We start from the raw sequence: 55591 nt of genomic DNA, 5'->3' as shown, positions 1-55591 counted from the left end.
GCGGAGCGGACGCGGGCGTCCTCGGTGCCGGCGCCGTCGCGGGACCGCGCGGAGAAGCCGCCGCTCCCCGGGCCCGCGCCGCCACCGGCCATCGGGACCCCTCCGGTCACGAGGGGCCCCTCTGATCGGGAACCCGGTCCCCGGGTCTCCCCTTGCACGACCGGAGACCGGGTTCCCCGCCGCGCGCGGGACGGACGGCCCGTCCCGCGTCACCCGTCCGCCCCTACGGGAGGGACACGAACGGGTCCAGGAACGCCCGGGCGCCGGGCGCGTCCAGGCGGTAGGCCACATTCGTCGCGTAGCACGGGCCGTCACCGGTGATCGTCGTCGCCACCAGCGTCCGCGCCCCGTCCACCCGGGCGAAGTTCGGCCCGCCCGAGTCGCCGTAGCAGGCCCCGCCGTTCCCCTGCGGCGCGGTCATCCCGAGCCGCACCCACGACGCGTTGAGCGCGTTGAACGACACGGGCGCCTTCATCCGCACGCCGCCGCCTGGGTGGGTGTGGCCGCCCGGCCCGCGCCGCGCCTCCTGCGTGCCGTACCCGGCGACGGTGAACGACGCCTCCTCCAGGCCCCGCGGGCCGAGCGCGCCCAGCGCCCCGGCCCGGGGCAGCGCCGCCGGGGTGAACGACCAGCGGGCGGCGACCCGCGCGGCGGGCAGCTCGACCACCGCGATGTCGTACGTGTCGGAGGCGGACCCGGGGTAGCGCGGGTGGTGGTGCGCGGTGCCCTCGACGGCGACGTCGCGGGCGACGGCCGCCGGGTCGCCGGGGTGGCGCCCGGCCGCCTCGTCGAGGGCGCCCTGGACGTCCTGGTCGAGGGAGACGAAGAACCGCGCGTTCTCCGGCCGGTCGGCGGTGCAGTGCGCGGCGGTGAGGAACGTGTCGGCGTCGATCATGGTGCCGGAGCACACCCAGTCGACCCGGTCCGGTGTCGCGGGGTCGCCGTCGTCGTCCCAGGTGGCGACCAGCGCGCCGACCTCGGTGCGCTCGGGCGCCGGCGTCGCGTGGTACGAGTTGATCGCGGAGGACGGCACGGCCGCGCCGACGACGACGGCGCAGGCCATCGCCAGGACGGCGCCCGTACGGGCAGGGGTGACGGTCAAGAGAAACCCTTCCGGACGGCGAGTGAACAGGTGCTTCTCCTGCGGGGTGACCGAAAGTGAAGCGCGTGGCGCCCGCCCGGGGAAAGAGGGAAACCCCTGGCCCACCCCTACACCCCCGCGCCGCCCCGACCCGCCCCGGCCGCCCCGGCCCGCCCCGGCCGCGCCGCTCCCCGCCGGCCGCCCGGCCCCGTGCCGCCCCCGGCCCGCCCCGCCGGCCTCCGGTTCCCGGCGCGGCCGGGGCGGGGGAGAGGGGCGGGCGCCGCGCGGGGCGCGGTGTCAGCCTCCCAGCGGCAGGCCGCCGGTCGGCAGGCCGTCGGTCGGGAGCCCGGTGGTGGGCAGGCCGCCGAGCAGCCCGCCACCGACGGGCAGGCCCGCCGGGTGGCCCTCGTCCTGCGCCTCGCTCCCGGTCAGGGACCCGAGCGGCCCGGTCGTGTTGAGGTCGGTCGCCACCGGCGTGCTGATCGACGAGGGCGGCGCCTCGGCGGCCGTGGCGGGGACGGCCGCGACCATCCCCGCACCGGCGATGCCGGCGCAGACCGTGAGGAGGCGGGTGCCGGTACGGATGCTCATGTGTCACTCCTGACGTGAGGCGGACGGAGGCTGCCTTCCAGCCCCACTGGGCAACGACGCGGCCGGTGCGGCGACACGGCCGGGCCGCGGCGGGACGGCCGGGCCGCGGCGGGACGCGAAGTCGCCCCCCACCCCTTGAACTTGGTCTAGTCCAATGCCAAGCTGCTTGTGAGCCGCCCGACTTGAGTCCCCCACTGAGGAAGGGACCCCCCACATGTCACTGCGAAAGACCACCCGCGTAGCGGCGGCAGCCGCCGCGGCACCCCTGCTCGTCGTCCTGACCCCCGTGCAGGCGACGGCGCACGGCACCATGTACGGCCCGGTCAGCCGCGTCGCCACCTGCTACGCCGAAGGCCCGGAGAACCCGGACACCCAGGTGTGCAAGGACCTCGTCGCCACGAGCGGCACGCAGCCGCTCTACGACTGGAACGAGGTCAACATCGCCAACGCCAACGGGCAGCACCGCCAGCTGATCCCCGACGGCAAGCTCTGCTCGGCCAACCGCGAGAAGTACAAGGCGCTCGACTGGGCCCGCACCGACTGGGCGGCCACGCCCGTCTCCCCGGGCGCGCTGCATTTCAAGTACCGCGTCACCGCCGCGCACCCCGGCACGATGACCGTCTACATCACCAAGGAGGGATACGACCCCACCAAGCCGCTGAAGTGGTCGGACCTCGACCAGACCCCGGTCGCCGTGGCGAACGTCGCGAGGACGGCGCCGACCGGCTGGTACGAGTTCAACGGCACCCTGCCGCAGCGGACCGGCCGCCACCTGCTGTACAAGATCTGGCAGCGCAACGACAGCCCGGAGGCGTTCTACAGCTGCTCCGACGTCACGTTCTCCGCGGCGGCCGTCGCCTCCGCGCCGAAGGCGCCGACCGAGAAGCAGATCCAGGCGGGCCTGTCCAAGTCGACGGTCAGCCACCACGGCCACGGCGGTGACACGACGGCCCAGGAGCGCAACGTGCTGCCCCAGACCCTGGCCAGCGTGGCCGCGGTCGGCATCACGGCCGCCTGCTTCCTCACCACCCGCCGCCGCAGGATCTCCTGACGGCCCGCCGGCGGTCCGGCGCGGAGCCCCCGGGCCCGCGCCGGACCGCCGGCGTTCAGCGCGGCCGGCCCCGGCTCCGCGAAGTCCCGCAGCCGCGCCGTTCCTTCCGCAGTCACCGGCGTCCGCCGCCGGCAGGCGACGCCCTCCGCGAGCAGGTTGCCGATGATCGTCTTGCGGGTGTCGGTGGCGCACGCGGCGGTCCGGCGTCCGCCGCCGAGCGACAGGTTCGCGGCGGTGACGCGGGCGCCGGCCTTCCTCAGCGCGTACGCCTTCTCCAGCCCCTTCACCCGGGACTCGGTGAAGCCGGGCGCGCAGGGGTCGGCGTCGGTCCCGCAGTGGCCGTCGGAACCGAACCGGGAGGACGCCTGGAACAGCGATGGTGTTCGCGTCGGGGGCCACACCTCCGGACGCGCCCTCCGCGCGCCCGGTCGCCGCCGGTGCCGCAACGGCCTATCCCCCCAGCACCCCGGCCGCCCCGACCGGACCCCGGTCGCCGGGCGTGCCGTTCAGCGGCTGTTCCGTCCAGACCGTCTTGCCGTCACGGGTGTACCGGGCGCCCCAGCGCTCGGTCAGCTGCGCCACCAGGAACAGGCCGCGGCCACCCTCGTCGGTGCTGCGGGCCCGCCGCAGGTGCGGGGCCGTCGTACTGCCGTCGGACACCTCGCAGATCAGCGCCGAGTCCCGGATCAGGCGAAGCTGCACCGGCCCGGACGCGTACCGGTAGGCGTTGGTCACCAGTTCGCTGACGATCAGCTCCGTCGTGAGCACCAGGTCGTCCAGCCCCCACTCCTCCAGCCGCGTCGCCGTCAGCCGCCGCGCCCGCTGTGCCGCGGTCGGCTCGGCCGGCAGCGTCCACGTCGCCACCCTGTCGTCGGCGAGGACCCGCGTCCGGGCGAGGAGCACCGCCACGTCGTCGGTGGGGTGCTCGGGCATCACGGTCCGGGTCACCTTCGCGCACAGGGCGTCCAGGTCGCTCTCCCGCTCGCCCAGCACCTCGTACAGCAGCGCGAGCCCCTCTTCGATGTCGTACCGGCCCGACTCGACGAGCCCGTCCGTGTAGAGGGCGAGCAGACTGCCCTCCGGCAGCTCGAACTCGACGCTCTCGAACGGCAGACCGCCCAGTCCCAGCGGTGGACCGGCGGGCAGTTCGGCGAGTTCGGGCCGCCCGTCCGGCGTGACCACCACGGGGGGCGGATGCCCGGCCCGTGCCAGCGAACAGCGCCGCGAGATCGGGTCGTACACCGCGTACAGACACGTGGCGCCCACGATCTGCTCCCCGGTCACCGGACCCGTCGCCTCCTGCTCCCCGGCGATCCGCCCGACCAGGTCGTCCAACTGCGACAGCACCTCGTCGGGCTCCAGGTCGAGCCCGGCCAGGGTGTGCACGGCCGTGCGCAGCCGCCCCATCGTCGCCGCCGCCGGCACCCCGTGCCCGACCACGTCGCCCACCACCAGGGCGACGCGGGCGCCGGACAGCGGGATCACGTCGAACCAGTCCCCGCCGACCTCCGTGGCGTCGCCCGCCGGCAGGTACCGGTGGGCGACCTGCACCGCGGGGTGCTCCGGCACGTCCGCCGGGAGGAGGCTCCGCTGCAGCGACAGCGCCGCCGTCCGCTGCTGCGTGTAGCGGCGGGCGTTGTCGATGGAGACGGCGGCCCGCGCGGCGAACTCCGCGGCCAGCGTCAGGTCGTCCTCCTCGAACGGGTCGGGCCGGTACGCGCGCCACAGGCTCACCACGCCCAGCACGGCCCCGCGGGCGCTCAGCGGCACCACCATCAGCGAGTGCGCGTCCGCCTCCCGCCCCGCCGGCCCGGTGCCCTCAGCCCTCCCCGCCCCGCCCGTCTCCAGCAGGGGCCGCCGCTCCCGCAGGCACCGCGCCTGGGACGGGTCCGGAGCGAACACCACCTCGCCGCCGGGGCGGCGCGCGGCCGGCGGCGGCAGCTCCGTGACGCAGCTCAGCGCCGCCCGGTGCAGGCGCCCCGAGGTGTCCGACTCGGGCTCCCCACCCCGTACGACCGGTTCCAGCAGGTCCACGGCCACGCAGTCCGCGAGGCCGGGCACCGCCACCCGCGCCAGCTCCTGCGCCGTACGGGCGACGTCGAGGGTCGTGCCGATCCGCTCGCTGGCGTCGTTCAGCAGGGCGAGCCGCCGCCGGGCCCGCTCCCGGTCGGTCACGTCCTCCACGAACTGGGTGACGCCCAGCACCTCCCCGGCCGGGTCCTGCATCCGGAAGGCCGACACGGCCACGAACCGCTCCCGGCCCGGCGGATCGGACAGCAGCCGGCACGGCTGCTCGGTGAAGATCAGGGGGCGGCCGGTCTCCACGACCGACCGCAGCCCGTGCTCCGCGGTCCGCGCGTCCGGCGCGACGAGGAAATCACCCAGCCGAGCCCCCCGCAGCGCGTCGGCGGGTGCGTCCGCGAACAGGGCGACGGCCTGGTTGACCCGCAGGATGCCCAGGTCCGGGCCGTGCACGCTGACCCCGATGGGGCAGCGGCGGAAGATCCCGTCGAGCAGCGACCGGTCGGTCTCCCACTGGATCACCTCGTCCGCCGGCGCGCCGGCCAGGAACCACTCCTCGTGGTACCCGGCCCGCAGGACGAGCCGCGCGCGAAAACCCATCCGCAGCGTCCGCCCGTCCTTCCGGCGCACCGGCAGCACCCCGAACCAGCCGCCCGCCCCGACGCACGCCGTGATCGCCTCCGAGGCGGCGGCCCGGTCCGCCACGTCGACCAGCGCGCTCAGCGCGTGGCGGCCGATGACGTCCTCGGTCCGGTAGCCGAGCAGGTCCTCGGCGAGCTTGCTCCAGCCGACGACCGTGCCCCGCGCGTCGAGGACGGCCGTCGCCGCCCGGTGAAGGGAGAAGGGGTCCTCCGGGCTCTCGGTGAACGTTCGCAGCGGCGTGTCCATCGCCATCACCCTCGTACGGGAGGACGGCCCCGGCAAGCGCTGCCGGGGCCCCGGAGCCCGGTGGTCCCGGGCTCCGGGAGCGGGCCGGCCCGTCGCACCGCCCCGCTCCCGGCCTCAGCCCCGGGCCGGAGCGAGGACGACGAACCCGGCGCCGGCCGGGTCGGCGCAGAGCGCCAACCGGCCGGTGCCCTCCGCGTCCTTCGGCCCCGTCCGGACCGTGCCGCCGCCCGCCGCGACCCCGGCGACCCCCTCGCCGTCCAGCCGGAAGACGCCGTAGCCGCCCGCCTCCGGGCCCGCGGGCCGGTACTCCCAGCCGAAGACGGACCGGTAGGACCCGGCGGCCGCCCCGGTGTCGGGCGCACCGAGGTCCAGCCGGCACGGGGAGCCGGGGACGAAGTCAGTGGTGATCACGGTGGTTCCTTCCGTCACGCGGCGGGCCCGGGGCGGACGCGGGACCCGGGCGGGGCGGGGGACCCTCACGGCTCAGCGTGGCACCCCCGCCCCCCGGCCGCGCGCCCGTGGCGGGCGAACCGGTGACGCGCGGCCCCCTCCGGAGGCGTGCGGGTGGCGCAACGGCCGTCCCGGGGCGTGGACCGCCTTCACCGTGGTCGCGGCCGGTCGCTGTCCGCCCCGTGGCGGGCCCGCCACCGGCCCCGCGGCTCCTTGGGTACGCCCGGCCCCCCGCCCGGGCGTCGCGCCGCGTCGTGCGTGCCGTCCCGCCGGGCCCGGTGCCGTCCCGCCGGGCCCCCGCGGCCCGGCCCGGCGGGAGGTGACGCACCGCGCCGGGAGCAGCGCGTTCCGGCGGACGGACGCGGTGCCGCCGGGCCGCACCCGGCCCCCGGTGACCGCGCCGCCACCGCGTCCGCCCCGCCGTCCCCTCCCCGCCGCCCGTCGGCCTGCCCGCGGCGGGCGGGGCGAGCGGGGACGCCCGCCGGGTCCCGTCCGGGCGGCGGCTACTCGGCGGCCAGTGCCTCCGACAGCTCCTCCAGGGACTCCAACAACTGGCGCGCCCCCGCCCGCACGACGGGGTCGGCGGACGCCTCCGCCGCGTCGAGCGCCGCCCGGACCTCGCCCCAGCGCGGCACGCGCCGCTCCCTGATGTCCGCCGCGCCCCGCTCCGCCGCCCCGCGCAGCGCCTCCGCCAGCGCCGCGGCGCCCGGCGACGGGGCGGCCGAGGGGTCCGGCAGGTGCGCCTCCAGCACCACCGCGGCCCGCGCGAACCGGCCGACCGCCCGCCCCGACGCGTCGGTGGCCGTCCGCGACAGCCCCCGGTGCCGCACCGGCTCGTGCGCCGCCCGGTCCACCGCCTCCCGCCAGGCGACCCGGGCGGCGCGGGCGTCCAGCAGCGCCTCCCGGACGGCACCCGTCGCGAGCCGGTCCGGCCGGGCGTACCGCTCCAGCACCTCGGCGCCGTACCGGGCCGCCGCCGCCAGCCAGTCGGCCAGCCGGGCGCGCAGCCGGGGCGTCTCCCACGCCGGGTACAGGGCGTAGGCCAGCATCGCGAGGACCCCGCCCAGCAGGGTCAGCACCACCCGCTCCGGGACGGTCTGGGTCCACTGCGCGCCCGCCATGCCGAGCAGGAACACGACGTACGCGGAGACGAACACCTGCACGGTGGTGTACCCGGTCCGCAGCAGCAGGTACGTCGCGAAGGCGCTGGCGACGGCGAGTGCCGCCGACGCGTACGCGCCCGGGGTGGCCAGCCGCACCACGCCCGTCGCCAGGGCCACCCCCACCAGCGTCCCGGCGAAACGGGCCACCGAACGCGCGTACGTCTGACTGAAGTCGGGCCGCATCGACATGACGGCGGCGAGCGGCGCCCAGTAGCCGTGCCCCAGCGGCAGCGCCGCCCCGAGGAGGTACCCGGCCGTGGCGACCGCCGTCACCCGGATCGCGTGCCGCAGGTACGGCGAGTCGCGGTACCGCACCTCGGCCCGGACGTCCCGCACGATGACCGGGACCAGGCTCAGCAGGCCCGGTTGCGCGCGGAGCTCCTCGGGGCCCGCCCGCCGGCCGGTGGGCCCCGCCGCCTTCACCACCGCCTCCAGGAGCGCGGCGAGCCGGGCGGCGGCCCGCCGGGCGGGCGCCGTCCCCAGGACGGCCGGGGTGTCCGGGGTGCGCAGCGCGGCGAGGGCGCCGGGCGGCACGTCGAGCGGCGCGCCGTGCCGGACCGCCCGGGCGGCGGCGTCCAGTACCGCCCCGGCCGCGTCCAGCAGCTCCCGCGCGCGGTCACGGCCGGGGCCCTCCGCGGGCGCGCCCACCGCCGGGTCGGCCAGGGACGCCAGGACGGGACGGATCCGCTCGGCCAGCCCCCGGACGCCGTGCAGCTCGCCGGGGCGGCGGCGGGCCTGCCGGGGCGTGACGGCGGCGGCGTTGCGGGCCGTCATCAGCGGGACCGGGTCGAACGAGGCGTACGGGTCGTGGCGCAGCCGCCGGGCGTAGTCCGCCACGGTCGCCAGCGCGTCGGCGAGCGCGTCGCGCTGCGGGCCCCAGCGGCGCACCGGGAACAGCACGATCAGCCCGGCCTGGACCACCCCGCCCGCCGCGATCACCGCCGCGTGCACGGCGGCGTCCGCGACCGACGTGGGCAGGGTGACCGTGACCAGCATGATCGCCACGTTGGACGAGGCGATCAGCCCCACGGTCGGCCCCGCCGTCCACGCCAGGCCCGAGAGGAACGTCCACACGGCCAGCAGCACCAGGAACACCGCCAGGTGCCCGCCGCAGACGTAGCCCAGGAACGTGGAGACGGACAGGGTCAGCCCGGAGACCAGCGCCAGCGTCGGCCGCGGCCGCCAACTGCGCTGGAACGTGGCCATGGCCGCCTGGAACGCGCCGAACGCCGAACTGGCCGCCATCGCCGGACCGCCCACGGCGGCGCTCACCAGCACCACCAGCGCCAGCCCGGCGGCGGCGCGCAGCGCCACGAGCGGCTCCAGCCGCCGCCGCTGCACCGCGAGACCCGAGCGGGCGGTCGCCTTCAGGGCGCGGAGCCAGGTCATGGCGTCGAGGGTAGGTCGTCCCCTCCCACCCGCCCGGTCGTCCCGCCGGGGCGTGTCGTGGCCGGGCGGGGGAGATAGATCCACCGGCCGGCGGGTACCCGGGCCTCCCACCACGCCGAACTGGGAGACGACATGAACGACGAGACGTCACGCGACCGCGCCCGCGAGCGGAGCCGCGAGGCGCCCGGCGCGGGCTCGGGCGCGGAGGACACGGCACACCGCCGCGACGTGCCCGGCACGGCGAGCACGGCCGAGGGCTACCGGCCCGGCGAGGGCACGGCGGGCGGCGAGCAGCTCGCCGGGGTCGAGAAGGACCCCGAGGACCGCGCGGTCCCGACGGAAGGGGCGGACGGGACGGACCGCGCGGACGGCGACAGCCGGGGCTGACCGGCGAACGCCCCGGCGGGCAGGGCAACCATTCGCGGTTCACGGCGGTCGAACCCCCTGAACTGACGAAAGGGGACCCATGGACGCCGTACGGCGGAGACCGGCCCTGCTGGCCGTCGGCGTGGCGGCGCTCGCCGTGTTCGCGGCGTGCCTCCACACGGTGCTCCCGGTGCTGACCGAGGACGTCGGGACCCGGGGCTACCGGCTGGACCCGCCCCGGTCGGTGGGCGCGTTCCAGGAGGAGAGGCGCTTCGGGGACACGTACGTCGGCCGCGTGAGGTGCGGGGGGATGCCTTCGGACTCGGACTGCGAACTCGTACAGACCGAGGTGGGAGGCATCGGCATCACCCCGAGCGACGCGCGCCGCATCGTCGTCGGGGCCTCCGGCACGGGTGCCGACTACGAGGCGGGGGAGCCGGGCGGGGAGCACAGCCGGTACCTCGTCTTCCGCGGGCTCCAGGGGAACGTGCCCGACCCGGACGCGGCGCTGCGCGCCATGTTCCGCTCGATCGACCGGGGCGAACAGTCCCCCTTCCAGTCCTCGGGCGAGAAGTGGGACGGCCCTCCCCGGCCCGTCCGCCTCGACGGGTACGAGGGGGCGGTCATGCGGTGCCGCGGGGGCGAGGACACGTACCAGGACGTGCACGGCACCGTCATCACGAGACCGGTCGCCATGTGCGTCTGGGCCGACCACAGCACCGTCGCCGCCACCGCGCTCGACACGTCCGTGCAGGAGCTCAGACGGCTGACCACCGAGCTCTACCGCACGGCGCGCGTCAAGAAGTGACCGCGGGGAGCGGTCGGCCCCGCCACCGCGGCGGGGCCGGAGCGGGTCGGGCGTCCCTCACCCGGCGGTGACCCGAAACGTCTCCAGCGTCCCGTCGGCCGCGTCGGGCACCAGCATCCCCGCGGCGACCCCGCTGCGCAGGTAGTCCACCACGTCCTGCGTGATGACCTCGCCCGGCGCGACCACCGGGACCCCCGGCGGGTAGGGGCTGATCATCTCCGCGGCGATCCGGCCCGCGGCCTTCTCCGCCGGTACGTGCTCGGCCTGAGCGAAGAACGCCGTACGGGGCAGCATCGCCTGTTCCAGCTCCAGCGCGCCCGGCTTCGGAAGGCGCACCGGGCGCGGCCGGTCGAGGGAGTCCGCGTTCTCGACCAGCGCCCGCAGCGCGTCGCACAGCACGTTCTCGGTCCGGTCGTCGTCGGCGTGCGTCAGGATCGCGCTGATCCGGCACGTGTCGGACGCGCCGACGTCGACGTGGCGCTCCGCCCGCAGCCACTCGGCGGCCTGCATGCCGCTGATGCCCAGTTCCCGCACATCGATGGTGATCTTCAGCGGGTCGATCTCCGCCGTGAGGCCCTCCCGCACGACGGCGTCGTCGAGGAGCCGCAGCCCCGGCAGGCCCGCGACCGCCTCCCGCACCCGGCCGGCCCGCCGCAGCGCGGTCTCCAGCAGGTCGTGGCCCTGCTCGACCATCTGCCGCCGCCACCCGTCGAGCGTCGCGTACACCAGCGACGACGAGCTGGTCGTGCCCAGCAGGTCCTCCCGCTGCTGCAGCACCTCGGGGGACACGCGGTCGCCCTGGAGGTGGAAGACGGAACTCTGCTCGACCGCCCCGCCCATCTTGTGCACGCTCGTCACGACCAGGTCGGCCCCGGCGTCCATGCCCCACGACGGCAGCTCCGGGTGGAACGGCAGGTGGGCGCCCCACGCCTCGTCGACGATGAGCGGCACGCCGTACGCGTGGCACACCTCGGCGACACCGCGGATGTCCGCGCACGACCCCCAGTCGGTCGGGGTGATCAGCAGCATGCCCTTGGCGTCCGGGTGGGCCTCCAGGGACCGGCGCACGTCGTCCGGCTCCGGCGGGTGCGCCAGGTGGCGCTCCGCGTCGAACTTCGGGTGGACCCACACCGGCTCCACCCCGTTGACGATCACCGCGGCGATCACCGACTTGTGGGCGTTGCGGGAGATCAGCAGCTTCTCACCGGGCCCGGCCACCGCCAGCATCGCGGTCTTCACCGAGAGCGAGCTGCCGCACGTGGAGAAGAAGGCGTGCTCCGCCCCCACCGCGTCCGCCATCAGCTCCTGGGCCTGCGAGAGCACCCCCTGCGACTCGCGGCGGTCGTCCAGGCCGTTCAGCGACAGCACGTCCGCCCGGAACAGGTCCTCCCCGAGGACCTCCAGCACCCTGGGATCGACCCCGAGGCCCTGCTTGTGCCCCGGCGGGCCGTACACGACGTCCCCGCGCCGCCTGAACTCCTCCAGCGCTTCGAGGACGGGCACCCGAGAGTGATCCATGAGTCGTCTCCCTCGTACGTTCCGGCACCGCGCCCCGGTGCGCGGGGGCGGTCTCCGGCCCGGGTACCCGATCCGTCCCGCGGGTCACAGCAGCGGGCCGAGCGGTCCCAGGTCGATGTTCAGGTCCTCCGGCTCCAGCCCGAACCGGGTCCGCAGGACCTCCATGCGGTCCTCCAGCAGCATCAGCGTCATGCCGATCCGCTCCTCCTGGTCCTCCGTCAGCTCCCCGCCCTCCACCCGGCGCAGCGCCTGGCGCTCCATCAGCTGCCGCAGCAGCTCGATCACGGTGAGGACGAGACGGGCGAGGTCCCGTTCGACGGAGTCGGGGTCCAGTTCCACCCGGCGGCGCGGTTCGTTCATGCCGGCTGCTCCCACGGCACGGGCATCTCGTCGCTGACCGCGCTGATCAGCGCCTTCAGGTCGACCCGTACGAGGTCGACGTCGGCGATGCTGAGCGTCAGGTCGCCGGTGAGGACGACCCCGCCGGCGAGCAGCCGGTCCAGCAGGTCGACGAGGGCGATCCTGCGGTGCTCCACGGTCACGCCGCGTCCTCCTCCGCGATCCCGGCGAACGAGTACGCCGCCCACGGCCCGGTCAGTTCGACCCGTACGCCCTCCTCCTCGGACGCCCGGCCCACGAGGGCGACGAAGCCCTCGGCGCGTTCGCGGGCGACGAGGTAGGCGGCGTTCAGGACGTTGACCCCGCCCGTGTCGCCGGCGAGCCGCGGGTCCTGCGGCGGGTGCAGGGCCGCCGCCTCGGCGTACGCGGAGAGCCGGCCGTGCAGCGCGCGGCTCACGTCCTCGGCGCGCCGCCGGCCCTCCTCCCGGCCGTTGCGCTCCCGCAGCCGCCGGCGCAGGTAGTCCCGGCCGCCGACCGCTCCGGCCGGAGCCTCCCGGGGCGTGGGCCGCGCGGCGGGCGCGGCGGGTTCCGCGTACACCTTCACCCCCCACTCGACCCGCCCGTCGAGCCGCTCCAGGGCCCGTACGAACCGGTCGTGCCCCTCGTCCAGCAGCCGCCGCACCCCGCTGTCGTCGCGGCACACCGTGGCGAGCCGGAGCGGCAGCGGCGAGGTGACCGCGGTGAGCGCCGCCAGGACGGCGTCGTGGCAGCGGGCCGTGGCGGCCAGCCAGTCCAGGTCCTCCAGCCGGGCGCGCAGCGGCCCCTCGTCGAACTCCTCGGCGGGGACCGCGTCCACCACGGCGACCAGGTCGCCGTGGCGCAGCAGCCGGGGCGGTTCCCCGGTGATCCCGGCGGAGCCCTCCGGCAGGACGCCGTCGAAGGGCCGGCACACGGCGTACACGTACCGCAGGGGTGGGGTGGGGGTGGTGGTCATGCCGTACGCTCCTCCAGTTCCGCGAGGCGCCGCCGCAGCTCCTCGTTCTCGCTCGCCAGCGCGTCGCGGCGGGCGTGCGAGGAGAGCGCCGGGTCGTGGCGCCACCAGTCGATGCCCATCTCCTGGGCGCGTTCCACCGAGGCGACGACGAGCCGCAGCTTGATGGTCAGCAGCTCGATGTCGAGCAGGTTGATGCGGATGTCGCCCGCGATCACGATCCCCTTGTCGAGGACGCGTTCCAGGATGTCCGCGAGGTTCGCGCCCCCGCCCTCGGACGCGAACGGGGCGGGCGGGCGGCCGGGTGTCGTCATGGGCCGTCGACCCCTTTCTCCAGTCGGTCGAGGAGCTCGTCCTCCAGTCGGTCGAACGTCTCCTCGTCGATCTCCCCGGCCTCCAGCCGTTCCGTGAGGCGGGCGAGCTCACGGCGGACGGCGGCCGGGTCGTAGTGCTGCCGTTCCGCCTCCTCCACCACCCGCCGCAGCACCCAGGCGGTTCCGCGCAGGGGCGCGGCGGGCAGCAGGAGCAGCTCTCCGAGCAGGCCCACGGCCTACTCCACGAAGCTGTACGGCGGAAGCGGCCCGTTCACCTGCAGCACGAGGTGGCCGTGGTCCCTGCCCAGCGCCTCCACCGCGGCGGTGAAGTCCTCGGCCCGGTCCCGCTCGACGAGGAACGACAGGTTGGCCAGCCGGCCGGTGCCCTCCGGCCCGGGCCGGCACTCCACCGCGGCCCCCTCCAGGGCCTCCTGCACGAGGACCGCGTCCCGTGCCTCCCGGTGCTTCACGGCCACCGCGACGCGCTCGCCGAGGGCGAGCTTCTGCTCGTACGTGCCGCCGCCCACCGCCCGGTGATCCTGGCTCAGCGCCCGCAGCTCCGGGTTGTCGACGAGGACCTGGTGCAGCACGGCCTCCTCGTCGTGGGCCGCCTTCACGTTGTACTCGACCTTGCCGTCGAGGCTCTTGAGCCGCTCCAGGTAGTGCGCCTCCCGCTCCCGCAGGGCGGCCAGCACGGCGTCGTCGTCGGGGGAGACCCCGCCGAACCGCAGCGGCAGCACCGTGCCGCTCGCGCCCGCCTCGCCGAGCACGTTCTGGTGGGCGAGCAGGTCACGCCGCTTCGGTCGCAGGTTCTCGGGCGCGTCGCTCACCAGCGCGGCGAGCTCGCCGTGGACGAGGATCCGCACGGGGCGTGGGGGGTCGCCCACGCCGTTCGCCTTCTCCGGGAGCGCGGGGTGCGAGCTGCGGGTGATGCCGTAGACGTACGTGCTCACTTCTCCTGCTCCTCCTTCTTCTGCTGCCGGGACGACGTCCGGCCGAGGGTTTCGGACACCGCCTGCGCCGCGCCCTGCAGCGCGCCCTTGGTCTTGCCGTGGGCACCGGACTGGGTCATGTCCTCGACGACGTCGGTGAGCTGCGCCGGCGCCTTGCGGCCGGTCTCCAGGTCGAGGCGGTTGCACGCCTCGGCGAAGCGCAGGTACGTGTCGACGCTGGCGACGACGACCCGGACGTCGACCTTGAGGATCTCGATGCCGACGAGCGAGACGCGCACGAACGCGTCGATGACGAGCCCGCGGTCGAGGACGAGTTCCAGGACGTCGTACAGGCCGCTGCTGCCGCCGGAGCCGCCCATGGGTGTTCGGGTGTCAACCGTCATGTCCTTCCGCCTTTCTGACGAACGGTCAGTTGCTTGATGGTCGTTGTCGGTCCGTGGTGCGGAGGGGGTCGGGATCGGGGCTTTCGGCGGGGGTCGGAACGGCCGGTCGGATCAGTGGGCCTGGTCGTCGGCCCGGCCGCGTTCGTAGCGGCGGACGCGGCGGTACCCGGTGAGCCCGCCGTCCTCGTCGAGCTCCACCTCGTACGAGGCGAGCAGGCTCGTCGTGTCGGGGATGCGGGACACCTCGACGATCTCGACGGTCAACCGCCAGCCGTCTTCGGTGCGCTGGAAGGACGACACGGACTCGGGTTCCTGCCCGGTGAGTTGGGCGAGCTGCTCGCAGGCGAGCCGCAGGGTTTCGGTTGTGTTGGCCATGACCGCCTCCGGGTTGCCGCCTCTTGGGGTCGCAAACATGGGGGACTGGAAGGCGGCGGTCCCGGTGGGACCGCCGCCGTCGCGCTACGGGTCAGGCGTGCCGGTGCGACCGGTCGGCGCCGGTGACGAGTCGGTACAGGGCGAGCAGGATCACCGAGCCGACGATGGCGGCGATCCAGGTGGAGAGGTCGAAGAAGCCGTCGATGGAGTCGACCCCGAAGAGGACCTTGCCCAGCCAGCCGCCGAGAAGACCACCGGCGACGCCGATGAGCATGGTGATGATGACACCGCCCGGGTCGCGCCCCGGCATCAGGGCTTTGGCGATCATGCCGGCGAGCAGGCCGATGAGGATCCACGCGATGATGCCCATGGAGTCTCCTACCGTCGTATGCGGACAATTGGCTCGTCTCAGCGCCTTTACCGTCCCGGCGATTCCAAACCCTTGGCCAGAGGAGGTGCCTTTTACCGCACAACTCGCTGGCATGTGCCTTTTCGCGCACTTTCGTCATGCGGAGCGGCCGGGACCGTTTCAATGCCGTGGTGACGGTCAGTCGCATCAGGTACGCGGTCGTGCGCAACCGGAGGACCGCGTACCCACCGACGAGCGAAGGAGACTTCCGTGGAGGACTGGCGACAGTCGGCCGCGTGCCGCGAAGAGGACCCGGACCTGTTCTTCCCCGTGGGCACCAGCAGCCCGGCCCTGATGCAGACGGAGGAGGCCAAGCGGGTCTGCCGACGCTGCCCGGTGCGCGAGCAGTGCCTCCGGTGGGCGCTGGAGTCCGGGCAGGACTTCGGGGTGTGGGGCGGCGCCGACGAGGAGGAGCGGCGTGCGCTGCGGCGTCGCGCGGCCCGCGCCGCCCGCCGCACGGGCGGTTGACCGTGCGGCGGGCGGCGCGGTCGGGCGGACGGGCCGGCGGCGCGCCGTGCCGGTCAGCCGGCGGCGAGCGGCAGGGCGGCCGCCACCGCGTCGCGCTCCTTGCGGCACGTCAGCGGGAAGATGATCTGCATGCCCTGGTCGCTGTCCGGCGAAGACACGACGAACGACGAGTTCAGGATCCGCTCCTTGACCTCGGACCGCACCAGGCCGGCGCGCGGGATCGTCGTCACGAGGCCCTTGGGCCGCGCGAACACCGGGTCGGCCTCGAAGAGGAACAGACGGTGGCCGGTCATCCCCAGGTACAGGGGGACCCTGGCCGGGACCACCACCATGGCCCCGCTGCTCATCAGCGCCGACGCCGCCGCGAACACCGCCGTGCGGCGCACCGATACGGGGTTCAGGTTCACGACGGCCGTCACCTCGACCCGTTCCCCGGCTTCGAGCAGGGGTTCGATGGCGGCCAGCAGCAGCCGGCGGCGCTTTGCGTTCACGGGGCGGTACTCCTGACGGGCGGGGCCGTATCGGCGCGAAGGGTCGGCACACTGTGCCACACCCGCCGGGGGCCCGGCGCACCCGGCTGCCGCGGAGCGGCCGGGCCGCCGGGCCGGGCGGCGTCGTCCACCGCGCCCCGCCCGGCCGGGACCCCGGCCGCGCCGTCCCGGCCCGGGGCGCCGGGTCCCCCCTCGTCCGGTCAGGTCACATCGTCCGGTCGGGCCGCGTCGTCCGGTCGGGCCGCGTCGGGCATCGGCCCGCCGGGCCGCCGGGCGACGAAGACGAACTCCCGGCCCGGCCGGTCCGGGGCGTCGCGGACCTCCTCCACGACGAACCCCTGAGCGACGAGGTCCGCCTCGACCTCCGCCCGCTCGCGGAAGCGCAGCGTCGACTCCGACGTCATCACCTCCCCGTCCGCCGCGAACACGTGGGTCCACCGGAACGTCACCAGCGGCAGCCCCACGTCGACCAGCTCGACCCAGCTCTCGACCGCCCCCACGCCGGGGACCTCCGTCACGCCGTACGAAGCGTCGCGGTTCCACTCCTCCCAGGCGCGCCGGGCCGGGTCCCGCGTCTCGAAGACCAGCCGGCCGCCGGGCCGCAGCGCCTCGCGGGCGCCGCGCAGCGTCCCCCGCCAGTCCCGCGGGTCGGTGATCTCCTGAGCGACGTTCGCCGTCATGGTCGCCATGTCCACCTCCAGCGGGGGGAGCGCGCCCGCGTCCCCGTGGATCCACCGCACCCGCTCGCCGCCCGCCTTCCCCCGCGCCACGTCGAGGGAGGCCACGGCGGGATCGACCCCGACCACGTCGATGCCCCGGTCGGCCAGCAGCAGGGCGAACACCCCGGTCCCGCACCCGATGTCGAGCACCCGCCGCACCCCGAACTCCTCGGTCATGCGGACGTACGCGTCGAGGTCGCTCCGATCGGGATCGAGCGGGTCGTAGAGCGAAGCGAGCCGCGGATTCCCGAACCCTTCGTCAGCCATGGCCCGAACGTACGCGCCCCCACCGCCGACAACCAGGGCGCGTACGACCGGCCGGGTACGCCCGCGGAGCCGACGCGCCCGGCGGCGGCCGTGCCCCACGGCCCGGTCCGGTCCGGCAGGGGCCGGTGGCGCGGGTCCGCGCCGACGCCCTCCGGGGCGGGACGGCCGTACGCCCGGGGATGAGGGCGCCTACGGCTTCCGACCCCCCGCCGTCGAGAGCGGCGACATGGCCGCCCTCCCCGTACGCGCCCGCCCGCCCCCGCGGCGACCACGGGGCGGAAGCGCGGGAGGAGGCCGCCGACGACGCCCGCCGGGCGCCCGCCCGGCCTGCCGGACCGTCCGGGAGAACACCGGTCGCAGCGGTACGGCCCCGGCGCTCCTCCGGAGGGCGACGGCCGACGGGCCCGGCGGCTCGGGCACGCGCCCCCTACTCCAGGGGCGGTGGGGGCAGCGCGGGGACGAGGCGGACGTGTTCCGGGTCGCGGAGCGAGGCGACGAGTTCCTCCCGGCGGCGCCGCGCCCACGCGGGGCGGAGGACGTGCAGCAGGGAGAACTGCCGCCGCCACAGCGTCACCCGGAAGGGCTCGCCCTCGCGGGGGTGCCGGCGCGCCCAGACGCCGGCCGCCTCGAAGGTGGAGTCTCTGAACGCCCAGTACAGCAACTCCTCGGGGTCGCGGGTGACGAGCTCCAGGATCTTCCGGCCGCGCTCGTAGGCGAGGTAGCGCAGCTCCCCGTCCCCGCCGACCTCGATGAACGGGTACGCGCCGTCACGGAACCCGAACCCCGGCACCTGCCGGTCGGAGAGCCCGGCGAGCCGCCCCAGTTCCGCCAGCCGCCCCTCCAGGCACCGCCGCACCCGGACCTGCTCGTCCTCGGACACGCCCGCCACCTCCCGAGCCCGGCACCCACTTCTCGTCAAAGCGACGTTAACAGGTGGGTGCGCCCGCGCGCCCACGGGGAAGGCGGAAGGGGTGACCGAGAGCTACCCGCCACCCCCTTGGCGCCTGAGCGGCACCCTGCACGCCGCCCTGTGGTGGGTGGGCGAGCACCGCCTCCCGCGCTGGCCCCTGCCGGCGGGCGTCCGCGCGCTGAGGCTCGGACGGCGGTGCGGCGTGGTGACGTTCTGGGTCGACTACCGGCCCGGCGGCACGCTCGTCTACCGCGAGCTGCTGGTGGCCCTCGCCGTCCGTCGCGGCCTGTCCGTCGGGGCCTGCGCGGTGGAGGCGTGGGTGGACGACCCCCGGTCACTGGCGGGGGGCCGGGCCCTGTGGGGCATCCCCAAGCGCCCGGCGGCCTTCGCCTTCGACGAGCCGGCCCCGGCCCTGCTGAGCACGGCACTGCTCACGGACCGGACCCCGGCGCACCCCCGGAAGAGCCCGGAGCCCCCGGCGGTGACGGCGCTGCACCACCCGCTCCTGCGCCTCCCCGGCAGGCTGCCCCTCCGCGCCCGCCTGTTCCAGCCCGCCCTGGACCGCCGGCAGCCGTGCGAGGTGCCGCTCCGCCTCTCGGGGGCGGTCTGGCTCACCCGGACGCGCCTGCGCACCACCCCGGACGCCCCGCTCGGCTACCTGGTGGGACTGCGCCCCCTGGCGGCGTGCTCGCTGCGGGACTTCGACTTCACCATCGCCCCGGCCGAGCCCCCGCGGACGGCGTGACGCGGAGGCGGCCGGTCACCGGCCACCGGGGCGGCCGTACGGATCGGCTTCCCCGCCCGGCTGAAGGAGCTCCACGGAACCGGCGTCAGGAGCGACGGCGTCCACGCCCAGGAGACCGTCGGCTGGATCGCGTCCACCGCGTGACCCTCCCGCGCGGGGCCGGACGCGCCCCGGGAACCACCGGCGGAGCGCGCCCGGCCCACCGGCCGCGGGCGGGCGGGACGCGCCGACGCGGACCCGTCCGCCCTGGCGGGGCCGCCGTGTCGACGCGTCCCCAAGTCGGGCGGATGCTACTTTTCCCCGCGAAACGCGACGCGTCGTGGGCGGCAGGGGAGTGCGTACGTGAAGGTCGTCTGTGTCGGCGGCGGGCCCGCCGGGCTGTACCTGTCGATCCTGCTCAAGCGGCGGGACCCGGGCCACGACGTCACCGTCCACGAACGCGACCCCGCCGGCTCGACGTACGGCTGGGGCGTCACGTACTGGGGCGGGCTGCTGGAGAAGCTCTACGCCTGCGACCCCCCGTCCGCGCACGCCATCAGCGCGGACTCGGTCCGCTGGAGCGGCGGCACCGCGCACATCCGCGGTACGACGACGACCCGCCCCGGTGATCAGGGCTTCGGCATCGGCCGCCACCGGCTGCTCGACGTCCTCGCCCGCCGCGCCGAGGAACTGGGCGTGCGCCTCGTGTTCGCCCACGAGGTCGACAGCGCCCGCGGCCTGCCCGACGCGGACCTGGTCGTCGCCGGCGACGGCGTCCACAGCGCCCTGCGCGACCGCCACGCACACCACTTCGGCACCAAGGACACCGCCGGCCGCAACAAGTACGTCTGGCTCGGCACGACCAAGGTCTTCGACACCTTCACCTTCGCCTTCACCAACACCCCGCACGGCTGGATCTGGTGCTACGCCTATCCCTACGGCCCGGACCGCAGCACCTGCGTCGTCGAGTGCTCCCCGCGGACGTGGCAGGCCCTGGGCCTCGACCGGATGCGCCACGCCGAGTGCCTGGCCAGGCTCCAGGACCTCTTCGCGGAACCGCTGGGCGGCCACCGGCTGATCGGGCGGCCGCAGGAGGACGGCCGCGCCCCGTGGCTGTCGTTCCGCACCCTGACCAACCGCACGTGGTTCCGCGACAACCTCGTCCTGATCGGGGACGCCGCCCACACCACCCACTACTCCATCGGCGCCGGCACGACCCTCGCCCTCGAAGACGCCATGGCACTCGCCGACGCGCTGCACACGACCCCCGTCCTGCGCGACGCGCTCACCCGCTACGAACGCGAACGCACCACCGCCCTGCTCCCCCTGCAGAGCGCGGCCCGCTACAGCGCACAGTGGTACGAGAACCTGCCCCGCTACGCCCGCCTGCCACCGCCGCAGATGTTCGCCCTCCTGGGACAGCGGCACTCCCCGCTCCTCCCGCACGTCCCGCCGCGGCTCTACCACCGGATCGACCGGGCCGCCCACCGGCTGGAGCCGCTGCGCAGGCTCAAGCACTGGCTGGGCCCCAGGGTCGCCCGCACCCTGGAGGCGTCCCGCCCCAGGTGAGAGCGGTCCGCGAGGCGGGCGCGGGCGGGAAGCCCGTGGCTGGACAAGGGTTGCCTTCCACGGTCGGAGCGGTCCGCGGAGCGGGTGCGGGGCGGCGGACGCGCCCCGGCCGGACGAGACGGACGAGGCGGCCGGGACGTACGGCCGGATCACCGTGACCGGATTCGTCCCCGTCCGCCCGGCGGTGCGCGGGCCCTTCGGTGCGGTGCCGTCCGCGCTGCGCATAAGGTCACCTCCGTGCCCCCGCGGACAACGTCCGTCCCCGTCGAGCCCGGAAGGCGTCACGTGTACCGAGAACGACTCCCCAAGACCTGGACGATCGCCTGCGTCTGCGTCTACCTCGCCATGGTCGTGAAGCTGGGCGTCGACGCGATCCCCGAGGACACGGGGGTGTGGCTGGCCGTCTCCGCCGCCTTCCTCCTGGTGCTCCTGCCCTGCGTCGCCGTGCCGATCTCGAAGGCCGTCTACCACCGCATCGTCATCGACCCGGACCAGGGCGTCCTGCGCGTCGGCCGCGAGCGGCTCGCCCTCGCCGACATCGACCCCGCCTCCGTCCACGCCGCACTGCGGGAGCAGGAACCCGGCACGGTGGCCCGCTACGCCGCCTCCGCCCAGGCCGTCGACGCGCCCGTACCCGGGCTGCGCGCGGCGGACCGGGGCGCGCCCCGCCTGGTCGGCGGCGGCTGGGGCGTCCCCATGGGGATGGGCACCGCGGTCCTCACCACACGGGGCGGCGAGGAGCTGTCCATCGCCACGCACGACCGGAACGCCTTCCTGACCGCCCTGGCCGCCGCCGTGTCCGCGAAGGCGTAGCGCGGACACGGGTCCCCCGGGGCACCGGTCACCGACACCGCCCGTCGCGACGGTGCCGGTGACCGGCCCGTCCCGGCGGGCTCGTACCGGACGCCGGACGGTGTGCGTTACCTCTCGTTCCGTTACCCGCTGTCACAGCTTCCCTTTAAGCTGCCGACAGACATGCCGGGGGCGGGCCCGCCCGTGGCAGCGGTAGAGGCGCTACAGGAAGCGGAGTCAGCTCGTGTTCCAGGAGACCCCGATCTACAGCCGGCTCGTCGAGGAGAGGGGTGATGTCCCGCAGGCGGTGCGCGGCGAGGCCGAACGCATACAGAGGGACCTCGGGCGACTGATCGCGCTGAGCCCGCACCCCCCGCTCGGCGGCCAGCACTACCGCCCGCAGGCGACCCACTAGGCCGCTGGTGCCACCGCCGACGGGCGCGCACCGGCACGCACGCACCGGCGGTGCCCGCACCGGCGACGCCCGCGGCCGTGGGGCAGGCCGCCCTTCCGGCGGGGCCCCGACCGCCACGGCGTACGGACCGGGCGTTCCGGACGCGTACGCGAAAGGGCGGTGGCGGGGGACCCGGCTGGACGACGCCGGGGCGAGCGGGGCAGGAGGAGGGCGGCGGGACGGCGCTGAGGACCGGCGAGCGGACCTCCGGACCTCCGGCGCCCCCACGGACACGGCCGGGTGAACCCTCCGGGCCGTCCGTCCGCGAGGACGAGACCGCCCGGCCTCCGGCGGCCGCCGCTCCCCGGGCCGGACGGGGCCGTGGGCCGGTCCCAGGGGCCGGGCCGGGCCGACGCGCACCGTACCGACCTCCTCGATCCTGCCCGCCCCCGCCGTCGCCGTCGAAGGAGAGGACGAGCCGGTGGCAGGCACCCGGCGGGGTACGGGCGCCCCCACCGGGAGGCACCTCCCGCCGGGAGCGCCGCAGGACGTCCCCGGAGGCGCCGCGCCCGGTGCCGGGGCCGAAGGCCGGGATGCCGCCGGGGCGGGCCGCGAGCACCCGACCGGGTGCACCCCCGTCCTCCGGGACGGCGGCCCCCCGGACCACGGGGACGCCGGAGAAGCGGACGCGCACGCCGCCGGTCCTGCGACCGACCCCGGGCCGGCCCGGCACCGGCGCACCCGGGGCCGAGTGGGAGCGGACGCGGCCACCGGCACGTCCCGCCGGAGAGACTGCGGCGATCCGGGGAAGGTGGGGAGTGTGAACGACAGTGAGAAGGACCAGGAGCGGTCGGAAGAACTGCTCGACGGACTGACCGTCGACACCAGCAGGCCGGAGCAGCCCATCCTGCTGGACGGGTCCGGCGCGGCCATCGAGACCTGGCGGGAGAACTACCCGTACGGGGCGAAGATCCGGCGCGGCGACTACGAGCGGCGCAAGCGCGTCCTGCAGATCGAGATGCTGAAGCTCCAGCGGTGGGTGAAGGACACCGGGCAACGTCTCGTGGTCCTCTGCGAAGGGCGTGACGCGGCGGGCAAGGGCGGGACCATCCAGCGGTTCATGGAGCGGCTCAACCCCCGCGGCGCCCGCGTGGTCGCGCTGGACAAGCCCACCGAGAAGGAAGCCACCCAGTGGTACTTCCAGCGGTACGTGGCGCACCTGCCGGCGGCCGGCGAGATCGTCTTCTTCGACCGGTCCTGGTACAACCGGGCCGGTGTCGAGCGCGTCATGGGCTTCTGCACCCAGGAGCAGTACGAGCTGTTCCTGAGACAGTGCCCGGTCTTCGAGCGGATGCTCGTCGAGGACGGCGTCCTCCTCGTGAAGTTCTGGTTCTCCGTCTCCCGGGCCGAGCAGCGCACCCGGTTCGCGATCCGGCAGGTGGATCCGGTGCGGCAGTGGAAGCTCTCGCCCGTGGACCTCGAATCGCTGGACCGGTGGGACGACTACACCACCGCCAAGGTCGAGATGTTCCGCGCCACCGACACGCCCCACGCCCCGTGGACGGTCGTCAAGAACAACGACAAGCGGCGCGGCCGCCTGGAGGCGATGCGCAGCCTGCTGTGGCGCTTCGACTACGCGAGGAAGGACGAGCAGGTCCTGGGCGAACCGGACCCGCTGATCGTGGGCGCCGCGGACACCCTGCTGGAGGCGGGGGAGGAGAGCACCAATCTGTCCCCCACCCCGCTCGCCCACCCCGCGGGCCGCCCCGGGACCCACCCGGAGAGCCCCGGGGAGGGGGAGGCGAACCGGCCGCCGCGGGGCGCTTCCGGCGGCTGATCGCGCGACCGGCCCGGCCCCGGGCCGTGTGCCGCGGAACGCGCCGGAACGCGCCGGAACGTGCCGGAGGGCGTCGAGGACGGCGAGCGGCCACCCGCCCCTCCCGGGACCGCCCTTCCCGGGCCTCCTCGAAGGCCCCGCTGCCGCGCCCGGCTGACGGTCCGCCGGCCGGTTCCCCGCCGCAGGTCCGGTCGTCCCGCGTCGCCCCGCGGCCGTAACCGGCCCTCCCCCCGTCTCGTTCCAGCAGCGGGACCACCGGGGAGAGCTGGGAGGGGCGGCCCATGGCCTGTCGACCGCGCGGAATCCGTACGATTATCGCCGTCGTGACGGCGGGCGCCATCACCCTGACCGGCGGCACGGCCGCGGCCTTTGCGCCGCCGCCCGCCCGGTCCGGGCACCCGAGCTGCCAGGGCCCGGTCCTCGCGTGCGTGCGGGAAGCCCGCCGCACCCTGGAGGCCGTCCGCGACGAGCTGCGCTGCGACCACCGCGCCCCCTTCCCGGCGATCTACGTACACCTCCAGCGCTCGCTGGAGACGGCGGTCGCCGAGGGCGGGCACTTCGAGGAGCCGTCGTGGCTCGCGGGCCGCCTCAACACCGGCTTCGTCAACCTCTACCTCGACGCCTACGAGGCCGACCGGGCGGGCCGTCCCGTCCCGCGGGCATGGCGCGCGGCGTTCGACGCGGCGCGCACGGCCGACGTCAACGCGGGCCAAGACGTGCTTCTCGGGGCGAACGCGCACATCCAGCGGGACCTGCCCCACGTGATCGCCGCGCTGGGGCTCACCCGCCCCGACGGCGGTACGCGCAAGGCCGACTACGACCGCTTCCAGAAGGTCCTGGACCGCGCCTACGGGCCCGCGGTGCGGGACGTCGCCCGCCGCTACGACCCGCTCGTCGCCCTGGGGGACGACCGCTGGAACCCCGTCGCGGGCCGCACCGCCGGCGAACTCTTCCGCGAGTGGCGCGAGCAGGCGTGGGAACACGCCCGGCAACTCGCCGGCGCCCCCGACCGGGAGGGCCGCGACCGCGTCGTGCGGAGGATCGAGACGAACGCCGCGCAGTGGGCACGGCTGCTGGGCGCCGTCCGTGCGCCCGGCTACCGTGCCGTCCGCGACACCTACTGCCGCACCCGGGCCCCGGGGCGGAGCGTGCCGCCGCCGCGTGCGGCGACCGGAGGGACCGAACGGGCCGGAGGGGCCGGAGGGAGTGGACGGGCCGGGCGCTGAGCCGCCGGGCCGGGAACCGGCCCCGGGCCGGCGCCGCGGGGGCAGCCCGCGGCGGCGGGCCGCGACGGCGCGGTGCGACGACGGGCCGTGACGGGCCGTCCGTTCAGCGGTCGCCGGCCGGGTAGGGCAGCAGCCCGGCGTCGATCCGCTCCCACCGGGCCCGCAGGTCCGCCAGGAGCGCCGGTTCCGCCGCCGCCCTGTCGGCCTGCTCCCGCTGGTCCGACGCGAGGTGGAAGAGGCGGTCCCGGCCGTCCTTGCCCCGGTGGTACTTTCAGTCGCCCAGCCGCAGCGCCCGCTCCCCGCGCACCCGCCAGAACAGGGGCCGTTCGGGCAGCCGCTCACCGCGCAGCAGGTAGCCGGCGAGGCTGGTGCCGTCGAGGGGGTGGGTCGGGTCCGGCCGGGCGCCCGCGACCTCCAGGAGCGTGGCCGTCCAGTCCGGCGAGAAGACCGGCTCGTGGCTGACCTGGCCGCCGTCGACGCGGGCCGGCCAGCGCAGGATCGTCGGCACCCTGATCCCGCCCTCCTGGAGGGAGCCCTTGTTGCCGGCCAGCGGCCAGTTGTAGGAGAAGCGCTCCCCGCCGTTGTCGCTGGCGAAGACGACGAGGGTGTCGCGCTCCCGCCCCGACCGTCTGAGAGCGGCGAGGACGCGGCCGACGGAGCGGTCGAGGTCCTCCACCATCTGCGTGTACTTCTCGACCGAACCGCCGTCCTGGTGCCACAGCGCACCGGACTCGCCCGCCTTGATGCGGCGGACGATCTCCGCGCTCGCCTCGGTGTCGCCGTCGGCGATCCACGGCCAGTGCGGCGTCGTGAAGTTGAGGTTGAGCAACCAGGGCCGGTCGTGCTCCCGCTCCACGTACTCCACGGCCCTCTCGGTGAGGATCCGGGTGTAGTACCGCAGGTCCTTGTACGGGGCGTCGCCCTCGTACAGGTCGTACTCGCCGCCCAGCCCGAGCTTGGAGTAGTACTCCAGGGCGCCCCCGAAGTTGCCGAAGAACTCCTCCCAGCCCGACCGGACGGGGCTGTAGTCGGGCAGGTGGCCGCAGTGCCACTTGCCGATCAGCGCGGTGCGGTAGCCGGTCCGCCGCAGCAGGGAGGCGAGCGTGGGGTGCGTGGGCTCCAGGCCGACCGACTTGTTCGCGATCGGCTCGGCGAGCCCGCCCTTCGTGCGTCCCGGGTAGCGGCCGGTGTAGAGGCTGAACCGGGTGGGCGAGCAGGTCGACGAACCGGAGTACGCGTGGGTGAACCGGACCCCTTCGCGCGCCAGCCGGTCCAGGTGCGGCGTCCTGATGTGCGGGGAGCCGTACGACGACAGGTCGGCCCAGCCGAGGTCGTCACCGAGGATGAACAGGATGTTGGGGCGCGGCGAGCGCCGGTCCGGGGCGGCCCGGAAGGGACGCTCCCGCTGCGCCGCCCGTACCTGGGCCTGCGCCTGCCCGGCCGGCAGCCCCACGGCGGTCGCCGCCGCGACCGAGACGGCCGTGGCGGCGCCGAAGGAGCGGCGGGACAGGGGCGGGGCGGAGCGGTCGGGACGGTCGGGACGGTCGTACGAGGCAGTCACGGGGTCTCCAGGGAGGTCACGGAGGCGTGCCCGGGCAGCACGGGGCGCCGCCCGGCGCGGGACGGCGTGGCCGCACGCCGGGCGGCACGGTCCGGGAAAGGGGAAGGAAAGGAGGGGGAGGCGGAGCCGGAGCAGCGCGCCGCGGCACGGTGGCCTCTGGCGGCAGGGGCAGCGGCCCCCGTGGCAGGCGGTCGCGCCGGACCGTCAGGCCGGCGCCGTGTGTCGCGCGCTCAGGCGCGGCGACAGATCGCGCTCGCTACACGGACGAGGTCGACGTGGCGGCGCTCCACGAGAGTGACCGTGGGGTCACCGGAAGCCTGCATGGGCCAGAGCATCACGGAGCGTGGCGCAACTGTCAACAGCGGTTCGCATGGCGGACGTTCGGCGGTGCCCGTTCCGGGTGCCGGGCGGCCCCGTCGAGGCGGGGCGGTGGGCGGTGGGCCGTACGGCCGTGGGGCGGCCGGAGGGGAAGGGCTCCCGGTTGCGCGGCGGCACGACGGGGCGACCGGCCGTGACGGTGGAGCCACGGCTGTCGGCCGTGCGGTGGAGCGCGCGGCTCCGGGTCGCGCCGGTCGTCCGGGGCCGCCGGCCGGCGTCCGTCGAGGGGTCCGAACCTCTCGTACAGCGGAATTAGAATTCCATATTCCGGAATGAAAGGGTCCAGGCGTGTTGTCCGATCTTCAGGGCATTCGGAGTGTACGAGCGCGGTCGGGCCGCGCACTGGCCTGAGGAGTGACGGTGACACTGGCTGTCGGAGTGGAGGAGGAGTTCCATGTCCTCGAGGTGGAGACCGGGATGCTGGTGCCCCGGGCCGGAGACGTGCTCCAGGGCCTGCCGAAGCGGCGCTTCACCACGGAGCTGCTGCAGTCGATCGTCGAGTCGAACAGTGACGTCCACACCACGACGGACGCCCTCTGGGCCGACCTGATCCAGTCGCGGGCGCGGCTCGGCGGCAACGCCGCGGGCAACGGGCTGGCGGTGGTGGCGGCGGGCACCGTGCCGTTCGCGGGCAACGGCGCCGGCCGCGTGACGCCGGACCGCCGCTACCGGCACATGGTGTCGGAGTACCGGCAGATCGCCGACGAGCAGCTCATCTGCGGCACCCACGTGCACGTCGACGTCCCCGACCGCGACACCGCGGTCCGGATGATGTGCCTGATCTCGCCCTGGGCGCCCGTGCTGCTGGCGCTCTCCGCCAGCTCGCCCTTCTGGGCGGGCGCGGACACCGGCTACGCGAGCTGGCGCACCATGCTGTGGCAGCGCTGGCCCACCGCCGGCCCGGCGGGCTGCTTCTCCGACGCGGCCGCGTACGACGCCGCGGTCAACGAGCTGATCGCGTCCGGCGTGGTCACCGACCCGGGGATGATCTACTACGACCTCCGGCCCTCCGACCACCAGCCCACACTGGAGCTCCGCGTCTGCGACTCCTCCCCGAGCGTCGAGACGGTCGTCCTGATCGCGGCGGTCTTCCGGGCCCTGGTGATGCGGGCGACCGCGCGCATCGCCGCCGGCGGGTCCCCGCGGTGCGACGGCCGGCACGAGTGGCTGCGCGCGGCCACCTGGCGGGCGGCGCGCTCGGGCCTGGAGGGCGACCTGATCGACCCGGTGTCCCGCCGCCCGGCCCCCGCGGCCCGCGTCGTACGGACCATGCTGGCGCGTCTTCGCCCGGAGCTGGAGGAGTGCGGGGACTGGGAGACCGTGCGGGAGCTGACGGAGAAGGCCCTCGCCGACGGCAGCGCCGCACACCGGCTGCGCCGCGTCGCCGCCCGCGAGGACATGCTGGCCTGCGTCGACGAGTTGATCGCCCTGACGCGCGGCCCGGGCGGCCACGTGGCCCAGGCGGCCCCGAAGGCCGCCCGACAGAGCGTGCCCCGCGGTCCCGTGGAGCCCATCGGGGGCTGACCCGCGCCCGTGCCCGGCGGCGCCACGCGCCCCGGGCCGGGCCGTCCGCCACGGAACACGCATGAGAAACACGAGAAACACCAGAAGGAGGACCCACATGTGCGGCGACACTGCATTCGCCTGCCGCATGGACGCCCGCGCCTCACGGCCGCGCGGCGGCGAGGAGGACGAGGCGCTCCGCGCGGGAGGTGACACGCGATGTGCGGTCTGAGCGGCGAGATACGGTTCGACGGCGGACGCCCGGACCTGGACGCGGTACGGCGCATGAACGACCGGCTGGCACCGCGCGGCCCCGACGGCGAGGGCCTGTGGACACAGGGCCCCGTCGCCCTGGGCCACCGCCGGCTGAAGATCATCGACCTGTCCGACCGGGGCGCCCAGCCGATGTCCGACGGCGCGGACGGCCAGGTGACCGGCGTCTTCAACGGCTGCCTGTACAACTACCGGGAACTGCGGGCGGAACTGCGACGCCTGGGTCACCGCTTCGTGTCCACGTCGGACACGGAGGTGCTGATCAAGGCGTACCTCCAGTGGGGCACGGACTGCGTCGACCACTTCTACGGGATGTTCGCGTTCGCGCTCTTCGACCACCGCACCGGTCGGCTCGTCCTGGGCCGCGACCGGCTCGGCATCAAGCCCCTGTACCTGGCGACCGCCCCCGGACGGCTCCGGTTCGCCTCGTCCCTGCCGGCCCTCCTCGCCGCCGGCGGGGTGGACACCTCGATCGACCCGGTCGCCCTCCACCAGTACCTGACCTGGCACGCGACCGTCGCCGCGCCCCGCACGATCCTCACCGGCGTGAGCAAGCTCCCCCCGGCCACGGTCCGCGTGATCGAGCCGGACGGCACCCACCGCGACCACCGCTACTGGCAGCCGTCGTACACGCGCCGCCCGGAGCACGAGGGGATGAGCCCCGACGAATGGCGGGACGCCGTGCTGGAGGCGCTGCGCGTCGCCGTGCGGCGCCGCATGGTCGCCGACGTCCCCGTGGGCGTGCTGCTCTCCGGCGGCCTGGACTCCAGCCTGGTCGTGGCGCTCCTCGCCGACGAGGGGCAGCGCGACCTGGCGACGTTCAGCGTCGGCTTCGAGTCGGCCGGCGGCGAGGAGGGCGACGAGTTCCGCTACTCCCGGCTGATGGCCGAGCAGTTCGCCACCGACCACCACGAGCTGATGGTGCCCTCCACCGAGGTGTCGGACGCGCTGGACGCGGCCGTCGCGGCGATGTCCGAGCCCATGGTGAGCCATGACGTGATCGCCTTCCACCTGCTGTCGCGGCAGGTCGCCGAGCACGTCAAGGTGGTGCAGAGCGGCCAGGGCGCGGACGAGGTCTTCGCCGGCTACCACTGGTACCCGCGCCTCGCGGTGCCCGAGCGGAACAAGGCGCCGGAGGCGTACGCGGAGGCGTACTTCGACCGCACGCACGCCGATCTGGCCCGCATCGTCCAACCGCACCTGCTGCCCGACGAGGACGTGTCGCAGCGGTTCGTGCGCGACCACATGGCGGCGCCCGGCGCGCAGACCGCCCTCGACGCCGCCCTGCGGCTGGACACCCACGTCATGCTCGTCGACGACCCCGTCAAGCGCGTCGACAACATGACCATGGACTGGGGCCTGGAGGCCCGGGTGCCGTTCCTCGACCACGAGCTGGTCGAGCTGGCCGCGGCCTGTCCGCCCGAGCTGAAGCTCGCCCACGGCGGCAAGGGCGTGCTCAAGGAGGCCGGCCGCAAGTTGCTGCCCGCCGAGGTCGTGGACCGGCCCAAGGGGTACTTCCCCGTACCCGCGATCAAGCACATGGCCGGTCCGGTCCTCGACCGGGTGCGCGACGGGCTGAGCGCCCCCGAGGCCGCGGCCCGCGGCGTCTTCCGCGAGGAGTACGTGGCGGAGCTCCTCGCCGCACCCGACGAGCACCGTACGAGGCGAGGGGCGAACGGCCTGTGGCAGGTAGCGCTGCTGGAGCTATGGCTGCAGAAGCACGGCATCAGCTGACGGGTCCCCGGAGGGACGGCCACGACATCCCGGTCGCGGCCCCCTCGGCCGTGCCCCTGGCACCGGCCGAAGGGGCCCGGGACGAACCGGTCAGGCTCACCGCCCACGGCTGCTGGTACCCGTCGGCCGACCCCTACGGGGCGCGGGTCGCGTTCATCTGCGACCGCGGCGGGGTGCCGCAGCTGTGGACCGGGCCGGTGGACGGCGAGGAGGCGCACCTCCTCGACGCCGGGCCCGACCCCGTGTCCGAGGTGTCGTGGTCGCCGGACGGCCGGTGGATCGCCTACACGACCCGGCCGGGCGGCGGCGAGCACTCCCGGGTGCTGTGCGTACGCCCCGACGGCACCGGGCGCCGCGTCCTCGCGGGCGCGGAGCCCGGCACCTCCGCCTACCTGGGGTGCTGGCTCCACGACGGCTCCGCCGTCGCGGTCACCGTCGCCGCGCCGGCCGTGACCGGCCCGGCGACGGCCGCCCCCGGCGCCGCCCCGCCCGGGGAGCCGGCCGAACCGGGGGAGCCGCAGACCGTGGGGCCGGCCGCGGGCTGGAGCGAACGCGACGGCCACGCCGTCCTGCTGGGCGGCACGCACCGCGGCGACGTCGACCCCGCCTTCCGCGCCCCCGGCGCCACCCCGTTCGGCGGGGCGGCGCTGCCGGGAACCGGGCACGCCGCACCGGGCGCGCCGTCCCCCGGGGCGCCCACGGTGCGGGCGGGCAACGGACTGGCGGCGTACCTGATCGACCCCGACGGGGTGGCGGCGCCCGTGCTGGTGGCCGTCGAGGGGACGGCCGCCACGCTGCGCGTCTGCGACGTCAGCCGCGACGGCCGGCTGGCGGTGCTGCGGCGCGGGCCCCGCAACCGGCGGGAGGCCGTCGTGGTCCGCCTGGCGGACCTCCGGGCGGCGGCGGCCGTACCGGTCGCCGACGGCGATCCGTGGGTCGGCGCGTTCTCACCGGACGGGAGCCGGCTCTGGCTCCGCAGCGACGCCGACCGGGAGTTCGCCGCCCTGCTGGGCGCGGACCTGGCGCCCGACGGGAGCATCGCCCGGCTGTCGGTGGCCGCCGAGCGCGCCGGTGTCGACCTGGAACTCCTCGCGGTGGCCCACGAGGGCCGCGGCGCCTTCCTGGCGTGGAACGACGGAGGGGTGAGCGAACTGGAGTTCCGGCCCCTTCCGGGCGCCGCCCCGAACGCCCCGGACGCCGCCGCTCCCGCGACGGAGGCGGGGCGGGCCGTACCGCTGCCCCACGAGGTCGCCACCCGGGTCGTGCCCGCCGGTACCGGCGGGGCGGCGATCGCCCTGAGCGGTTCGCGGCGGCGCCCCGGGATCTGGTGGCTGCCCGGGGCCGGGGCCCCGCTCATGACGTCGTGGTCCTCCCGCGACGAGGACGCGGTGCCGCCCGGCCGCCGCCCCACGCGGCCGGTCCGGCACCGGTTCACCGCGCGCGACGGGATGCCGCTGAGCGGCTGGTACTACCGCGCGCCGGGCCGGGCCCCCACCTGGCCGGCCCCCTGCGTCATCCACCTGCACGGCGGCCCCGAGGAGCAGGAACGCCCCGTGCTCGACCCGCTGTACCACGAGCTGCTGGGCCGCGGCTTCGACGTCTTCGCGCCGGACGTGCGCGGTTCGTCGGGCCACGGGCGGACCTTCGTGGACGCCGACCTCGGCACGGGCCGGTTCGCCGCGATCGAGGACGTCGCCGACTGCGCCGCGCACGCCGTGCTCGCCGGTCCGGCGGACCCGTCGCGGCTGGCGGTGATGGGCCGCTCGTACGGCGGATACCTCGTCATGGCCTCCCTGGTGTGGCACCCGGAGCTGTTCCGCACGGGCGTGGCCGTGTGCGGCATGTCCGACTTCCAGTCGTTCTTCGCCGGTACGGAGCCCTGGATCGCCGAGTCGGCCGCGCACAAGTACGGCCATCCGGAACGGGACCGCGACCTGCTGCGGTCGCTGTCGCCGCTGCACCGGGTGGACGCCCTGCGCGTGCCGGTGCTGGCGGTCCATGGCGAGTACGACACGAACGTGCCGCCCGGCGAGTCGGAGCAGTTCGTACGGGCGGCCAGGGAGCGGGGGATCGCCGCCGAGCTGCTGACGCTCCGCGACGAGGGCCACGAGTTCCAGCGGGCCGACAACAGGCGCCTGTTCCGTCGTACCGCGGCCGACTGGCTGGAACGCCACCTCATCGGCGGAGGCGCCGGGGCGGCGCCCTTCGGCCAGGGCGAGGACTGACCGGGACGGACCCCGGCCGGTGCCCGCGCGGGGTCACGGGGCGCCTGCCCCGCGCTTCCCGCGGGCCGAGGCGGACCGACGCGGCCCGGCACCGACACGGCCCGGCACCGACGCGGCCCGGCACCGACGCGGCCGAGCCGTGCCGGTGCCGGGCCGGCGGGGCGCCGTGCGCCCCTGCCCCCCTCCTCCGCGCGGGCGGTCACCGCGCGGAGGAGGAGAGGGGCGGTCACACGCCCGCGATGCTCTGGATCCAGGAGCGGTACGCGGTCACGTTCGTGTACGCGGTGGTGGTCTGCCGGTCGCTGGTCGAGGCGACGCCGACCTGGACGCCGTTGGCCATCATCGGGCCGCCGGAGTCGCCGCCCGCCGTGATGCCGTCGCCGCGGCGGGCGCAGATGGCCGAGCCGTTGTAGGCGTCGCGGCAGCCGCCGCTCACGATGACGTTGGCGACCTTCAGGTACTGCGACTGGCAGTTGGCCTCGGAGCCGCACTGGGACGTCGCTCCCCAGCCGTACACCTGGACGGTCTGGTTCACCGACACCGAGCCGGGCTGGCCGAGGCGGGCGTACGTGCCTGCCACCGAGCGGTCCAGCCTGACCAGGGACAGGTCCGAGGACGCGTGGTTGTGGATGCTCACACCGTTGGCCAGCGTGCCGCCGCTGCTCTGGTCGAGGCTGCCGATGCGGAAGGACAGGCCGCCGCCGCTCACGCAGTGCTTGGCGGTCAGGATCCAGGTCGGGGCGATGATCGTGGCGCTACAGGTCTGCCGGCCGTTGGAGAACAGCCGGGCCGCCCAGGGGGCGTTGCTGGCGTAACCGCCGCCGATGATCGGCTGGACGGAGGCGGCCTCGGACACCGAGGCCGGCGCGCTGCCGGCAGTCGTCGTCTGCGCCGTCGCCGTGGGGGCGAGCCCCAGTACCGCCAGCGCGGCGGTCGCGAGCGCGGGTATCAGCCTGCTTGTTCGCACGTTGGTCTCCCTTGTGTGGGGGTTGTCGCGTCCTTCATGAGGACTCCGCTGCATAGGTATGCAGCTAGTGGGTGCACGCGACGGTCGGGTGAACCTGTCGCGTGCATGCCATGTGCGGCTGGGGCGAATCTGGCAGACGAGTCGCCGCTCACGCAAGGGGTCGGCGGCGGGAAGTGCCCCGGAGGTTCGGTGAGAGCAGGTAACGCTTCGTCAATTGCGCAAGTAAAACCGCCCTTTGCTGGGAGGGGGAAGGGGTCGGACGGGATGGCTCCGGCGAGGTTCCGCTCCTCCCGTCGTGCCGCCCGCAGATCACCGCACCGGCGCGATGTGCTCGCTGGAGCCCTTCAGGAGGTCTTCGGTGCAGCCGGCGGCGATGCGCGTAGACATGCGGTTTAGGGCATAGTAAAGAGAAAAGGAATGGTCTGGACCTTTATGCGGAGAAAGGCTGCTCCCGCCGGGAATCCGTAGGCCCGCCGCCATGGGCGGGCGGCCTCCGGCACACCGCGGGGCGCGGACGGAGGATGCCGGAGCGTCAGGGTCGGTCGGCGGGGTGAAGGTGCTGTTCGGGTACCTCCTCGCCCCCCCCGCGCAGTCCGCGGAGCGGGGCGCGCTGCCCCAGCCGTACGCGGCCACGGCCCCGGACGTCTCGGGCGGCGACTTCCACGGGCCGCACGGCACGGCCGAGCTGCGCGGCGGGCCCACCCGGGTGCGGCTGTCGCCCGCGGCGGCCGACGGTGGGACCGGCCGCCGCCTGTGGGAGCTGTCGGAGCGCCTGACCGGCGTGCGGTTCGCGTTGTCCGCCGTGTCCCGAAGCTCCGTAGCGGAGTCCGGCGGCTCGGGGGAGCGGCGTCTCGGAGGGGGCGCCCCGGAGGGCGGCCGGCGCGTCAGCCGGACGCGCGGCCCCGGTGACTCCGGGGGCCCGAAGGCGCGGCGGAAGACGCCGGTGAACGCGTCAGTCGACGGCGTCGCCGGGCGCCACCCGGTGCGCCTCCAGCTCCGGGGAGGCCAGCAGGTCGGTGATCAGCGCCTCCGACCCGCCGACGTACGTGCTCACCAGGTCCACGTCGCCCCCCAGGCACCAGGCGCGGTCCTCCGGCCACCACAGGTCGGGCAGCTCGGCGAACTCGTCCAGGGTCACCGGGGAGACGACTTCGGCCAGTGTTCCGGCGAGCAGCACCTCCTCCCGGCCGGGCGTCTGGAAGGACGGCACCGGGTCGAAGTCCCACCGTCCGTAGCCGTTCCACAGGCCGTACCAGCAACGGTCGGGCGTCCGCGTGTGCCGGGCGAGGACCGGGACGAGGGCCCGGGCCACATCGGGCGGAGTCGGCCCTTCCGCCGGATGCTCGTCCCAGACGCCGGGCAGGCCGGAACCGGAGGTGTCCCGGTGGTCGCGGTCCACCCCGATCAACTGGTGCCAGCGCGTGTCCGGCGCCACTTCGCGCCCGTACGCCGCGGCCACCGTCGACCACCGCACCGGCCGGTCGCCCAGGGAGGCGGGGTGCAGCACGCGGGCGTACGCGGCGAACCCGGCCGCGGCGACACCGGCCACCGTCCCGAACTCGCCCACCCCGGGGCCGCCGGCGGCGAGCCAGCGGGCCGGACCGAGGTCCTCGGTCCGCACGCGCAGGCGTCCGTAGAGCTCGGGGGCGGGGTCGCGGTGCACCGGGGGGAAATCGTCCATCCGCACAGTGTGCACGGCCGGCGGCCCCTGCCCCACCCGGCGGCCGAACGGGGCGGGGGCACCCGCGCGGGACGGAACCGCGGACCGGGTGCGCGGTCCGGGACCGGGCCCTCCTCGCGGGTCCGCGGCCCGCTCCCGGGGTACGGGCATCTTCCGGGGTACGGCGTCTCCCGGCGTACGGGCATCTCCCGGTACGGCGTCCCTCGGCGTACGGCGGCGTCCTGACGGCGCCGCGACGCCGTCGGCCGGGGTCAGACCGCGCGGTGGTACTGGTCCGGCACGTGCACGTCGCCACCGAGCGCGCGCGCCGCGTGCCGCGCCCAGGACGGGTTGCGCAGCAGCTCGCGGCCGAGCAGCACCGCGTCCGCCTCCCCGTTGGCGACGATCTTCTCCGCCTGCTCGGCCTCGGTGATCAGCCCGACCGCGGCGACCGGCAGCCCCGTCTCCGCCTTCACGCGCGCCGCGAACGGCACCTGGTAGCCCGGGCCGACCGGGATGCGCACGTGCGGCGCGTTCCCGCCGGTCGACACGTCGAGCAGGTCCACGCCGTGCTCCTTGAGCAGGGCGGCGAACCGCACCGTGTCGTCGGCCGTCCAGCCCACCCCCTCCTCCAGCCAGTCGGTGGCCGAGATGCGGAAGAACACCGGCAGTTCCCCGGGCCACACCTCCCGCACCGCGTCGACGACCTCCAGGGCGAAGCGCGCGCGGTTCTCGAAGGAGCCGCCGTACGCGTCGGTCCGGCGGTTGCTGTGCGGGGAGAGGAACTCGCCGATCAGGTAGCCGTGCGCACCGTGGATCTCGACGACCTCGAAGCCCGCGTCGAGGGCGCGCCGCGCCGCCGCCGCGAACTGCCCGACGACCGCCCGGATCTGGTCCCGGGACAGTTCCTCGGGCACCGGGTGGCCCTCGTCGAAGGGGACCGCGCTCGGGGCGACCGGCTGCCATCCGTGCTCGTCCGCACCGACCGGGGCGCCGCCCTTCCACGGACGGTCGGTGGACGCCTTGCGCCCGGCGTGGGCGATCTGGAGGCCCGGGACCGTCCCCTGGCCCTTGAGGAAGCCGGTGATCCGGCGCAGTGCCTCGACCTGGGTGTCGTTCCAGATGCCGAGGTCGTACGGGCTGATCCGGCCCTCGGGGGAGACGGCGGTCGCCTCCAGCAGGATCAGGCCGGTACCGCCGGTGGCGCGGGCCGCGTAGTGGGCGAAGTGCCAGTCGTTCGCCACGCCCGCGTGCGGGCCGGTCGCCTCGGCGCTGTATTGGCACATCGGCGCCATCCAGACGCGGTTGGGGACGGTCAGCGACCGCAGGGTGCGGGGTTCGAACAGTGCGCTCACGGCGGACTCCATTCGGGCGGTACGGGTGTACGACTCGTACGGTAACCCTCGTAGTACGTCGCCTGTCAAACTACGAGGGACTTCGTACAATGGGGGCATCCGACGAGTCTGGAGCCCCCGTGACACCCGTGCCCCGCGCGTCCGCCGCGACCAGCCCGCGCGAGCTCGCGCACCCCGCGCGCGACGAGATCCGCCTCGAAGGCGTCCTCCACGCGCTCTCCGACCCGATGCGGCTGCGCGTGGTGCGCGAACTGGCCGCGGCGGACGCGGAGGTCGCCTGCTCGCACGTCGAGCTGCCCGTCACGAAGTCGACCTGCACCCACCACTTCCGCGTCCTGCGCGAGGCCGGCGTCATCCGCCAGACCTACCGCGGCACGGCCAAGATGAACGGCCTGCGCCGCGACGACCTGGACGCCCTCTTCCCGGGCCTCCTGGACGCCGTCCTCGCCGCCGCCGGGGCGCAGGCCGCCCGTCGTCCCACCGGCTCGTAGCGGGGCGGCGGGGGCGGGGAGCCGGGGAGCCCGGGCGGACCGGAGGGCGACGGGCCGTTCCCCGCACACCGCGCCGCCGCGCCGCGTCGTGCCGCCCCGCTACGACCGACCCCGTACGGCCCGGGGCCGGGAAACCGCTCGGGGTACGCCCCAGGACCCGGGCGGCAGCAGGAGCGGCGGGACGAGGACCGGGAAGGGGACGCGGAACCGGACCGGAAGGGCCCCGCCCCCTCGGCTCGCGATCCCGCGTAATCCCGTCAGGGCCTCGCGTACGGACGGGCGGCCTTCGCCGGAGACGCGCCGGGGCCGGTGGTCGCGGCGGGCGAACCGGCCCGTCCGGCGGGGGCCGGCGGTCCCGCCCCGGGACCTACAGTGGGGCCGTGTCACGCGACCAGCACCGCATCGCCGTCGACGGCGGCGTCGAGTTCCCCGTGCCCCGCGACGGCGAGACGTGGGCGGTGGGGGCGGTGATCGTCAACGGGGACGGCCGCGCCTTCGCCCAGAGGCGCGGCCCGGACCGGAGGCTCTTCCCCGACTGCTGGGACATCGTCGGCGGGCACGTGGAGCCGGGCGAGTCCTTGCTGGAGGCCCTGGCCCGGGAGGTGGCGGAGGAGACCGGCTGGCGGCCCCGCCGGATACGGCGCCTGCTCGGCGTCACCACCTGGACCGGCGACGACGGGGTAACGCGGCACGAGGCCGACTACCTCGTCGAGGTCGACGGCGACCTGGACCGCCCCGCCCTGGAGTGGCCCGAGCACACCGCCCACGCCTGGTTCGGCCCCGAAGACCTGCCCCGCCTCAAGGAGAACCGGGGCCCGGGCGAGTACCTGGTCCACGACCTGATCGCCCGGGTGCTGAGCGACCGTCCGCGCGCCTAGACCCGCCCCGGCCCCGCCGCCCGGGGCAGGGACAGGACGAACCGCGCGCCCCCGCCCTCCTCCGCGCCCACGGTGATCGTGCCGCCGTGGCGACCGGCCACGTCACGGGCGATGGCCAGTCCGAGCCCGGCGCCGCCGTCGTCGCGGCTGCGGGCGTCGTCCAGGCGCACGAACCGTTCGAAGATCCGCTCGCGGTCCTCCTCCGGCACGCCCGCCCCGTCGTCGGACACGATGACCTCGACCCGGTCCGCCGTGCCCCGGACCGACGCGGTGACCGAAGCGGCCGCGTGCCGCTGCGCGTTGTCGAGGAGGTTGGCGAGGACCCTGCGCAGCTGACCGGGCGACCCGGTCACCTCGCAGCCCTCCCCGCGCACCGCCACGGTGACGGGGACGCGGTCGCCGCGGCGCTGCGCCACCTCCTCCCGGAGCAGCGCCGCCAGGTCCACGCGCCTCGTCGCGGGCCGTTCGCCGGCGTCCAGCCTCGCCAGCAGGAGCAGGTCGGTGGCGAGCTGCTGGAGGCGTTCGGTGTCCTCGACCGCGCCCTCCAGGTCGAGCAGCTCCGGGTGCGCCGCACCCACTTCCAGCTGGGTGCGCAACGACGCGATGGGGCTGCGCAGTTCGTGCGAGGCGTCCGCGACGAACCGGCGCTGCCGTTCCACGGAGGCTTCGAGCGCCGCGAGCGTCTCGTTCGTCGTACGGGCCAGCCGCGCGACCTCGTCCCGCGAGCCGGGCTCGGGCACCCGGTGGGAGAGGTCCTCGGATGCGGTGATCGCGGCCATCTCCCTGCGGATCGCCTCGACGGGCCGCAGCGCCCGGCGCGTGACCAGCCACGTCACCGTTCCGACCACGCCGAGCAGCACCGGCAGCCCGACGAGCATCGCGGTGCGCACCGTCTCCACCGCGTTCCGCTCGGTCGCCAGCGGCGCCCCCGCGTGGACGGTGTAGGTCCGCTGTTCGCCGCCGGAGGCGACCTCCACCGCGGCGAACCGGTACGCGGCCCGCCGCCCGTCGACGGTGGCGCTGCCGGAGGTGAAGCGGGGCGGGTCGGCGGAGACCTCGCCGCGGGCCGGCGTGCCGTCGTCGTCCTCGTCCCGGTCCCCGCCGTCCTCGCCGTCGGGGGAGGACGCGGGCGACGGGACGGGCGTGACCGCCCCGCTCGACGTCCCGGAGATCGCCTCCAGGCCCTCGCTGACCGCGACCACGCGGCCGCCCTCCTCGACGACCTGGACCGGACGGTCACCGTCGTCGGGGAGGTCCAGCCGGTTCGGCGGCCGGTCGAGGGCGAGCTGGGCGGCGACCTCGCGCGCGGCGATCTCGGCCTGCAACCCTGCTTGGTCGAGCAGGTTCGAGCGGAGTACCTGGAGCAGCACCGCACCGGCCGCCACCAGCGCGACGGCGACGACGAGGGTGGCTCCGAGCGCCGCCCGGGCGCGGACCGACCTCATGGGGTCGCCACCAGCCGGTACCCGGCACCGCGAGCGGTCTGGATGCGGTGCGCGCCGAGCTTGCGGCGCAGGGCGGAGACGTAGACCTCGACGATGTTCGGATCGCCCTCGTACGCGAAGTCCCACACGTGCGCCATGATCTCCGGCTTGCCGACGACCTCGCCCGCGCGACGGGCCAGCTGTTCCAGTACGGCGAACTCCTTCGCCGTCAGCGCCACCTCGTCGTCGCCGAGGAACACCCGGCGGGCGGCCGTGTCGACGCGCAGGTCCCCGACGCTGAGCGCCGGCGCGGCCGCGCTCCGGCCGCGGCGCCGCAGCAGGGCCCTGACCCGGGCGACGAGCACCACGTACGAGAAGGGCTTGGTCAGGTAGTCGTCGGCGCCGGTGTCCAGGCCCTCCGCCTCGTCGTACTCGCCGTCCTTGGCGGTGAGCATCAGGATCGGCACGTCGTTCCCGGCGGCGCGCAGGGCCGCGCAGACTCGGTAGCCGTTCATGCCGGGGAGCATGATGTCGAGCACCAGGAGGTCGTACGCGGTCTCGGTGGCGAGGTGGAGCCCTTCGCGCCCGTCGTGGACGACGTCCACGGCGTAGCCCTCGGCCCTCAGCCCCCCGGCGAGGGACGCCGCGAGCCGCTTCTCGTCCTCCACGATCAACAACCTCATGGGCCCAGGGTGGCAGACCGAAGCTGAAGAGCCCTTCAGGTGGCTTCAGGCTGCCTTCAGCGTCCGGCGGCCAGAGTGGACACCGTCATCGGCGAACGGCACGAACCGTGTCCGGTACGGAGGAGGAACATCCATGAAGCGCAATCTCGTCATCGCCACGCTGGCGGCGGCCGCCCTGGTCGGCGGCGGTGCGTACACGGCCGTGGCGGCGGTCGGCGGCGACGCGACCCCGTCACTGCGGACGGCGGCGGAGGCGGTGAGGGTCCACGACGGAGACGACGCCGAAGACGCCGAAGACGCCGACAACACCGACAACACCGACAACACCGACAACACTGACGACGCCGAGGCCGACGACCGCGCTGACTCCGGCGACGAGACCGACCGTGACCACCGCGACGACTCCGGCGACGAGGCCGACCGTGACGACGACCGGGCGGCCCCGGCGGGTTCGGTCACGGCCGCGCAGGCGATCGCCGCCGCGCTGAAGTCCACGCCGGGCGTGGTGGCGTCGGCCGAGCTGGACGACGACGCCACCCACTGGGAGGTCGAGGTCCTGGGGAAGGGCGACCGGACGCACGAGCTGCGGGTGGACGCCTCGAAGGCGACCGTGACCTCCGGGGACGACCGGGACGACGACGGCACGGACGACGACCGGTCGGAGCGCGCCGCGCTGCGCGCGGCCGGGGTGAACGCCGCGCAGGCGACGGCCGAGGCGCTCAAGTCCCACGCCGGTGCCACGGTGACCTCGGTCGACTTCGACGACGACGGCGGGTGGAAGGTGGAGCTGCGGAACGCGGACGGGACGGAGAGGGAGACGACGGTCGACGCCGAGGTGCCGGGAGCGGCCGGATCGGCCGGGACGGCACGCACCCCCGCCGCCGCGGACGACGAGGCGGATGACGCCGCGGACGACTGACCGCGTGCTCCCGGCGCCGGCCTCCGGCCCCCGGACGGCCGTCTCCGACAGCCGTCCCCGAGAAGGAACACCCTCCGCGGCCGGTACGGCGCCGCCCCGCCCCGGGCCGCGCCGTACCGGACGCGGCCCCCGTGGACGGACCGGTCCCGGCGAGGTCCCCGTACGGGCGAGTGTTCAGCCGGCCGGGGCGGGCCGGCGGGGCGTCGCAGTGGGCCGTGCGGCTCACCGCCCCGCAGGCGGTACGGGCCGGGGGGCGTCCTTCCCCGGCCGGGACGCGTGGGCCACAAGGAACAGGAGCACTCCGCAGGCGGCGACCAGGAACCAGCCCGGGCGGGACGCGTGGGCGAGCGCCTCCGGGCCGCTCCCCGCGACGAGGCCGCCGGCGGCGGCGACGCCGAGCGCGGCGCCGCACTGGCGCGCGGTGGACGTGATCGCTCCGGCCACGCCGGCACGGGCGGGAGGCAGGCCGTTCACCGCGGTGTTGGTGAGCGGGGCGTTGGCGAAGCCGAACCCGATGCCGATCAGCAGGTACGCCAGCAGGAGGAGCGGCACGCTCGTGTGCTGGTCGAGCCGGACCAGGCAGAGTCCGCCCACCGTGAGGAAGGCACCGGCCAGGAGGAGGGGCGGTCGCGGTCCGGTGCGGCCCACCAGGTGGCCGGACCAGGGCGCGCAGACTGTCGCCCCCACGGCCATGGGCAGGGTCGCCACCCCGGTGGCCAGTGCCGTCCAACCCCGGGCGTGCTGCAGGTAGAAGGTGTTGAGCAGCAGCGTCACGTTCAGCGCGACGAAGACCGCCACGGCGCCCAGGACCGCAGCGCTGAACGCCGGCCGACGGAAGAGGCGCGGGTCCATCAGCGGCTCGCGGCGGCGGGACCCGACCCACACGAACCCGGCCGCCGCCGCGAGGGCGAACGCGTACGCGGCGAGTGCCGCGGGCGACGTCCAGCCGATGTGCGGGCCCTCGATGAGCACCCCGACCGAGGCCCCGACGGCCACGGCCAGCAGGGCCTGCCCCGGAAGGTCGAGCCGCGGCGCCCGCCGGGCCCGGGACTCCGGTACGAACACCGCGCTGAGCACGAGGGCGACCGCGACGACCGGCACGTTGATCCAGAACACCGACCGCCAGCCGAACCCCGCGATGAGGGCGCCGCCCGCGACGGGACCGGCCGCCATGCTCAGCCCGAAGACCGACGCCCAGACACCGATCGCCCGCGCCCGCTCCTTCGGGTCGGGCATCGCGTTCACCACGATCGCGAGGGCCACGGGGCTGAGCATCGACGCGCCGATTCCCTGGGCGGCCCGGGCCGCGACGAGCACGCCCACCGAAGGGGCCACCGCGCAGGCCAGCGAGGCCGCGCCGAACACGACCAGCCCCGCCCGGAACACCCGTCGCCGGCCCCACCGGTCCGCGAGCGCCCCGGAGGAGACCAGCAGGCCCGCCAGGACGAGGGTGTAGGCGTCCACGGTCCATTCGAGGGCGCGGGTCCCGGCCCCCAGGCCGCTCCCGATCGCCGGCAGGCCGACGTTGACGATGGTGGTGTCCAACCCCACCAGGAACATGCTCAGGCAGCAGACGGCCAGCACCGTCCAGCGTCTGCGCGCGCTGAGGAGGGGCTGAGCGGGGAGAGTCGTCGTGACCACGGTCCACCTCGTACGTCCGGGAGTAGGTGCCCGGCCATGCTCGGACCGGGCGGCCCCCGTCGCCCACCGGTCTTGCAAAGACCGCAAACTGGTCGCCATGGACGCGGAGATCGAACAGATAATTGACGGCATCGGGCCACGGCTGCGCACCCTGCGCAAGGACCGCGGGATCACGCTGGAGGCGCTCGCGGCGACGATGGGGATCTCGGTGAGCACCCTGTCCCGCCTGGAAACGGGCCGGCGGCGACCGACCCTGGACCTGCTCATCCCGCTCGCTCGCGCCCACCGCGTCGCGCTCGACCAGCTGGTCGCCGCGCCGGCCACCGGCGACCCCCGGGTGCACCTCACGCCCTTCCACCAGGGGCGCAAGGGCGTGGTGGTGCCCCTGACGCAGTACCCGGGCCGGGTGCAGGTCTACAAGCAGGTGCTGGCGCCCCGCGAGCCGAGGCTGGTGACCCACGACGGCCATGTGTGGTTCTACGTCCTCGCGGGCGAACTGCGGCTGCTCCTGGGGGAGGAGGAACTCATCCTCCGCCCGGGGGAGGTGGCCGAGTTCGACGCCAGGGAACCGCACTGGTTCGGCCCGGCGGGCATGGGGGTGGTGGAGATCCTGCACCTGTTCGGACCGCGGGGCGACCAGGCCGTCGTCCGTACGAGACCGTCCGCGCCGCCCGGTGCCGCCCCGGCGGACGAGGCGATCGAGGCAGCCGAGGCAGCGGAGGTGACGGAGGTGACGGACACGACGGACACGACGGGCACGACGGGCACGACGGGCACGACCCCATCGCCGGCCGTCTCCTGACGCCCGCGCCGGTCACGCCCGCGCCGGTCACGCGCGCACGCGGTCACGAGCCGGTACCGGATTCCCGCCCGGACGCCCCCAGCCTTGCCGCGCCTATCGAATATCGATAGATTTCCATCGCTGCTCGATCGAAGGAGAGATGAATGGGAAACCTACCGGTGTTCGCGCTGCGCGCCGTGCTCGTGGCGCTGCTCGCGGGGTCGCTGTTCGTGCAGTCGGTGATGGTGCCGCTGCTGGCCGTCGACTTGGAGGAGGTCGGCGGGGACCTCGGGCACCTGCGCGTCCCGATCGTCGTGATCGTGCTCCTGGGGATCGTGGCGGCCCAGGTCGTCCTGGTCTGCGTGTGGCGGCTGGTGACGATGGTGCGGCGCGGAACCGTGTTCTCCCACGCGGCCTTCCGGTACGTGCACATCGTGATCGGCGCGATGGTGGCGGCCGCCCTCCTGGTGTTCGCGCTGGGGGTCGTCCTGGCGCCGGGCGAGGCCGTCGCCCCCGGCGTGGTGCTGCTCGTCGGCGGGGTGGGCGTGGCCGTGCTGGGGGTGGCGCTCGTCGTGCTGGTGCTGCGGATGCTGCTCGCCCAGGCCGTCGCGCGCGACGCCGAGGCGGCGCGGATGCAGGCCGAGCTGGAAGAGGTCATCTGATGCCGATCGCCGTCGACATCGACGTGATGCTGGCCAAGCGGAAGATGTCCGTGGGCGAGCTCGCGGAACGCGTCGGCATCACCCCCGCCAACCTGGCGGTGCTCAAGAACGGTCGCGCCAAGGCGGTGCGCTTCGCGACGCTCGCCGCGCTCTGCGAAGCGCTCGACTGCCAGCCCGGGGACCTGCTGCGTTGGGAGGCCGGGGACGCGGCCGACGGCTGAGACCGTCGCCGGGGCACCGAGCACCAGGACGACACGCACCGTGTCGGCGCCCCCGACCCCGGGGTCGCACCGCTCAGCCGCTTCCGCCGGGCCGGGGCCGTCCTCGGCCCGGCCCCGTACCCCCGCGTCCCACACCCGCGTCAGGGCGGTCGGGCGGCGCGGGCCCTCGCGGCCGGCCCGGAGGCAGCGGCCCGTCCCGTGCGCCCGGACCACGTCCGGCCCACCGCGGACATCACGTCCAGCGGAGGGCACGCCAACTCCCGTAGGACGGCGGGTCGTTCATCCGGGGGCGTCGCAGGGGGCCGGCCGCGGCGGGCGCCGCGCCGTGTCATGAGGACGACCTTCGGGGCAGGGCTCGTGGGGCCTCACGCCACGGGAGGAGCAAGCCGCTCGGGGCCCGTCCGCCCGTGCGGGACACCGGCCGGCCCCCGCGGGAACCGGCCGGCGTCGTGCGTCAGGGACGGACCGCTCCCCGCCCCGCCCGCCGGTCAGTGGATGTGGTAGCGGCCCTGGGCGTGGACGTGCACCGTGGCCCTCTTCCCGGCGATGAGCTGCACGTACTTCGTCTGCCCCGTCCCGTTGCGCCACACCGTGGCGGTGTGGGCGCCGGGGTTCAGCCAGCCGGAGCACTCGAAGTCGATGCCTCCCCCGAACGGCTCGGCGCAGAAGCGGACCTGCTTGCCGCCGGAGGAGACGAGGTCCACGTCGAGCCGCTGACCCGGGTGCACGGTGAGCTTGCCCGAACAGCCCGTGTAGGCCGGGCCCCCGGTGATGAGACAGTCGAGCGGGTAGGTCGCCGCCCGGGCCGGGGTGGCCGAGGCGAAGGCGCCCGCCACGACGAGGACGGTGAGGGCCGCCAGCAGTCCCTTGTGCCGCCGTCCCGCCGGACGGGCGCGGCGTGCGGGCTTGGGCGACGTCGTGCTCGTGTTCATGCTTCTTCCTCCAGGTTTCTCCGGACCGGCCCGCCGGTGTCCGTACGCGGGCGCCGCGGGCACGGCGGCACGCACGTGCCCCGGGAGGGGGCCGTCGTGTCTGCCGTGTGCGCCGGTGCCCGTGCCGCTCCGGAGGTGATCGGGCTCCGGCGGCCGTGCGGGAGGCTCCCCTCGGACGGGGGCCGGTGGGTGGACGAACCGCTGTGAGCGCGGCGAGCCCGTCGGGGCCGGCCGCCGTAGCGGTGACCACCATGGGAGCAGGCCGCCGGGGCACCGGCAAGCGGGTCCCGCACGCTTCCCACAGGACGGGATCCCGGAGCGTCCGACCTGCGGGGACACGTCCGTCCCGGGACGGGAGCAGGCCGGGGGACGGCCTCTGGCGGCCCCGGTCCACGGCAGCCTCGGTCCACGGCGGCCCCGCTCCACGGCGGACTCGCCGTGGAGCGGGGCGGAACGGGTGTGCGGACGGCCGGTCCTACCGCTTCCACCAGGCGGCGGAGGCGTCGCGCAGGGTGTTGGTGCCGCAGTGCACCTCGCCCATGCCGAGGTGGTACGTCTCCCAGTCGTCGATGTACGAGACCTTCAGCCCGGCGCGGGTGTACGCGGCGGTGACGGCGGCCGTGAAGAGGTCCTCGCCCCCGACGACCGGCCCCCACTGCCTCGGGGCCAGGTAGCGGTCCCGGCCCAACAGCACCCCGTTGACCGCGCCGGGCACGTACGCGCTCGTCATCACGGCCCGCCCCGGCCCCGCCGCACGCCCGCCCCCGCGTGCGAGCCGCTTCTGCTGCCCGTACTCGCCGACCGCCTCCGGCACGTCCCCCGCGCCCAGGCGCGTCAGCCGCGGCACCCGCTCCCCGCGTTCGCCGTGTTCCGTACCGCGGGTGTACAGCGCGGGAACGCGTACGACCTCGGCGTCCGTCACGCCCGTCTCGCGCTTGAGGACCTCCAGGTTGGCCCTGATGCGCTGCGCGGCCATCGTGTTGTCGGCCACCAGCCACTTCGAGGCGAGCGCCTGGTCGATGGTCTCCCGGGGCGCGGGCAGGTCCTTGCTGCCGGGCACGGAGAACATCCGCGCCGTGCCGTGCCCGGCCCTCTGCGCGTCCCGCAGCAGCCGCAGCCCCGCCTCCGGGTCCGCGATGCCGATCCTCCAGCCGCGCGGCGTGCCCGGCGCCGGCAGGAACTGCACGAACTCGTCGACGTGCCCCACGTGCAGCCAGGACGTGTCCAGGAGCAACGGGTCCTGGAAGCCCTGGGCCCCCAGCAGTGCGCGCATGGCCCGCGCGGGCTTGGAGCCGTCGTCCTTGCGCTCGCCCATGACGATGCGCCCGGCGGGGAAGGAACGCCCGGCGTGGGTGTACGGCGGGACGGTCTCCAGGTTGCCCATCGAGTTCAGGGTCCACTCCTCCGACTCGCGGACCCCCGAGACCTGGACCACGCCGACGCCCCTGCCGCGCAGCCTCTCGAACAGCTCCCGGCCGGCCGCCCGGTCCGGCTGGGCCGAGCGCAGCATCACGCGGATCACCTGGCGGCGGCCACCGGGGCCGGCCATGCTCACGTACCCGGGCTCGACGAAGTCCTGCGCCCAGACGTCCTGGTACCTGTCGAAGGTGAACAGCGGGGCGGTGATGCCGGCGGCCGTCGCCTCCGCCGCCAGTCCCCGCACGAACGCCTGCTGCCGCCGCGCGTAGGCGTCCGTACCCGCGACCCTGGTGACCAACAGTTGCTGGGCGGCCTGGAGGTGATGGTGGGTTAGCAGCGGGGCCACGCGGAGCGTGACGTCGTCCGAGGTGGTCGTGCCGCGGGAGGTGACGGTGAGGCGCAGGACGGCGCGACCGCCCCAGCGGGCGTGGTCGCGTACGACGTCGGTGGTCTCCACGCCGAACTCCGCACCGGCCCTGAGCTCCGCCGCCGTCAGGCGGGTGGCGGCGTCGACCCGCACCCACCCGCCGGCCCGCCTGAGGAACACCCGGGTGTTCTTGGCGCCGCCGACGACCCGCAGCGTGCCGCTCGCCGACGGGGACAGGCCCCTCATCGGCACGGAGCGCACCCGGGCCAGGTCGGCGGCGTCGGCGGCACCGTTCACCCTGGTGTCGGAGGCGTCGTTGCAGGCGGCGAGCTGCGCGTCCGACAGCGGCCTGCCGCCCGGGCCCGACGTCGGGCACCGCCTCGTGTCGTCGTCGATGTTGGGCAGGACGACCGCGCCCCGGGTCTGCGTCCAGGTGTCCTCCCCCGCGTTGTCCGTCGCCCCCGCGACGTCCACCCGCCCGTCCCGGTCCACGTCCGCCCGCAGGTCCGCCCGCGGTGGTTCGGCGGCGAGGACCGGCGTGGCCGGCGCCAGGATGGCCGCGATGACCGATACGGCGAGTGCCGCGCCTCGTATGTGGCTCGTCGTGCGCACCGTGTGCCCTTCGTGAGAGTCGATGTTCCGAGCCGGTAGAGGGCATCTGGCGCGCGTGCGTTGCGCGGGACGTGCGGGGGACCGCGATTCGGCCGGATCCCGCCGTGGGGGCGTCACGGCGGGATCCGGGCGCGGCGGCGTGCGCGTGCCGCGCGCGGCGGGCGGGGCCCGGGCTCACACGGCGTGCGGCAGTCGGTGGAGGCGCACCTCGGCGAGTCGGCCGGCCGACAGCCGTGCCGTCATGTACGTGCGGTGCGGCTGGCGCCGCCGGTCGGTCGGCGAACCGGGGTTCAGCAGCCGCAACCGGTCGCCGGCCGGGGAGTCCCAGGGGATGTGGCTGTGGCCGAAGACGAGCACGTCCACGTCGGGGAACCGTTCGGCGCAGCGCCGCTCGCGCCCCCGCGCCGGGCCGGTCTCGTGCACCACGGCGAACCGCAGCCCCTCCAGTTCGGCGTACGCCACCTCCGGGAGCCGGGCCCGCAGGTCCGGGCCGTCGTTGTTGCCGTACACCGCGACCAGCCGCCGGGCACGCGCCCGCAGGAGGTCCAGCGTGGCCGTGTCCACCCAGTCGCCCGCGTGGAACACGACGTCCACGCGGGGCACCAGGTCGAGGAGTTCGCCGGGCAGCGCCTTGGCGCGCGCCGGCACGTGCGTGTCGGACATCAGCAGCAGTTCCACCCGGCCGACGGTAGCGGGCCGCCGGACCGCCGTCCGGAGGACGCGCGGCACCGGGCGCCGGCCACCGCCGCCCGTCACTTCCGCGGGGCTCCGGCCGGCGCGTGGGCCTGTCGGTGGGCACGGATGATGTCCGCGTACCGGCGGCCGCTCGACTTGACGGTGCGGGCCTGGGTCGCGTAGTCGACGTGGACGAGTCCGAAGCGCTTGTCGTAACCGTAGGCCCACTCGAAGTTGTCGAGCAGGGACCAGGCGTAGTAGCCGGCGAGCGGGGCGCCCTTGCGCACGGCGCGGGCGCAGGCGCTCAGGTGCTGTTCCAGGTAGCGGGTCCGCTCGGGGTCGTCGATGGTGCCGTCGGGGCCGACGGCGTCGGGGAAGGCGGAGCCGTTCTCGGTGACGTACAGCCGCCGGACGCCGTAGTCGTCGGTCAGCCGCATCAGGAACGCCTCCAGGCCGTCGGCGTCGATCTGCCAGTCCATGCCGGTGCGGGGCACGCCGGGCAGGCGGACCTCGCGGGCGTGGGGGACGGGGCCGGCCGGGTCGTCGGCGACCGTGACGGGGAAGTAGTAGTTGAGGCCGTGCCAGTCGAGCGGGACGGCCATCGTCGCCGGGTCGCCGGGGCGCTCCGGCAGCGCGACGCCGTAGAGCTCGCGCATGTCGGCGGGGAAGCCCCGGCCGTACACCGGGTCGAGCCACCAGCGGTTGGTGTGGCCGTCCATGCGGGTGGCCGCCGCGATGTCCTCCGGCCGGGTGGAGGCGGGATCCACCGTCGAGTGGTTGGTCACGAGCCCGACCCGGGCGCCCGGCGCCGCCGCGCGGATCGCCTGCGCGGCCAGGCCGTGACCGAGGAGCAGGTGGTACGAGGCGTGCACGGCGGCGGTCAGGTCGGTGAGGCCGGGGGCCATCCTGCCCTCCAGGTGGCCGATCCACCCGGAGCACAGCGGTTCGTTCAAGGTGGCCCAACGGGTGACCCGGTCGCCCAGCCGCCCGGCGACGGCGGAGGCGTAGACGGCGAGGTGTTCGGCCGTGTCGCGGACGGTCCAGCCGCCGCGGTCCTGGAGGGCCTGGGGGAGGTCCCAGTGGTAGAGGGTGATGTTGGGCGTGATGCCGGCGTCGAGGAGGCCGTCGACGAGGCGGTCGTAGAAGTCGAGGCCGGCCGCGTTGACGGGCCCGTCGCCGCCGGGGACGACGCGGGGCCAGGCGACGGACATCCGGTAGGCGTCGGTGCCGAGCTCCTTCATGAGGGCGATGTCCCCGGGCCACCGGTGGTAGTGGTCGCAGGCGTCGTCGCCGTGGTCGCCGTTGTCGGTCCTTCCCGGCGTGTGGGAGAAGGTGTCCCAGATCGACGGTGCCCGGCCGTCCTCGGCGACGGCGCCCTCGATCTGGTAGGCGGATGTGGCCGTGCCCCAGACGAAGTCGGGGGGGAAGGCGGCGAGGTCTATCGGATCGGACACAGAGAACCTCTCTGGAGTGATCGGAGGGGCGGGCGGGGAGGGCGGGCCGCTACTTGACGGCACCTGCGGTCAGGCCGGTGACGAGGTAGCGCTGCAGGAGGAGGAAGCCGGCGACGACGGGCAGGCTCACGACCAGGGAGGCGGCCATGACCTGGTTCCAGTAGACGTCGTTCTGCGTGGCGTAGCCCTGGAGGCCGACGGCGAGGGTGCGGGTCGTGTCGTTGGTCATGACGGAGGCGAAGAGGACCTCGCCCCACGCCGTCATGAAGGCGTACACGGCGACGGCCACGATGCCGGGGACCGCCGCGGGCACGATGACCCGGAAGAGGGCGCCGAGCGGCCCGCAGCCGTCCACCTTGGCCGCCTCGTCGAGGTCCCTGGGCACCGAGTCGAAGTACCCGATCAGCATCCAGATGGAGAAGGGCAGGGAGAAGGTGAGGTAGGTGAGGATCAGGCCGCCGCGGGAGCCGAAGAGGGCGATGCCGGTGGCGTTGCCGATGTTGACGTAGATGAGGAACAGCGGCAGCAGGAACAGGATGCCGGGGAACATCTGCGTCGAGAGCACCGTGACCGTGAAGACCCGCTTGCCGCGGAAGGAGTAGCGGCTGACCGCGTAGGCCGCGAACACGGCGATCGTGACGGAGCAGACGGTCGCCGCCCCGGCCACGACCAGGGAGTTCACGAAGTAGTCGGCCAGCGGAACGGTCTTCCAGATGTCGACGTACGGGCGGACGGTGAGGCCGGAGGGGATCCACTGGAACGCGCCCGACACGTCCTGGAGCGGCTTGAGCGAGCTGGAGGCCATGACGTACACCGGCAGCAGCACGAAGGCGGTGAGGAGCGTCAGGAAGATCCGCCGGCTCCACAGGAAGGAGCGCGGGGCGGCCATCGGGGAGCGGACCCGGCGCCGGGACCGACTAGGCATCGGTGGCCTTCCTTCCACGGGAGGTGATCAGGAGGTAGGCGCCCGTCACCACGAGCAGGAACAGCAGCAGGAGGACCGACATGGCGGAGCCCGCTCCGAAGTTCCAGGTCTGGAACGAGGACTGGTAGATGTGCAGGGAGACGAGGTCCGCGGACTCCGGCGCCGCCTTGCCGAAGAGGACGAAGGGGGTGTTGAAGTCGTTGAAGGTCCACAGGAACAGCACCAGCACGAGGACCTGGTTGACCGGGCGCAGCGCCGGCAGGGTGATGCGGCGGATCTGCTGCCAGGTCCCGGCCCCGTCGAGGGCGGCGGCTTCGTAGACCTCCCGGGGGATGTTCTGCAGCCCGGCCATGATGATCAGGAAGGCGAAGGGCCAGCCCTTCCACACCGACACCACGAGCAGGGTGACGAAGCTGTTGTCGCCGATCAGCCAGAACGGCGGGCTGTCGGTGAGGCCGAGCTGGTCGTGCAGGACGTGGTTGACCAGCCCGTTGTCGCGCTGGAACATGAACGCCCAGGTGATGACGGCGGTGTAGACGGGCAGGGCGTACGGGACGAGGAAGAGCGTGCGCAGGAAGCCCCGGCCGCGGAAGTCCTCCTGCAGGAAGAGGGCGGCGGCCGTCCCGAGCAACCAGCACGACCCGACCGAGAACAGGGTGAACAGGCACGTGGTGGTGAAGGACTTCAGCAGCGCCTCGCCCACGGGGGCGTCGAAGTCGACCGCGAGGGAGTAGTTGTCGAACCCGGCCCAGGGAGCGGCGCCCCAGTCGCGGATGTGGAACTGGGTGAGCTCCTTGAAGCTGACGACGATGCCGATCACCATCGGCACCAGGTGGACCAGGAGTTCGAGCAGCAGGGCGGGGAGCAGCAGGAGGTACGGCAGGCCGATGCGGCGCAGCCGCCCGGAGCGGCGCGTGCGCGGCGCCGCTCCGGGCGGGGCCTTCCGTGCCGTCCGCCCGTCTGCGCCGGGGGCAGCGGTGAGGGTCATCGAGGTGTCCGCGCTCACTTCCGGGGCATCTGCTGCTGGGCCTTTTCGAGCTTGGCCCGTACCGAATCGGTGGTCACCGGCCGGCCCGCGGCGGCGTCGGCGAAGAGTTCCTTGACGGCGGTGCCGACGACGGTCTCGAACTGCGATTCCTCGGGGACCTGGGGGAGTGCGGTGGCACTGGTCGCCAGGGTCTCGCGCAGGACGGCGAACGCCGGGGTGCTGAAGGCGGGGTCCTGCTGGGCGGCCTTGACCGGCGGGATGGAGCCGTACGCCTTGTTGAGGATGACCTGCTCCTCGTCGCTGGTCATGAACTTGACGAACTTCTTGGCGCCGTCGATGTTCTTGGTGTTCTTGAAGACGGCCATGTTGATGCCGGCGACCATGGAGTTGGTGGCGGTGCCCGGGCCGGGCCTGCCGGACCGCACCGGGGCGGGCGCCACCCCCCACTCGTCCTCGTCCATGCCCTGGGAAGCGAAGGTGGCCGACGCGGTCTGCCACAGGACCATGGCCGTCTTGTCCTTGGCGAAGTCGCTCAGGGACTGGTTCTGGGCGTACTCCGCGTTGCCCGGCGCGATGATCTTGTCCTTGGCCATCAGGTCGACGTACTGCTTCACGGCGGCCACGGCGCCGTCGGAGGTGAAGTCGGCCTTGCCGTCGGGGGTGAAGAAGTCCGCGCCGTGCTGCTTGCCGAGGACGAAGACCTGGTGGATGTTGTTGGAGGGGTTCGAGCCCTCGGCGCCCAGCCCCCACGTGCCGTTCCCGGACAGCCTCTTCCCCGTTTCGACCACCTCCGCCCAGGTGGCCGGCGGCTTGGTGATGCCGGCGTCGGCGAACATCTTCTTGTTGTAGTAGAGCGCGTAGGTCATGGAGTACAGCGGTACGGCGGCGGGGTCCTGGCCCGGGGCGCCGGTGGAGCCGAGGGCGGAGTCCGTGAACCGGTCCCTGCCGCCGATCGCCTCGAAGTTCTCCGCGTCCCAGGGCAGTAGGGCGCCGCTCGACTGGAGGGAGGCGCTCCACGTGTTGCCGATGTTGAGGACGTCGGGGCCCTGCCCGGAGGTGGTCGCGGTGAGGATGCGGTTGAGGAGGTCCCCCCACGGCACCACCTCCAGCTTCACCTCGATGCCGGTCTCCTTCTCGAACTTGTCGAGCTCGGGCTGGAGGACCTTCTTGTCGACCTCCAGGTTGGCGCCCTGGTTCGAGGCCCAGTACGTGAGCGTCTTCGGCCGCTCGTTGGAGCCCTCCGAGCCGGACGACCCCCCGCCGCAGGCCGCTGCGGTGAGGACGAGCGAGAGGGTGACGGCGCCGACGGCTGCGGCTCTGATTCTGCGCATGGCTCCAGGGGCCTTCCGGGGAGTTGACGGGCTTCGCCTGCGGGGAGGGGACCGGAGCGGCGTCCCCCGTTCGACCCCACGCCCCGTCACGGCTTAATTTAGAGTGTGAGTTAATACTCAAGTGAAGTGTGCGTCAAGGGCCCCGTCCCAGGTAAGTTGCGGAAGGACAACGGAGACGAGGGGGCAGGGTGAAGGTGCGCAGCGGACGTACTGTGCGTGACCTGCGGCGGGAGAACCGCGCGGCGGTATTGCAACGGTTGTATTTCGACGGGCCCCTGAGTCGCCTCTCGCTCGGCCCGGCCACCGGCCTGAGCTCGGGCTCGGTGAGCAACGTGGTGGCCGAGCTGGTCGCCGAGGGCCTGGTGGAGGAGGCCGGCAGCGTCGACTCGGCCGGCGGTCGCCCCCGAACGCTCCTGCGCGTCAGCGCGCACAGCGGCTACCTGATCGGCGTGGACATCGGTGAGACGCGCGTACGGATCGAGCTCTTCGACCTGGCCCTTTCCGAACTCGCCCGAGTGGAGAGGCCGTTGGAGACCGAGGGGCCGCGCCGCGTCGACCGCTACGACGTCGGCGCCGTCGTCGGCCACCTGCGCGAGGGCATCCCCGACGTCCTGAGCCGGGCCGGCATCCCGGCGGAACGGCTGCTGGGCGTCGGCATCGGGGTGCCGGGCATCGTCGCCGGGAGCGCCGAGGGCGGGGCCGTGGTGCACGGCCAGACCATCGGCTGGGACGCCGTCCCGCTGGAGCGGCTGCTGCGCGAGTCCCGGCTGCTGCCCGAGACCGTGCCGTACTGCATCGACAACGGTGCCAAGACGCTCGGCCAGGCGGAGATGTGGTTCGGCGCCGGACGGGGCGCGCAGAACGCGGTGGTGGTCCTCTTCGGCTCCGGTGTCGGCGCGTGCGTCGTCACCGACGACATGCGCTCCGGCCGGGCCGTGGAGTGGGGGCACCTGACCGTACGGGTCCGGGGCCGCCGCTGCCGCTGCGGCGCCCGGGGCTGCCTGGAGGCGTACGCCGGGGCGGAAGCGCTCTTGGAGCGCTGGTCCGAGGCGGGCGGGCGGCCACCGGCCGGCGCGGACGAGGAGACCGCGCTGACGGCCATGCTCGCCGCCGCCCACCCCGCCCCCGGAGCCGACGGAACGACGCCACCGGCCGATGCGACCGCTCTGGCCGTCCTGGAGGAGACCGCCGAATACCTCGGCGCCGGCTTCTCCGCCCTGATCAACCTGTTCCAGCCCGAACGGATCCTGGTCGGCGGCTGGGCGGGCCTCCAGCTCGGCCGGCGCTTCCTCGACTCCGTGAGGACCCACGCCGCTTCGTACGCGCTGACGTACCCGGCCGACCGCGTGGAGATCGACCTGGGCACCCTCGGCCCGGACGCCGTCACGGTCGGAGCCGCGGTCCTGCCGCTCACCGCCTTCTTCGCCCGCGGCGGCCGGCGCGCCGAGGCGGACCCGCAGGAGCGCGGCCCCGCGTGGCAGGCGAGTCTGCGGGAACGGGCGGCGCGGTGAGGACCCCGGCCGGCGGTCGCCTGCCGTTCGGCCGCCACCGCCCCCCGGAGCTCCCGCCGATCTCCCCGCCGAGCCGGTGCGGCCCCCGCTCCGTGGACCGGGCGCGCTCCTCCTCCGGCCGGTGGCGCGGGGCGCGGGACCCCACCCCCATGGAGGCTCCCGGCCGTGCCGGACGCCGCCTCGCGGAGGGCCCCCGGCCCGCGGGCGGGTGGCGGTGACCCGGCAGGGGGCTGGGCGGCGCCCCCTGCCGGAGTCCCGGTGCGGCTGTCAGCCGTAGACGCCGAACTCGTGGAGCGAGTAACCCCAGCCCGTCCCACGGGCCGTCAGGTGGAGCCGGACGTACCGCGCGGTCGCCGCGACGTCGATGGTGTCGACGTCGCCGTTGCCGGTGGTCGTCGTGTGGACCGTGCGCCAGGCGTTTCCGTCGTCGGACACCTGGACCTCGTAGGACTTGGCGTAGGCCGGGTCCCAGACCAGTTGGAGCGTGCGGAGGGCGGTGGGGGCGCCGAGGTCGACGCGGATCCACTGCGGATCGCTCCAGTCGCTGGCCCAGCGCGTGTCGGCCCTGCCGTCCGTCGCCTTGGCGGGCTCGCAGGGGCAGTCGCCGTACGACGCCTGGAAGGAGGAGGCGGTGGTCGGTTTGTTCAGCGCCACGTTGGTCCCGGAGACCGGCGGGGCGACGACCCGGACCGACCTGGTCTCGATGCCGGCGTTCCCGCGGCCGTCCTCGGCCCGGACGTACACCTTCCACACGCCCGGCTTCTCGGGCGCGGTGACGGCGAAGGTGCCGTTGCCGGTGGAGCGCCACCGGGCCTCGACGAGGCGCTTGTCGCCGCTCGCGTAGGTGCCGCTGAGGAAGACCTTGTACGCGACCGGGTCACCGTCCGGGTCACGCACGTCGGCACGCACGGTGAACTCACCGCCCGCGGGGGCCGAGGAGGCGGGGGTGACGGCCATGTTCGTGATGACCGGGGGCGTGTTGTCGCCGCCGGTCGACCCGGCGTACGCCTTCTTGACGGCGTAGTACGACAGGCGCTTGAGGCCGTCGGGCAGGAGGTTGAACCAGACGCCGCCGAAGTCGTGCTCGATGCCGTAGTGGAAGAGGGTGGCACCGAGCGCCACGCCCCGGTGGCCGGTGACGCAGTCCCACGCCTTGGCGTAGCCGTCGGCCTTCTGCACGTCGGTCGGTTCGTCGGGGACGCCGTTGGCGTCGTCGGGGACCTCCCACTCACCGGCGGGGCCGCCCTCGGTGATGAGGTAGGGCTTGGTGTACCCGCCCTGTCGCCAGTCCTCCTGGACGCCGCAGACGCCGCCGTAGGAGTTCACGGCGTACAGGTCGAGGTCCGGGGCGTTGCGCTCGTAGTACGGCCAGGCGCCGGTCCAGGCGTCGGTCGAGGTGACGGGGTGGTCCGGGTCGATGGAGTGGATCCGCTCGGCGACGTCGTTGACGAAGGAGGCGTAGGCGTTGCGCTGGGCCTCCAGTTCGGTGCCGCTGTAACAGTTCTGCAGGCCGAGCACCGATTCGTTGCCGAC

At 74.9% G+C, this 55591-nt stretch carries 52 protein-coding genes and 2 pseudogenes (1 of these 54 running past the window's edge); 20 read left to right on the top strand and 34 right to left on the bottom strand.

The window, feature by feature from the left end:
- Positions 1 to 223 precede the first annotated feature (223 nt).
- Together RND61_RS12705 and RND61_RS12700 are read right to left on the bottom strand one after the other, a co-directional pair.
- Positions 224 to 1102, bottom strand: coding sequence for a trypsin-like serine protease (locus RND61_RS12705; protein WP_315878001.1), 879 nt, complete (start codon positions 1100 to 1102; stop codon positions 224 to 226).
- Positions 1103 to 1378: 276 nt separating this feature from the next.
- Positions 1379 to 1672 carry a hypothetical protein gene (locus RND61_RS12700; protein ID WP_315878000.1) on the bottom strand — a complete coding sequence of 98 codons (294 nt, stop codon included), beginning with the start codon at positions 1670 to 1672 and terminating at the stop codon, positions 1379 to 1381.
- A gap of 214 nt (positions 1673 to 1886) precedes the next feature.
- Between RND61_RS12700 and RND61_RS12695 the strand changes: the two genes are divergently transcribed.
- On the top strand, positions 1887 to 2723 hold the full coding sequence (locus RND61_RS12695) for a lytic polysaccharide monooxygenase auxiliary activity family 9 protein (protein ID WP_315877999.1): 837 nt from the start codon (positions 1887 to 1889) through the stop codon (positions 2721 to 2723).
- Between the two features lie 450 nt (positions 2724 to 3173).
- Here RND61_RS12695 and RND61_RS12690 read toward each other — a convergent pair whose 3' ends face one another.
- From RND61_RS12690 to RND61_RS12680, 3 genes are all read right to left on the bottom strand, one after another.
- A complete protein-coding gene (locus RND61_RS12690) occupies positions 3174 to 5633 on the bottom strand; it encodes a SpoIIE family protein phosphatase (RefSeq protein WP_315877998.1) in 2460 nt (819 codons plus the stop codon).
- Positions 5634 to 5747: 114 nt separating this feature from the next.
- Positions 5748 to 6044, bottom strand: a complete 297-nt coding sequence (locus RND61_RS12685; protein WP_315877997.1) for a VOC family protein — start codon at positions 6042 to 6044, stop codon at positions 5748 to 5750.
- Between the two features lie 542 nt (positions 6045 to 6586).
- Entirely contained in the window at positions 6587 to 8635 is a 2049-nt protein-coding gene (locus RND61_RS12680; protein WP_315877996.1) for an FUSC family protein, read from the bottom strand.
- Positions 8636 to 8767: 132 nt separating this feature from the next.
- On the opposite strand from RND61_RS12680, the gene RND61_RS12675 reads away from it, so the two are divergent.
- Complete coding sequence (locus tag RND61_RS12675; protein ID WP_315877995.1) at positions 8768 to 9022, top strand: hypothetical protein; 255 nt, start codon at positions 8768 to 8770, stop codon at positions 9020 to 9022.
- A gap of 79 nt (positions 9023 to 9101) precedes the next feature.
- On the top strand, positions 9102 to 9809 hold the full coding sequence (locus tag RND61_RS12670) for a hypothetical protein (protein WP_315877994.1): 708 nt from the start codon (positions 9102 to 9104) through the stop codon (positions 9807 to 9809).
- A 57-nt stretch (positions 9810 to 9866) separates the two neighbouring features.
- Here the strand turns inward: RND61_RS12670 and RND61_RS12665 are convergent, their stop codons facing one another.
- From RND61_RS12665 to RND61_RS12620, 10 genes are all read right to left on the bottom strand, one after another.
- Positions 9867 to 11327, bottom strand: coding sequence for an aminotransferase class I/II-fold pyridoxal phosphate-dependent enzyme (locus tag RND61_RS12665; protein WP_315877993.1), 1461 nt, complete (start codon positions 11325 to 11327; stop codon positions 9867 to 9869).
- A gap of 84 nt (positions 11328 to 11411) precedes the next feature.
- A complete protein-coding gene (locus RND61_RS12660) occupies positions 11412 to 11687 on the bottom strand; it encodes a gas vesicle protein K (RefSeq protein ID WP_315877992.1) in 276 nt (91 codons plus the stop codon).
- Positions 11684 to 11869: a gas vesicle protein gene (locus RND61_RS12655; protein ID WP_315877991.1), complete on the bottom strand. Its 186-nt coding sequence runs from the start codon at positions 11867 to 11869 to the stop codon at positions 11684 to 11686. The genes RND61_RS12660 and RND61_RS12655 overlap by 4 nt, the downstream gene beginning before the upstream one ends.
- Complete coding sequence (locus RND61_RS12650) at positions 11866 to 12660, bottom strand: GvpL/GvpF family gas vesicle protein (RefSeq protein WP_315877990.1); 795 nt, start codon at positions 12658 to 12660, stop codon at positions 11866 to 11868. The genes RND61_RS12655 and RND61_RS12650 overlap by 4 nt, the downstream gene beginning before the upstream one ends.
- Entirely contained in the window at positions 12657 to 12971 is a 315-nt protein-coding gene (locus tag RND61_RS12645) for a gas vesicle protein (RefSeq protein WP_315877989.1), read from the bottom strand. The genes RND61_RS12650 and RND61_RS12645 overlap by 4 nt, the downstream gene beginning before the upstream one ends.
- Positions 12968 to 13204, bottom strand: coding sequence for a gas vesicle protein GvpG (locus RND61_RS12640; protein WP_315877988.1), 237 nt, complete (start codon positions 13202 to 13204; stop codon positions 12968 to 12970). Before RND61_RS12640 ends, RND61_RS12645 begins: the two co-directional genes overlap by 4 nt.
- Before the next feature lie 3 nt (positions 13205 to 13207).
- A complete protein-coding gene (locus RND61_RS12635; RefSeq protein ID WP_315877987.1) occupies positions 13208 to 13924 on the bottom strand; it encodes a GvpL/GvpF family gas vesicle protein in 717 nt (238 codons plus the stop codon).
- The gene (gvpJ, locus tag RND61_RS12630; RefSeq protein WP_315877986.1) at positions 13921 to 14307 is read right to left on the bottom strand and encodes a gas vesicle protein GvpJ; all 387 of its coding nucleotides are present in this window, start codon (positions 14305 to 14307) and stop codon (positions 13921 to 13923) included. Before gvpJ ends, RND61_RS12635 begins: the two co-directional genes overlap by 4 nt.
- 111 nt (positions 14308 to 14418) lie before the next feature.
- The gene (locus tag RND61_RS12625; RefSeq protein WP_391653350.1) at positions 14419 to 14721 is read right to left on the bottom strand and encodes a gas vesicle protein GvpO; all 303 of its coding nucleotides are present in this window, start codon (positions 14719 to 14721) and stop codon (positions 14419 to 14421) included.
- 52 nt (positions 14722 to 14773) lie between these two features.
- Positions 14774 to 15052 carry a GlsB/YeaQ/YmgE family stress response membrane protein gene (locus RND61_RS12620; RefSeq protein WP_315877984.1) on the bottom strand — a complete coding sequence of 93 codons (279 nt, stop codon included), beginning with the start codon at positions 15050 to 15052 and terminating at the stop codon, positions 14774 to 14776.
- A gap of 249 nt (positions 15053 to 15301) precedes the next feature.
- Between RND61_RS12620 and RND61_RS12615 the strand changes: the two genes are divergently transcribed.
- The gene (locus tag RND61_RS12615) at positions 15302 to 15559 is read left to right on the top strand and encodes a WhiB family transcriptional regulator (RefSeq protein ID WP_315877983.1); all 258 of its coding nucleotides are present in this window, start codon (positions 15302 to 15304) and stop codon (positions 15557 to 15559) included.
- A gap of 53 nt (positions 15560 to 15612) precedes the next feature.
- Here RND61_RS12615 and RND61_RS12610 read toward each other — a convergent pair whose 3' ends face one another.
- The 3 genes from RND61_RS12610 to RND61_RS12600 all read right to left on the bottom strand — a co-directional run bounded on the left by RND61_RS12610 (position 15613) and on the right by RND61_RS12600 (position 17916).
- Positions 15613 to 16050 (bottom strand): hypothetical protein, encoded by a 438-nt coding sequence (locus RND61_RS12610; RefSeq protein WP_315877982.1) that lies wholly within the window; start codon positions 16048 to 16050, stop codon positions 15613 to 15615.
- A gap of 200 nt (positions 16051 to 16250) precedes the next feature.
- Positions 16251 to 17036: a class I SAM-dependent methyltransferase gene (locus RND61_RS12605; protein WP_315877981.1), complete on the bottom strand. Its 786-nt coding sequence runs from the start codon at positions 17034 to 17036 to the stop codon at positions 16251 to 16253.
- 427 nt (positions 17037 to 17463) lie between these two features.
- The gene (locus RND61_RS12600; RefSeq protein ID WP_315877980.1) at positions 17464 to 17916 is read right to left on the bottom strand and encodes an Imm63 family immunity protein; all 453 of its coding nucleotides are present in this window, start codon (positions 17914 to 17916) and stop codon (positions 17464 to 17466) included.
- A 91-nt stretch (positions 17917 to 18007) separates the two neighbouring features.
- Between RND61_RS12600 and RND61_RS12595 the strand changes: the two genes are divergently transcribed.
- From RND61_RS12595 to RND61_RS12570, 6 genes are all read left to right on the top strand, one after another.
- Complete coding sequence (locus RND61_RS12595; protein ID WP_315877979.1) at positions 18008 to 18691, top strand: acetoacetate decarboxylase family protein; 684 nt, start codon at positions 18008 to 18010, stop codon at positions 18689 to 18691.
- Between the two features lie 342 nt (positions 18692 to 19033).
- Positions 19034 to 20239, top strand: a complete 1206-nt coding sequence (locus RND61_RS12590) for an FAD-dependent monooxygenase (protein ID WP_315877978.1) — start codon at positions 19034 to 19036, stop codon at positions 20237 to 20239.
- A gap of 285 nt (positions 20240 to 20524) precedes the next feature.
- Entirely contained in the window at positions 20525 to 21052 is a 528-nt protein-coding gene (locus RND61_RS12585) for a hypothetical protein (RefSeq protein ID WP_315877977.1), read from the top strand.
- A gap of 223 nt (positions 21053 to 21275) precedes the next feature.
- Positions 21276 to 21446, top strand: coding sequence for a hypothetical protein (locus tag RND61_RS12580; protein WP_315877976.1), 171 nt, complete (start codon positions 21276 to 21278; stop codon positions 21444 to 21446).
- Positions 21447 to 22245: 799 nt separating this feature from the next.
- On the top strand, positions 22246 to 23262 hold the full coding sequence (gene ppk2 / locus RND61_RS12575) for a polyphosphate kinase 2 (protein WP_315877975.1): 1017 nt from the start codon (positions 22246 to 22248) through the stop codon (positions 23260 to 23262).
- A gap of 323 nt (positions 23263 to 23585) precedes the next feature.
- Positions 23586 to 24488, top strand: a complete 903-nt coding sequence (locus RND61_RS12570) for a DUF5995 family protein (RefSeq protein ID WP_315877974.1) — start codon at positions 23586 to 23588, stop codon at positions 24486 to 24488.
- A 103-nt stretch (positions 24489 to 24591) separates the two neighbouring features.
- Here the strand turns inward: RND61_RS12570 and RND61_RS12565 are convergent.
- Both RND61_RS12565 and RND61_RS32690 read right to left on the bottom strand, forming a co-directional pair.
- A pseudogene (locus tag RND61_RS12565) lies at positions 24592 to 26049 on the bottom strand (sulfatase-like hydrolase/transferase).
- 230 nt (positions 26050 to 26279) lie between these two features.
- The gene (locus RND61_RS32690) at positions 26280 to 26372 is read right to left on the bottom strand and encodes a putative leader peptide (RefSeq protein WP_373295908.1); all 93 of its coding nucleotides are present in this window, start codon (positions 26370 to 26372) and stop codon (positions 26280 to 26282) included.
- A gap of 415 nt (positions 26373 to 26787) precedes the next feature.
- Between RND61_RS32690 and RND61_RS12560 the strand changes: the two genes are divergently transcribed.
- From RND61_RS12560 to RND61_RS12550, 3 genes are all read left to right on the top strand, one after another.
- Positions 26788 to 27951, top strand: a complete 1164-nt coding sequence (locus RND61_RS12560; protein ID WP_315877973.1) for a carboxylate-amine ligase — start codon at positions 26788 to 26790, stop codon at positions 27949 to 27951.
- 198 nt (positions 27952 to 28149) lie between these two features.
- Positions 28150 to 29937, top strand: coding sequence for an N-acetylglutaminylglutamine amidotransferase (locus RND61_RS12555; RefSeq protein ID WP_315877972.1), 1788 nt, complete (start codon positions 28150 to 28152; stop codon positions 29935 to 29937).
- Positions 29910 to 32162, top strand: a complete 2253-nt coding sequence (locus RND61_RS12550) for a S9 family peptidase (protein ID WP_315877971.1) — start codon at positions 29910 to 29912, stop codon at positions 32160 to 32162. The genes RND61_RS12555 and RND61_RS12550 overlap by 28 nt, the downstream gene beginning before the upstream one ends.
- A gap of 226 nt (positions 32163 to 32388) precedes the next feature.
- Here the strand turns inward: RND61_RS12550 and RND61_RS12545 are convergent, their stop codons facing one another.
- The 3 genes from RND61_RS12545 to RND61_RS12535 form a co-directional block, all read right to left on the bottom strand.
- Positions 32389 to 33129, bottom strand: coding sequence for a S1 family peptidase (locus RND61_RS12545; RefSeq protein ID WP_315877970.1), 741 nt, complete (start codon positions 33127 to 33129; stop codon positions 32389 to 32391).
- A 952-nt stretch (positions 33130 to 34081) separates the two neighbouring features.
- The gene (locus tag RND61_RS12540) at positions 34082 to 34810 is read right to left on the bottom strand and encodes a hypothetical protein (RefSeq protein ID WP_315877969.1); all 729 of its coding nucleotides are present in this window, start codon (positions 34808 to 34810) and stop codon (positions 34082 to 34084) included.
- A 251-nt stretch (positions 34811 to 35061) separates the two neighbouring features.
- On the bottom strand, positions 35062 to 36144 hold the full coding sequence (locus RND61_RS12535; protein ID WP_315877968.1) for an NADH:flavin oxidoreductase/NADH oxidase: 1083 nt from the start codon (positions 36142 to 36144) through the stop codon (positions 35062 to 35064).
- 128 nt (positions 36145 to 36272) lie between these two features.
- Between RND61_RS12535 and RND61_RS12530 the strand changes: the two genes are divergently transcribed.
- Positions 36273 to 36635, top strand: coding sequence for an ArsR/SmtB family transcription factor (locus RND61_RS12530; RefSeq protein WP_315878006.1), 363 nt, complete (start codon positions 36273 to 36275; stop codon positions 36633 to 36635).
- Between the two features lie 380 nt (positions 36636 to 37015).
- A complete protein-coding gene (locus RND61_RS12525; RefSeq protein WP_315877967.1) occupies positions 37016 to 37513 on the top strand; it encodes an NUDIX hydrolase in 498 nt (165 codons plus the stop codon).
- Here the strand turns inward: RND61_RS12525 and RND61_RS12520 are convergent.
- Both RND61_RS12520 and RND61_RS12515 read right to left on the bottom strand, forming a co-directional pair.
- The gene (locus tag RND61_RS12520) at positions 37510 to 38958 is read right to left on the bottom strand and encodes a sensor histidine kinase (RefSeq protein WP_315877966.1); all 1449 of its coding nucleotides are present in this window, start codon (positions 38956 to 38958) and stop codon (positions 37510 to 37512) included. The genes RND61_RS12525 and RND61_RS12520 overlap by 4 nt on opposite strands.
- Positions 38955 to 39620: a response regulator transcription factor gene (locus tag RND61_RS12515; protein ID WP_315877965.1), complete on the bottom strand. Its 666-nt coding sequence runs from the start codon at positions 39618 to 39620 to the stop codon at positions 38955 to 38957. Before RND61_RS12515 ends, RND61_RS12520 begins: the two co-directional genes overlap by 4 nt.
- Before the next feature lie 133 nt (positions 39621 to 39753).
- Between RND61_RS12515 and RND61_RS12510 the strand changes: the two genes are divergently transcribed.
- Positions 39754 to 40539, top strand: coding sequence for a PepSY domain-containing protein (locus RND61_RS12510; protein ID WP_315877964.1), 786 nt, complete (start codon positions 39754 to 39756; stop codon positions 40537 to 40539).
- A 222-nt stretch (positions 40540 to 40761) separates the two neighbouring features.
- Here RND61_RS12510 and RND61_RS12505 read toward each other — a convergent pair whose 3' ends face one another.
- Positions 40762 to 42180 (bottom strand): MFS transporter, encoded by a 1419-nt coding sequence (locus tag RND61_RS12505; RefSeq protein WP_315877963.1) that lies wholly within the window; start codon positions 42178 to 42180, stop codon positions 40762 to 40764.
- A gap of 97 nt (positions 42181 to 42277) precedes the next feature.
- Here RND61_RS12505 and RND61_RS12500 point away from each other — a divergent pair.
- From RND61_RS12500 to RND61_RS12490, 3 genes and pseudogenes are all read left to right on the top strand, one after another.
- Positions 42278 to 42841, top strand: a pseudogene (locus RND61_RS12500) (helix-turn-helix domain-containing protein); the annotation flags it as partial.
- Between the two features lie 284 nt (positions 42842 to 43125).
- Entirely contained in the window at positions 43126 to 43623 is a 498-nt protein-coding gene (locus tag RND61_RS12495) for a DUF2975 domain-containing protein (RefSeq protein WP_315877962.1), read from the top strand.
- A complete protein-coding gene (locus tag RND61_RS12490) occupies positions 43623 to 43844 on the top strand; it encodes a helix-turn-helix domain-containing protein (protein ID WP_315877961.1) in 222 nt (73 codons plus the stop codon). The genes RND61_RS12495 and RND61_RS12490 overlap by 1 nt, the downstream gene beginning before the upstream one ends.
- Before the next feature lie 488 nt (positions 43845 to 44332).
- Here the strand turns inward: RND61_RS12490 and RND61_RS12485 are convergent, their stop codons facing one another.
- The 7 genes from RND61_RS12485 to RND61_RS12455 form a co-directional block, all read right to left on the bottom strand.
- Positions 44333 to 44776 carry a hypothetical protein gene (locus RND61_RS12485; protein ID WP_315877960.1) on the bottom strand — a complete coding sequence of 148 codons (444 nt, stop codon included), beginning with the start codon at positions 44774 to 44776 and terminating at the stop codon, positions 44333 to 44335.
- Positions 44777 to 45251: 475 nt separating this feature from the next.
- The gene (locus RND61_RS12480) at positions 45252 to 47174 is read right to left on the bottom strand and encodes a protein-arginine deiminase domain-containing protein (RefSeq protein ID WP_315877959.1); all 1923 of its coding nucleotides are present in this window, start codon (positions 47172 to 47174) and stop codon (positions 45252 to 45254) included.
- A 174-nt stretch (positions 47175 to 47348) separates the two neighbouring features.
- Complete coding sequence (locus RND61_RS12475) at positions 47349 to 47852, bottom strand: metallophosphoesterase family protein (RefSeq protein ID WP_315877958.1); 504 nt, start codon at positions 47850 to 47852, stop codon at positions 47349 to 47351.
- Between the two features lie 74 nt (positions 47853 to 47926).
- Positions 47927 to 49303, bottom strand: a complete 1377-nt coding sequence (locus RND61_RS12470) for a GH1 family beta-glucosidase (RefSeq protein WP_315877957.1) — start codon at positions 49301 to 49303, stop codon at positions 47927 to 47929.
- A gap of 49 nt (positions 49304 to 49352) precedes the next feature.
- Positions 49353 to 50192: a carbohydrate ABC transporter permease gene (locus RND61_RS12465; RefSeq protein WP_315878005.1), complete on the bottom strand. Its 840-nt coding sequence runs from the start codon at positions 50190 to 50192 to the stop codon at positions 49353 to 49355.
- A gap of 28 nt (positions 50193 to 50220) precedes the next feature.
- Complete coding sequence (locus RND61_RS12460; RefSeq protein WP_315878004.1) at positions 50221 to 51216, bottom strand: carbohydrate ABC transporter permease; 996 nt, start codon at positions 51214 to 51216, stop codon at positions 50221 to 50223.
- 14 nt (positions 51217 to 51230) lie between these two features.
- Positions 51231 to 52547 (bottom strand): ABC transporter substrate-binding protein, encoded by a 1317-nt coding sequence (locus RND61_RS12455; protein ID WP_315877956.1) that lies wholly within the window; start codon positions 52545 to 52547, stop codon positions 51231 to 51233.
- A 188-nt stretch (positions 52548 to 52735) separates the two neighbouring features.
- Between RND61_RS12455 and RND61_RS12450 the strand changes: the two genes are divergently transcribed.
- Complete coding sequence (locus RND61_RS12450) at positions 52736 to 54058, top strand: ROK family transcriptional regulator (protein WP_315877955.1); 1323 nt, start codon at positions 52736 to 52738, stop codon at positions 54056 to 54058.
- 267 nt (positions 54059 to 54325) lie between these two features.
- Here RND61_RS12450 and RND61_RS12445 read toward each other — a convergent pair whose 3' ends face one another.
- Positions 54326 to 55591, bottom strand: the 3' portion of a protein-coding gene (locus RND61_RS12445; protein WP_315877954.1) for a discoidin domain-containing protein. Its footprint extends 909 nt past the window's final position; the window shows 1266 of its 2175 coding nt (coding positions 910-2175); its start codon lies beyond the right edge, outside the window; the stop codon is at positions 54326 to 54328.

This window comes from Streptomyces tamarix, from assembly GCF_032423885.1.
GTDB classification, from domain to species: Bacteria; Actinomycetota; Actinomycetes; order Streptomycetales; family Streptomycetaceae; genus Streptomyces; species Streptomyces tamarix.
Note: the sequence above shows the minus strand (reverse complement) of the source record. Positions and strands in the feature narration are given on the sequence as shown.

What these genes read in the sequence shown, in the direction of transcription:
- gvpJ (WP_315877986.1), bottom strand. Translation starts at nt 14,307, where the DNA reads ATGACGGTTGACACCCGAACACCCATGGGCGGCTCCGGCGGCAGCAGC.
- RND61_RS12660 (WP_315877992.1), bottom strand. Translation starts at nt 11,687, where the DNA reads ATGAACGAACCGCGCCGCCGGGTGGAACTGGACCCCGACTCCGTCGAA.
- RND61_RS12620 (WP_315877984.1), bottom strand. Translation starts at nt 15,052, where the DNA reads ATGGGCATCATCGCGTGGATCCTCATCGGCCTGCTCGCCGGCATGATC.
- RND61_RS12540 (WP_315877969.1), bottom strand. Translation starts at nt 34,810, where the DNA reads ATGGACGATTTCCCCCCGGTGCACCGCGACCCCGCCCCCGAGCTCTAC.
- RND61_RS12460 (WP_315878004.1), bottom strand. Translation starts at nt 51,216, where the DNA reads ATGACCCTCACCGCTGCCCCCGGCGCAGACGGGCGGACGGCACGGAAG.
- RND61_RS12490 (WP_315877961.1), top strand. Translation starts at nt 43,623, where the DNA reads ATGCCGATCGCCGTCGACATCGACGTGATGCTGGCCAAGCGGAAGATG.
- RND61_RS12670 (WP_315877994.1), top strand. Translation starts at nt 9,102, where the DNA reads ATGGACGCCGTACGGCGGAGACCGGCCCTGCTGGCCGTCGGCGTGGCG.
- RND61_RS12700 (WP_315878000.1), bottom strand. Translation starts at nt 1,672, where the DNA reads ATGAGCATCCGTACCGGCACCCGCCTCCTCACGGTCTGCGCCGGCATC.
- RND61_RS12645 (WP_315877989.1), bottom strand. Translation starts at nt 12,971, where the DNA reads ATGACGACACCCGGCCGCCCGCCCGCCCCGTTCGCGTCCGAGGGCGGG.
- RND61_RS12675 (WP_315877995.1), top strand. Translation starts at nt 8,768, where the DNA reads ATGAACGACGAGACGTCACGCGACCGCGCCCGCGAGCGGAGCCGCGAG.
- RND61_RS12510 (WP_315877964.1), top strand. Translation starts at nt 39,754, where the DNA reads ATGAAGCGCAATCTCGTCATCGCCACGCTGGCGGCGGCCGCCCTGGTC.
- RND61_RS12650 (WP_315877990.1), bottom strand. Translation starts at nt 12,660, where the DNA reads ATGACCACCACCCCCACCCCACCCCTGCGGTACGTGTACGCCGTGTGC.
- RND61_RS12550 (WP_315877971.1), top strand. Translation starts at nt 29,910, where the DNA reads ATGGCTGCAGAAGCACGGCATCAGCTGACGGGTCCCCGGAGGGACGGC.
- RND61_RS12485 (WP_315877960.1), bottom strand. Translation starts at nt 44,776, where the DNA reads ATGAACACGAGCACGACGTCGCCCAAGCCCGCACGCCGCGCCCGTCCG.
- RND61_RS12690 (WP_315877998.1), bottom strand. Translation starts at nt 5,633, where the DNA reads ATGGACACGCCGCTGCGAACGTTCACCGAGAGCCCGGAGGACCCCTTC.
- RND61_RS32690 (WP_373295908.1), bottom strand. Translation starts at nt 26,372, where the DNA reads ATGCAGGCTTCCGGTGACCCCACGGTCACTCTCGTGGAGCGCCGCCAC.
- RND61_RS12625 (WP_391653350.1), bottom strand. Translation starts at nt 14,721, where the DNA reads ATGTTTGCGACCCCAAGAGGCGGCAACCCGGAGGCGGTCATGGCCAAC.
- RND61_RS12680 (WP_315877996.1), bottom strand. Translation starts at nt 8,635, where the DNA reads ATGACCTGGCTCCGCGCCCTGAAGGCGACCGCCCGCTCGGGTCTCGCG.
- RND61_RS12665 (WP_315877993.1), bottom strand. Translation starts at nt 11,327, where the DNA reads ATGGATCACTCTCGGGTGCCCGTCCTCGAAGCGCTGGAGGAGTTCAGG.
- RND61_RS12515 (WP_315877965.1), bottom strand. Translation starts at nt 39,620, where the DNA reads ATGAGGTTGTTGATCGTGGAGGACGAGAAGCGGCTCGCGGCGTCCCTC.
- RND61_RS12555 (WP_315877972.1), top strand. Translation starts at nt 28,150, where the DNA reads ATGTGCGGTCTGAGCGGCGAGATACGGTTCGACGGCGGACGCCCGGAC.
- RND61_RS12465 (WP_315878005.1), bottom strand. Translation starts at nt 50,192, where the DNA reads ATGGCCGCCCCGCGCTCCTTCCTGTGGAGCCGGCGGATCTTCCTGACG.
- RND61_RS12695 (WP_315877999.1), top strand. Translation starts at nt 1,887, where the DNA reads ATGTCACTGCGAAAGACCACCCGCGTAGCGGCGGCAGCCGCCGCGGCA.
- RND61_RS12495 (WP_315877962.1), top strand. Translation starts at nt 43,126, where the DNA reads ATGGGAAACCTACCGGTGTTCGCGCTGCGCGCCGTGCTCGTGGCGCTG.
- RND61_RS12605 (WP_315877981.1), bottom strand. Translation starts at nt 17,036, where the DNA reads ATGGCTGACGAAGGGTTCGGGAATCCGCGGCTCGCTTCGCTCTACGAC.
- RND61_RS12455 (WP_315877956.1), bottom strand. Translation starts at nt 52,547, where the DNA reads ATGCGCAGAATCAGAGCCGCAGCCGTCGGCGCCGTCACCCTCTCGCTC.
- RND61_RS12520 (WP_315877966.1), bottom strand. Translation starts at nt 38,958, where the DNA reads ATGAGGTCGGTCCGCGCCCGGGCGGCGCTCGGAGCCACCCTCGTCGTC.